Here is a 57671-nt window from a genome sequence, read left to right on the forward strand (position 1 = left end):
GAGCGCCTCTTTAACGATATCCAAGTTCTTGGATTTTTCACGTAAGCCAATAACTTGGCCGGGTTTTACCAAGTAAGATGGAATATCAACACGAGCACCATCAACAGTGATGTGACCATGGTTAACTAGCTGACGAGCTTGTCTACGTGTACGAGCAAAGCCAAGGCGGTAAACAAGGTTATCAAGACGGGATTCAAGCAATAGCATGAAGTTTTCACCGTGAACACCTTTCATTTTACCTGCTCTGTTAAACAGCGTACGGAATTGACGCTCATTTAAACCATACATGAAACGTAATTTTTGCTTTTCTTGTTGTTGTAAACCATATTCAGATATTTTCTTACGTTGATTTGGTCCATGTTGACCTGGTGCATAAGGTCGTTTATCTAATTCTTTACCAGTTCCGGTTAATGAAATGCCAAGACGACGTGACTTTTTCCATATTGGTCCAGTATAACGAGCCATAAGACATTTCCTCCTTTTTCTTTTATTTGTATAAAATAAAAGAGCGTGTTCTATACACTTGCTCATATTGTTTTCATGTACCATCGCTCCAGCAGCTAAGAGTTACACGATACACCTCTATTAAGTAGAGGAACAACATGATTACAAGCGTCAGATCACTAAGGCTACTTTATTATTTTACACAACGAATAGTATATAATTTTTGCAAGGAGAAGTCAACTACTTATTAAAAATAGATTCCGACAAATTAAAACATAGGAAAAAAGGCCTACATAAGTTATAATAAGTTTAATAAGCTATTTATTCCATATTAATAGCTAATATATATATAAAATTCAAGCCACAAGAGGTATTAAAAACAACGTGGTTTAGGTTCCGGAGGAAAGTAAAACTTGGACAGCAACAACACCGCATGAAGAAAAAGTTAAGGACAAGCAACTTCCCAGCGACTTATCAGGATCTTACAAAGAAAAATGTCTACAGTAATACATTGTGGTAGAGTTTTTTTTCAAGGTGGTAGCCTTTTGGTCCACTGCTTCCATGGTGAAAAGCCTTATGAATGAAGTTTCACTTTTTATTATAAAAATAGTATTTTATGCATGATCTCCTATAATGGAACTTGGTTGTACGGACGGATGCATAGCATTTAAAAACTAAATGATAGCTGGTGAAAATGATGAATTTAAAACATGTGAAGCAACAATTACATAAGATTTATTTTGAATTACTAACGATTGCCTCGAGTCAATGTTTAGAAAAAAGCTTATCATTAATGAGCGAACGGATAGCTCAGCTAGAAGGGATTCGAACTACAGGGATATATTGCTATTGTGAGGATGGTTATCACTTGCTTTATGGAGTAGAAATGAACAATTCCGAACCATCCCTTCAGAATAGAGTTGTACCAGAACATATGGGAATTCATCAGTGGATCGAGGTAGAAAACGTCAATGGCTATTTTATGAAATTAAATGCAGAATACGTTCTATATATTGAAAGTAAAAAACAAATGGATCATTTGCTATTAAATATGTTGCAATCCGAAGTGGTACGGATGCTTCGGGCTGTAACATGGAGAATGAATCAACAAGGTCAATTCAAATTTCTTTATCACTTATCTGTACGATTATTTACAATGGAAAATAAAGCGGAGATTGTTCAAGAAGTTATTACCGCCATTACGCAATTTTATCCAAGCTACACTACTCAATTACTATTATCTCAGGATACAGATATTGAAATTGACTGTCCGATTCAACCAATTATGTATAATGACGAAGAGCCTATGAGCTACAGTTCCATGGCGTTTATTTCCGGAGAGATGCAAATGGAGAAACATTCAGACCAAATTTATAAATTGTTTGCGCCTCTAACAGGAAATCAAGGAGTATATGGGGTTATTCAGCTTGTAAAAGAAGAAGGAGTATATTTACAGGAAAATGATGTTCAGTTTATTATGGAAATTGCTCAAACTGCTGGAAAATCGATAGAGAATGCAAGTCTTATGGAAAATAGCAGTCATCAAATTTCGGATTTAAAGTTAATTAATGATGTGACTCATAAACTAAATTCTAATTTAAATTTAAAAGGAATTATGGAATACGTACGTGATAAAATCATTGATATTTGTCAGGCGATGGAAGTTGGATTTATTTTCAAACGTGACCATGAATATACGACTATTGAAGCCGCGAGTACAAGTTATTTTAAGACACAAGGAGATGCATTTGCATCATACTTATTAGAGAACATTGACGGTCCAAAATTTTACGGAAATTACAAAGAATATCCCGGGCTACCATATCGGTCACTGTTAGTTATTCCAATGCAACAAGAATTCGAAGTTTACGGATTAGTTGTTATTATGCATCCATTATCTTATTTCTTTTCCTTTGAACGGTTTAAATTATTACAATCATTAATTCAACATTGCTCGTTAGCTCTTCTTAATGCAATTTTAAAAGAAGAACTGCAAAAGGCAGTAATTACCGATTATTTAACAAAGCTTTATTCAAGAAGCTATTTAGAAGAGATGATCATTAAACTAAGAAAATCAACTGCTAAGGGAGCACTAATATTGTTTGATATTGATGATTTTAAACGAGTAAATGATACGTATGGACACCATGTTGGTGATAAAGTATTAAAGCAAGTTGCCAATGTAATTCATGAATACACGGCAGAAGAGGCGATCCCTTCCAGGTGGGGTGGGGAGGAGCTGGCAATTTATACGCCAAATCAAGAAATAGATGATGCAGTAGCTTTAGCAAAAAAGATTTGCCAATACGTAGAGCGTTCGACTGATCCATCGGTTACAGTTTCCTGTGGGGTTTCCTCTTGGGACGATGTCGGTAAAGATACAGTAAGTGAATTATTTATTCGCGCCGACAGTGCTCTTTACAAAGCAAAAAGCAAGGGGAAAAATAGTGTTGTTAAATCGTAGGGGTTTATAACTAAAATTATGCTAGCGGTTGAACCTGTTGGTGGTTACCGCTAGCTAAAAAGTAAAATATATGTTTTAATGACTGGATAAATGCGTTTGTAATGCATCAACGAATTTTTCTAAGTAGATTTGGTCGTCATGGTCGAATCGATTTTTAATCGGACTATCAATATCGAGCACTCCATAAATATTACCATCTTTCATTATCGGTATGACAATTTCAGACTTACTAGCACTGTCACAGGCGATATGACCTGGAAAATCATGGACATTTGCTACACATTGGGTTGCTCTTTCTTTTACAGCTGTACCGCAAACTCCTTTTCCGTATCCAATCCTGATGCATGCAGGTAAACCTTGAAAGGGCCCAAGTACTAGTTCATTGTCTTGTTCTTTCCAAAGGTAGAATCCCACCCAATTGATTTGATCAAGAAATTGATTTAATAATGCAGACGCATTTGCTAAAATGGCAATATGCTCATGTTCATCCTCACTTAGGGCATGCAATTGACGAATTAATAGATGATAATCTTTTTCTTTATTACCGGAGTACGTACTTGTTTGAAACATGAAACATTTCCTTTCTGATTAGTTATTTCGACAAAGGATATTTTTTTGTCGAGCGAAAAATGCAGGATATATCATCTCTTTTGTCGTAAAAGAGATGTAAGGAGTTGAGTTATATGAAAATCAATCCCTCAAAACGAAAGGTGCTGGAAGCTGCTTCTAGTTTATTTTTTCAAAAAGGATTTCATGGTACGTCCGTTCGTGATATAGCCGATAAAGCAAATGTGAATGTATCGCTAATTAGCTACTATTTTAATGGAAAGCAAGGGTTGTTAGAATTTGCAGTAACGGAATATTATGAAAAATACTTAGAGACAATCGAAGCAGCGCTGGAAGCGAATCATAATTTAAATCCATTAAATAAGCTTAAGGAATTAATTTTTATTATTATACAGTATAAACAGAGCAAACATCAATTCTCCTGTTTTATACATCGAGAACTGTCCTTGGACTCTATCTTTGTAAGGGAGATGACTGTCACTTATCTGGCGAAGGAGAACCACTTTATTAGCAATGCTTTTTATGCTGTGTTGAATGAGCAAATAACTTCTATTAATGACCGTACTTATTTATACATGCAACTAAAAGGTATGTTGGTTACCCCATATATGATGCCAAATGAATGGAAAAACCAAATCGTAGGACAATATTCCCATGAATTATTTGTCCAAAATTATGTAAAAACGATCCATCAATGGTTGGATTTTGTCGTCGCACAAGAGATAAATCTGGTAAATTAAGATTTTTACCCGTAATTCGCTAATTTATTTGTATTTTTTTAGCAAAACAAGCAATGAACATGGTATTATTATATGTAGATTTATTTGTGATAAGAAATTATCCTAGGAACGTTATCCTATTTATAGTGCGTGTTCAAAAAGGGGATAAAAAAAGGTTGAGGTTGGCTAAGGTCATGAACGCTCTTTTTGCAAGGGATGTCACTAGCACGTCCTGTCCAGTCGAAATTCGAGGCGGTGCAGTTTCGAGTAGCAAGTGTAGGCATCTGTATACATGAGCAAAGAAGAAACAACCAATAATGGAAACTTATTCGTATCAAGTAAAGTGCGCAGACGATGCCTGGTTGAAATTTATACGTAGAACTTAAAAATTTAAACTGCCTTGACCTAAACGTAACGTGAAAATTTTATTCGTTCTAACGTGTGAAGAAATTGGATGCGTCATTTTTACCGAACTTTTGAACATCCTCTTATAGGAATTTAGTTGGGAGGCATTTTATGGCATACATCATTGGCAGTATACTTGTAGTTATTGCACTTATTATTACAGGACTTATTTTAAGAAAAAGAATATATGATGTTGTCGATCGATATGAAGCATGGAAAATGGATATTATCGGTCGAAACATTAATGCTGAGCTCTCCCGCATTAAAATACTTAACTTATCAGGGGAAACACAGGATAAGTTTGAAGCCTGGAAAGAACGTTGGGAACATATTGTAACGAAAGAATTGACGGATATAGAAGAATATTTATTCGATGCAGAAGAGATGGCGGATCGCTATCGTTTTTCCAAGGCTAAAAAGACTTTAGCGGAAGTAGAGAAAATACTACAGTCGGTAGAAGTAGCAATTGAAGAGATTTTAAAAGAAGTGGATGAGCTGCTTGAATCCGAAGAAAAGAGCAGAAAAGAGATTGAGCATGTAGAGCCTACTGTAAAAGAATTGCGAAAAAAATTATCGCAAACTCGCTATCAGTATGGAAAAGCGGAGAGCTACTTTGAAAAGAAACTTGACGAGCTTACGAAGCAGATAGCTTCTTACTATGAGTTAGTAGATGATGGTAATTATTTAGCAGCGAGAGAGCTTGTTGAGCAAATTCGTGTATCTTTGGATACAGTGGAAGTAAGGCTGAATGAATTTCCACATTTATTTCGGATGTGTAAGCAGGAGTTACCTTCACAATTAGACGATCTTCTTACAGGCGTCAAAGAAATGAAAAATGAAGGTTATCGAGTAGAGCATCTTGCTTTTGAAAAAGAAATTCGCAATTATCAACAAAAACTTTTACATATGGTTGAAAAAATGGAAAATGGCGATATGACAAATGCAGAAGTGATAATTGAAGAGATAGAAGGGCGCATGAAAGAAATGTATCAGCTCTTAGAAAAAGAAGCAATTGCTAAAAATTATGTAGATACAAAGATGCCTACATATCAACAAACACTGGAAGAAATGACAGCTAGTTTCAGTAATACGAAAGAGGAAGTAGAGCAACTGCAAAAATCGTATTACTTTGAAGATAGTGACATGGAGAAGTATTTAACACTAGAGAAATCAATAGCAAAATTAAACTCACAAATGGAAGCTTTTGTATCAGAGGTGGAGCAGAAAAAAGTACCACATACCAAATTGCGCCTTGAAATTGAAGAGGGTTTTGTTGAAATTGAAAAACTTAAGGAAAAGCATGAAGAGTTTAAAAAACGCATTCATAATCTTCGTAAAGATGAATTAGAAGCAAAAGAAAAGTTAACGGAAATGCGCAATCAATTATATTATATCCAACGGAAGCTGAAAAAAAGCAATGTACCAGGAGTACCAACATTTATTTGGAATTTGCTTGAAACGGCGAGTGAAAAAAATCATCGTGTAGTAAAAGCGTTAGAAAATCAACCGTTAGAGATGGCTGAAGTTCAGCAAGCATTAAATGATGCAAAGAATGCAGTTTCGTATTGTATGGAGCAGACAGATCTTATGCTTGAGCAAGCTTATTTAACCGAACAAGTCATTCAATATGCTAATCGGTATCGCAGTCAATATCCCCTTTTAGCTGAAAAACTGACCGAAGCTGAGCGGCTGTTTCGAAATTATGAATATGAGTTAGCCTTGGAGACAGCGGCTAAAGCGGTTGAAGAAGTAGAGCCTGGTGCATTAAAGCGGATTGAGGCGTATCAAGAGCCGATTGATAATTAAATACCGAGAGAGGAAAAAGGATATTCATTCGCTAATATCCTTTTTTCAACGTTATGAACGTAAAAATGTAATGTAGAAGTCGAGGAGTAACATCCTGAAAATTTATAGGTTCTAATGTTAAGGACAATCAAGGCCTCTTGCCTTAGGTTATTTTAATACTATAGGGAAGTATAAAACTTTAAGGTTTATAGTATAAGAAAAACTATAGCTTTCGCCATAAAGACTTGGCGACAAGCCAAGTTTTTCTAATAAATAAAATTAGTGAGCTAAAGCTAAAGTTAATCCAGTATCTGAAAATATAATCGTTTTAAGATCGCACCTGAGAGAAACACCAATTCCGGATGCGATGCTGTACAGCGTGTAAGATATTATAAATAAGGAGTAAAATGATGATTTATTTAGATAATAGTGCAACAACAAAACCGGATCCAGAAGTATTAAAGAGTTTTGAACAAGTTTCAACAGCGTATTTTGCAAATCCTTCCTCGATTCATTCCTTAGGGGGAGAATCAGAGAAATTATTGCATCAAGCGAAGAAACAGGCTGCGGAACTTTTACATGTAGACGCAAGTGAAATTGTATTTACTTCTGGAGGAACCGAAGGAAATAATTTAGCAATTAAAGGAATTGCGCTAGAACACCAAACCCGAGGAAAGCATATTATTACAACAATGGTTGAACATCCATCTGTATATGAAGCTTGCCAAAGCCTTGAAAAATTAGGGTTTGAAATTACGTATTTACCAGTCAATCAGGATGGTATTATAGCACTTGAAGATTTAAAAGCGGTGATTAGAGAAGATACTATTTTGATTACGCTTATGCATGTAAATAATGAGCTAGGTTCTATTCAGCCAATTGGTGAAATTGGAGAAATTGCCAAGAACTATCCGAAGCTATTCTTACACGTGGATAATGTGCAAGGATTAGGTAAAGTTTCATTACCATTAGCTGATAGTGGCATTGATCTCTGTACGATGTCTGGTCATAAGATTCATGGGCTAAAAGGAACAGGTATATTATACGTCAAAAACCGGACTACGTTATTTCCGCTTTTTCACGGTGGAATGCAAGAGCAAATGATCCGGTCCGGTACCGAAAACTTGGCTGGTGCTGTATCAATGGTAAAAGCATTACGACTAATACAAGAAAAGAAACAACGAAGTGGAGATCATTTAAATCAATTGCAGCAATATCTTCGTAGAGAGTTAGGAAAAATTACAGATGTTACAATTAATACACCTTTAGATGCTGCTCCACATATTATTAATTTTTCAGTTCCTGGGATCAAACCGGAAGTATTGATCCATATGCTTGGTGAAGCTGGAATATACATTTCTACAAAGTCAGCTTGCTCGTCCAAACGTACGGATGAAAGTAAGGTCCTTGCAGCCTGCGGTTTTCCGAAAACTAGAACTACTTCGGCATTACGAGTAAGTATGACATACACGAATACAATGCAAGAATTAGAGCAATTTATAAAGACGTTGAAAAAAAGCATTTGTCAATTAAAAGAAGTAATGGGGTAGATGTACATGCAATATGATCATATATTAATACGTTATGGTGAGATGGCTTTAAAAGGAAAAAATATTAAATCGTTTATCATTCGTTTACAGGAAAATCTACAGAGTAAGCTTCATGATTTTCCAAATGTAAAAGTAAAGCGTACACAAGGAAGAATGTTCATTCTATTGAATGGTCATGATCCGGAACCAATTATTGAGAAATGTAAGCATGTTTTCGGTATCCAAAGTTTAAGTTTAGCGATAAAAGAGAAAAATGATGTCGAGAAGATTAAGCAAGCAGCACTTTATGCGTTACAGCAAAATACGCAAGCAAAAACGTTTAAAGTTACCGTGAAACGAATTAATAAAGAATTTCCCATCCGTTCACAGCAATTTAATCATGTAGTAGGCAGCCATTTATTAACAAATACGACCGGCATTACTGTGGATGTGCATCAGCCTGATGTTGAAATTAGGATTGAAATACGGCAGGAAGCGACGTATATAACTTCTAGTGTGATTCAGGGACTTGGAGGATTACCAGTTGGTACGTCCGGAAAAACATTATTATTGTTATCTGGAGGAATTGATAGTCCGGTAGCAGGATATCTTGCAATGAAGCGTGGAGTTCAATTAGAGGCAATTCATTTTCATTCTCCGCCATTTACCAGTGAGCGTGCCAAGCAAAAGGTTCTTGATTTAGCAAAGCAATTAACAAGGTATGGAAAATCTATTTATGTGCATATCGTTCCATTTACGAAGCTGCAACAAGAAATATTTCGAACAATTCCAGATGGATATGCGATGACAATCATGCGCCGTATGATGATGCGAATAAGCGAAAAAGTATGTGAACAGCAATCGATTTTATCATTAACAACTGGAGAAAACCTTGGGCAAGTTGCGAGTCAAACGATGGAAAGCATGAATACCATTAACGAGGTAACGAATTATCCAATTATTCGTCCATTAATTACGATGGATAAGACAGAAATTATCGATTTGGCACAGGAGATTGGTACATATGAAACTTCTATTCTTCCTTATGAAGATTGTTGCACTATATTTGTACCAAAATCTCCAAAAACCAAACCCAAAAGAGAAAAAGCCAATTTTTATGAAGCAAAAAATAATTTTTCGAAGCTGATGGAAGAAGCACTTTCCGGTATTGAAACGATCAAGGTGACAGCAAAAGAAAAGCAAACGCCATACGACGGCCTTTTCTAATTGACAATTAACGCATTTAAAAGGTTTAATGATTGTAATTGTAATATGGTAATCTCAATTTATATATATAATAGTTATATTTTTAGTGGTTGAAGCAATGGTTGTGTTTTGACCTTCTTCCTATTTTTTTAACCTGCTTTTTTGATTAGAATTTAAGGAGGAGAGAAGCCAGATTTAACAGTAACTACCAATAGAAAACATGAATGGATTGCTTCCTTCGTACACAATCTATAAGTACCAAGGAGGTGATTTATTATGGCAAATAACAATTCAAATCAATTATTAGTTCCTGGTGTTCAACAAGCTTTAGATCAAATGAAATATGAAATCGCACAAGAATTCGGGGTTCAATTAGGTGCAGAGACAACTTCTCGTGCTAACGGTTCTGTTGGTGGTGAAATTACAAAGCGTCTTGTGCAAATGGCTGAGCAACAATTTGGCGGTCAAAGTTTTCAATAATAAAATAAGAAGATGGTATGAAGGACTATCCAGCCGGGTAGTCCTTTTCGTATAATTTTACATGCGTTTATTTTTTCCGGATCTAAGCTGGCATAAGACTGCAATTTTAAGAGTTATAAAAGTAAGAAGAGGTAGGAAATAACGCCACTTAAATGTCCGAATTGTACAGATCAACAGGAGAAGTAAGCCTTCTTGAATAAGCTTCGCACGCAGAAAAAGTGTACTTCTTTTTCAAGGACAAGGAAAGCTTCGTAAGCGGTACACCGCACGCAGAAAAAGCGCTTTTCTTTTTCAAGGACAAGAAAAAGCTTTAGACATTGCTCGCATTTTCAAGGATTGCGACCGTAAGTCTTGTTCTATCCTTTCGTGGAGAAACTTAGAATAAAGTTTACTTTATAAAAAGGTGCGCTTTACTCGATCCCAAAATGAATTATTTTTTAATTTTACGGTTTTAATCACTTTATCACTCAATGTAACCGTAACGTCTTGAATGTTTCGGATAGAGTATGCTTCATTATCTAGACCAATAATTGGGTAATCGTTTCCATCCTGTCTGACAGATAAGCGCAAATTGCGGTCCTTATGAAGAATAAAGGAGGATCCCAATGTACGATACCTGTTATTATTAATAGAAGCTAATTCTGATACTTGAAAACAAGGGATGAGCGGATCAACGACAGCGCCATTCGTTGATTTATTATAACCCGTACTTCCAGTAGGTGTCGCAACAATTAACCCATCACCACGAAATGTTTCAAAATGGTTATCGTCAATAAATACGTCTATAACGATAGATTTAATAATTGCTGAACGAAGGCTAATTTCATTAAGACAGTAAAAATCTGTTCCTCCATCAAGATTTGTATGAATAACAGGAAAACGCCGAACTTCTAACTTCTCATGTTGCATCGTATGAAGCATTTCCCCAAAGTTATCCATGTTAAAATCACAATATAAACCAGCTTCTCCAAAGCGATTAATTCCCATATAGAGACAATCTTGACGAAAGTCTGTTTTTCTTACCGCTTGCAGAAATGCACCATCTCCACCAATACTAACAATAATATTGGCTGATTTACTATCTTCTACAACATTAAAACCATTAGAAATGGCTAAATCTTCAAGTGCGGCTAATTTGTCTTCAATTCCTTGATTATTTAAGTAATAAAAGTAAATATTGTTTCGTGCTGTCATCGTTTTCATTCCTCCTATGAGTTTTTTCTATGTTAAGATGCATATCAAAAAAGTAGAAAACAGAGTTTCACCTTATTCTACCATGTTTCCGTGATTTGTTAAAAAAATGAACCAAACTTAAAAATGTGGTGCAACTGGTTAAGTTGGCAACGTCCTTTGTTGCAATGAAGACTCTGGTACGTCCTGAATACATAAGGGCTGACACCGTTTAGCTAATTAAAATTTTAAACGATGGATTAGAATAGGATATTTGTGGAAAAATAACGTAAAGTTGAGGTGATCATCATATGTTGCTACTTTTAATTTTAATTGGGTTGATATGTGTTTTATTTATTCTTCTAATAAGTAAATTAACTATTTGTATTCATATAAATCATCAAATGCATGATACTGAACTATCTATTCAAATCTATTGGTTTGGCTTACAAATTGTTAAACGTATTTACAGATTAAATGATGCTTCTTTAACTGCTGACTACAACTATTTTCAAAATATTTCCGAACAGCTTAAACAAGTTTTCAAAATGATGAAACAAGGAGAACAGTTATTATCCATTGTCCTTCGCCAATTTGTAATTCGCCGCTTGGATTGGCATACAAAAGGCGGAACAGGTGATGCAGCTTTAACAGGTATGATTGCTGGGGGAGTTTGGAGTTTAAAGGGAATGATTACTGGTTGGATGATACAAAAAAGTAAACGAAGCTGTTTGCCAGATTTACAAGTAATTCCGTTATTTCAACACAAGGGTGTGGAAATGTTTTTTTCTTGCATGGTTTCCACACGATTTGCACAAGCTATACATATCATTTTGCAACTAACAAAGAGAGTTGGAAAAAACAAACCATAATATGAGGAGTGAACACTCGTGGAAGAGCATCCAATTCAAGGATTAATGACAACAGCAATGGAAAATTTAAAAGAAATGGTGGAAGTAAATACAATTATTGGTGATCCTGTACAGTCTCCTGAAGGAAGTATCATTATTCCGGTATCCAAAGTTGGGTTTGGATTTGCTGCAGGTGGAAGTGAATTTAATGCAACGAATGACTCTTCCTCATCCGATAATGAGGCAACTTTACCTTTTGGTGGGGGTAGTGGGGGAGGGGTGTCTATTACGCCAGTAGCATTTTTAATTGTCAGTGATCAAGGAATAAAAATGGTGCACCTCGACCAACAAACCCATATTTATGAAAAAATGCTTGATTTTGCGCCACAAGTTGTAGAAAAGGTACAGGAAATAATGAAAGACGGCGAAAAGGTTCACTCAAGCAAACAAGAAGCAAAACAAAAGCAAGCTCCAACTCAATATGATGTTTAAATACTTTATAGCAAAATTGTTTGAAAATGAAAACGTTTGTAATTTTGTTCACAAATTATTGCGCGTAAAATAGTGGACATGTATCCATATTCAATTCATAATAATAGGGGAATACAATTATTTAGGAAGGAATGATCTATATGGTAAATGTAACATTCCAACAAGAACCTGTCACCCTAGTAGGTAATGAAGTAAAAGTAGGTGATAAAGCACCTGAGTTTCGAGTGTTATCAAACGATCTACAAGAAGTGTCACTGGATGATTATAAGGGGAAGGTTAAGTTGATGAGTGTTGTTCCTTCCATTGATACAGGAGTATGTGCTGACCAGACAAAACGCTTTAATGAAGCGGCAGAGGCAATTGGTAATGTACAAGTTTTAACAATAAGCATGGATTTACCATTTGCACAAAAGCGTTGGGTAACACAGCATCATATTAATAAACTGGAAATATTATCGGATCACCGAGATGCGCAGTTCGGACAAAATTATGGAGTGCTCATTCAAGAATTGCGATTATTGGCGAGAGCAATTTTTGTTGTGGATAGTAATGACAAGGTCACATATGTAGAATATGTAAGTGAAGTTAGTAACCATCCGGATTACGATGCTGCTCTGGAAGCTGCCAGACAAGCAAATTAACGAGAATGAAATCTCTCTCATTCGGTGAGGGGGATTTTTGCTGTCCAGTCGGAATACAGCAATCCGTTGTATAAACTGCACGCTTTTGGTACAATAGATTGCGCTTTGAATCGACCGAATGGAGGGTTCACTAGATGGAAAAATCGAATATAGAAGAACTATATGAATGGATGGACCATATAACACATCTTATTCAGCAATATGTGAATGAAACTTACTTAGATAGCTTAGCATATACGATGGAAATCTTGTTTCATCAAAAGGTTCCTGACGGTTTTGATAAACAATTAACTCATAAATTACAGCAGATATTAGATAAATTGAATATGGATACCTATACAACCGTTGAAATAAGAAAAGCTAATCAATTAGTTATATTAAAAGGTATGAAGGGTTCTACGCAACAGCAGCATATGATGACTCCTGAAACAGTGGCTTTAATTGTCGCTTATCTTAGTTCAAAATTATTTACGGATAAAAAGAAGCTGCGCATATTCGACCCTGCAGGAGGGACAGGAAATTTGCTTACAACAGTGCTTCATCAATTACCGCAAGCAAAGGAAGCATATGCAAGTGAAGTAGACCCGACATTAATACAGCTTGCTGCTTGGAATGCTAACTTACAAAAAATGCAAATTGAATTTTTCCATCAAGATAGCTTACAACCATTCTTGCTCGATCCTGTTGATTTAATTGTGTCAGATTTACCGGTTGGTTATTATCCAGATGATGTACATGCGAGGATCTTTGAATTAAAGGCAGAGGAAGGTCTTTCCTATGCTCACCATTTATTTTTAGAGCAAAGTCTCAATTATACAAAACCTGGTGGTTATCTTATTTTCATTATTCCAGAATTTTTATTTACGAGTGATCAGGCAGAGCAGTTGAGGCAATTTATTCATAAATATGCACATATTGTCGGTGTATTAAGCTTATCAGATACCGTTTTTCAATCAGAAAAGCATAGACGAAGTATTTTAATCTTACAGAAAAAAGGTCAGCATACGACTGCTCCAAATCAACCATTATTAGTAAAGATGCCATCTTTTTCGAATTCCAGTGCTATGGAAAATATTCTAGGTCAGATAAATAATTGGTTCCAGATGTATAATAAGAGGAGTTGAACAGCAATGAGTAATGTATTGGCAATTAATGCCGGTAGTTCATCTTTGAAATTCCAATTAATACAAATGCCAGAGGAACAAGTTCTTGCAAAAGGGATAGTAGAGAGAATAGGTCTTAATGAAGCTATCTTTGAAATGGAAGCTCAAGGTGAAAAGGATAAATTTGTAGGGGATATTCCAAATCATGAAGAAGCTGTTAAAAAGCTGTTAAATGGTTTAAAACAATCTGGTGTTATTGCTTCCCTCGAAGAGATTAATGCAGTTGGGCACCGGATTGTTCATGGTGGGGAAAAATTCACTGATTCTGTGTTAATCAATGAGCAAGTAACTAAAGAAATAGAAGAAATTTCTGAATTAGCACCTTTACACAACCCTGCACATTTAACAGGTATCTATGCATTTCAGGAGATTTTACCTAATGTACCGATGGTTGCAGTGTTTGATACAGCCTTCCATCAAACAATGCCTCCATCATCGTATTTATATAGCTTACCTTATAATTATTATAAAGATTATGGCATTCGTAAATATGGATTTCATGGCACATCCCATAAATATGTTTCGCAACGAGCTGCTGAAATGTTAGGTATACCAATTGAAAACTTGCGACTTATTTCCTGTCATTTAGGAAACGGATCAAGTATCGCAGCTATTCAAGGCGGAAAGTCGATTGATACATCGATGGGCTTTACACCTCTAGCTGGTCTAACAATGGGTACTCGTTCCGGAGATATTGATCCAGCACTTATCCCGTATATTATGGAAAAAACCGGTAAGTCGGCTGCTGAAGTGGTTCATGTATTAAATAAAGAAAGTGGAATGTTAGCTTTATCTGGTTTTTCTAGTGATCTTAGAGACATTGAAGAACAAGCTGATGAGAATTCACGTGCTAAATTAGCATTAGATGTATTTGCTGAAAGAATCCATAAATACATTGGGTCTTATGCAGCGAAAATGTCTGGTGTGGATGCGATAATCTTTACGGCTGGTGTCGGGGAAAATAGTATTCTGATTCGTGAAAAAGTATTACGTGGATTAGAATTTATGGGTGTTTACTGGGATCCTGCGTTAAACAAATCACGAGGAAAAGAGAAGTTTATTAACTATCCACACTCTCCGGTTAAAGTAATAATTATTCCGACAAATGAAGAAGTTATGATTGCGAGGGATACTATCCGTCTTACGGAAGGCAATTAAGTTTAAAGGTTTTGTATGGTATTATCCATCACAAAACCTTTATTAAATAACTCTATTCATACCCGTACTGCTATTTTTGTTATGATGGACAATGCGTTATAAGTCTAGCGATCGAGATCAAAGAGCAAGCAGCGCTTCCACATAGAAAACGCTGCCAGCTTTCTCTTAGCGTACAACAAGTACATCACAAGAAGCGTGGCGTGTAATGTTTTCAGAAACACTCCCAATTAAAAATCGCTCAACAGCATTCAAACCAGTGGCACCACAAACAATTAAATCTGCTTTAAACTCTTTTGCAATATCCTTAGGGATTTTTATTTTTGGTGAACCATATTCCACACAACGAACTAAATCTTCTAATCCGGCAGCTTTTGCTTTATCTACATAACTGTCTAATAATTCTTTAGCATATTCATCTGCCCGCTCTGCTAAAGTTCTGTCATAGGCCTCTGCAGTAGCAAAAGTTCGTGAATCAACCACATGTGCAAGAATTAGCCTTGCACTGTTTTGCTTGGCGAAATCCAGCGACTTCAAAAAAGCTTTTTCTGATGCTTCGGACCCATCAACTGCTACAAGAATATTTTTATACTTCACTTTAATCACCCCTTTCTTTAACTATATACCCTATTTGCTAAAGCAACAATCAAAAAATGTCAATTTTACTAAAATAATTACAGCAAATAAATGAATGATATGGACAAACTATAAACAAGGGGTGAAAATATGACGAAAAACAAGCGAGATATTCAACCACAGGAAATTTTAGAGAATGAAAAGGGAATAGAGGCTGTCCAAAATCAGTTAAATGAAAGCTATCAGGCTGGAGTAATAGAACAACGTCACAACAATAAGGGGATCCATACCTTTAATAATCAAAAGAAATAGAGAAAAAGTAGCCCACATGACAAGGTGGGTTACTTTCCCCTTTCCATTTTTTTAAATATTTGATACTGTTAGATTATATACATCTAATTAATAAGGTAGAAGGGGAGGTCATAAAATGAAAATAGGTGTGCCTAAGGAAATAAAGAATCATGAAAATAGAGTAGCAATGGCTCCGTCTGGAGTGCTTTCTTTAAGAAAAGCGGGTCATGAAGTTTATATTGAAACAGGTGCAGGTCTGGGATCAGGTTTTACAGACGAACAATATAAAGATGCAGGAGCTGCAATTGTTGGGACAGCAAAAGAAGCTTGGGCGCAGGAAATGGTTATGAAGGTAAAGGAGCCTTTACCGGAGGAATACATTTATTTTTATGATGGGCTGATTCTGTTTACATACTTGCACTTAGCTGCAGAACCAGACTTAACGAAAGTGTTAATGGATCATAAAGTAACAAGTATAGCTTACGAAACAGTACAATTACCAAATAATACGTTACCATTACTAACACCAATGAGTGAGGTTGCCGGTAAAATGGCATCGCAAATTGGGGCGCAATTTCTTGAGAAAACAAAGGGCGGAAAGGGGATTCTTTTAAGTGGAATACCTGGAGTTAGAAGAGCTAAAATAACCATCATTGGTGGCGGAGTGGTAGGAACAAATGCCGCTAAAATTGCTGTAGGATTAGGTGCTGATGTGACTGTGATTGATTTGAATCCAGAGCGTCTTCGTCAATTGGATGATATTTTTGGCTTTTCGATTAATACAATGATGTCCAATCCAATGAACATCGGCTTAGCATTAGAAGAATCGGACTTGGTCATTGGTGCTGTTTTAATACCGGGAGCAAAAGCTCCTAAATTAGTGACGGAAGATATGGTTAAGGCGATGTCTGACGGTTCTGTAATTGTAGATGTCGCGATTGACCAAGGAGGGATTTTTGAAACAAGTGATCATGTAACAACCCATGATAATCCAACATATACAAGGCATGGAGTTTTACATTATTCTGTTGCTAATATGCCCGGAGCCGTACCCAGAACCTCTACGATTGGATTAACCAATGTTACCGTTCCATATGCCTTACAGCTAGCAAATAAAGGGCTTGTTGAAGCAATTAAAAACAATGTATCCTTGCTAAAAGGGGTTAATACATGGAAGGGTCATGTTACTCATGAAGCTGTAGCAGCTGCGCATGGTTTCAAGTACGTTGACCCACATGCATTGCTTTTATAATATAAGTAATAAGCAGTAAAGAGCGATCTTTACTGCTTGTTTTAAATAAATTATACGAAGGTAATTTCTTAATCTACAATAATTAACTCTTTTGTGGCGGCAGTTAATACTTCGGGTCCTTTCGCCGTCATATAAATCATATCCTCAATACGTACACCTGCAACATTTGGAACATAAATACCCGGCTCAATAGTAAAACACATATTTTCTGCTAAAGGCAGTTTATTATCCTGATGCATCGACGGATATTCATGTGTCTCAATTCCTAAACCATGTCCAATCCGATGTGTAAAATATTCACCATATCCGCTCGCTGTAATATGATCACGAGCTATTTGATCCAATTTTCCAACTGGAACACCTAATTGTGCAGCTTTAATTGCTTTTTCCTCGGCAGCTAATACTGTATGATAAATTGTTTCTTGTTCTTTTGCAATTGATTTAAATGCGACTGTTCGCGTAATGTCAGAACAATATCCTTCATAGATCACTCCAAGATCAAAAAGTACTAAATCGCCTTTTTCCACTTTTTTCATGGAAGGTGTACCATGAGGAGAAGCAGTTTTTGCGCCCGTTAAAGCCATGGTTGAAAAGGACATTGCTTGGACACCTTGCTTTTTAAGCTCAAATTCAATAGTTGCGATGATTTCTAATTCGCTAATCCCTTCTTTAATAGCTGCAATTCCAGCTTTCACCCCGAAGTCAGCAAGCTCAGCAGCAGTTTTCAATTGCTCGTATTCATGTTTACTTTTAATTACTCGTAAATTAGCCAACAGCTCTTCTGCATTTATAACTTCTGTTTTGGGAAAATAATGCTGTAGCATATAATAACGATCTAAAGTAAAATGATTATGTTCAACACCCATAGTTTTGGGAAGTTTTTCCGCAGCTTTTAACTTTTCACAAAACATTTTCCATGGTTGTTCATGATCTTGATAAGCAATGATGTCGTATTTCCATCCTGCAGCTTTTGCATCTTCTTTTTCCATTTCCGGAAGAATGAGTAAGGGATCCATATTGTTGCTAAGATAAACACCTACCAATCGTTCATGTGGATCCGTATAGTAATTGCTTATGTAGTAAACATTAGCTGTTGAAGTGATGAACATACTGTCTAAATTCATTTCCTTCATTTTAGCTAGCAGCTTTTCAATTCTTTCCTTCATCCTTTACACCTTCTTTAAACAATATTAGGTTTATTATAGCAAATAAAGAGTTAATAAAAAAAGCACTTGAAATATTTATCCCGTATCGGAGGTACCCCTTAGACTCCCACGTCAATATTCGAGAATACGAAGAAGTCTAAAGGGAGATGGCTGTATTTAAATCCCCTATTGTTCGGGTCGGACAGGAAGAAAAAACCTCGACAGCGATACTTCGCACACAGAAAAAGTGTTTTGGAAAGGCTGGGAAGTGGTACATCACGGTTTTTTCAAGAATTTGGATCACAAGGTTTGTAACAGGACAAGGAAAGCTTCTTGAATAAGCATCGCACGCAGAAAAAGCGCTTTTCTTTTTCAAGGACAGAGCATGCTACGATAGCATTACATTGCATGCAGAAAAAGTGTACTTCTTTTTCAAGACGCCTGAGATTTTAATATTTGTTTTAATTCTTACCAATAGTGGAAAACAACGCTAAATGAAGTTTCACTTTATGATGATGTGTAAAAAAGAATGAAATCGGGTACAACCGTAATAGTTATCTTGGTATAATTAAATGCATAGTGAATGAAAGGGGAAGATGATTATGAAAGTATCCTATCATGGACATTCCGTTGTACAGGTGCAAACAGATACACATCAAATTCTAATTGATCCATTTATTTCAGGGAATGAAGCTTGTGACTTAGACACGGATAAAGTTCAACCAGATTATATTTTACTAACGCACGGACACAATGATCATGTAGGTGATACCATTACCATTGCTGAACGAACAAAAGCAACAATTGTAGCACCGAATGAATTAGCAGTATACTTAGGTACAAAAGGCTTACAAATACATCCAATGCATATTGGCGGGAAGCATACTTTTGACTTTGGAACGGTGAAATTTACTCAAGCATTTCACGGTTCAGCATTTACTGAAGAAGATGGTTCAACGGTTTATACAGGGATGCCCGCAGGGATTTTATTAACTATTGAAGGCAAAACTATTTACCATGCCGGTGATACAGGATTATTTTCAGATTTGAAGTTGATTGGAGAAATGAATGAGATTGATTTGGCTTTTCTCCCAATTGGTGATAACTTCACAATGGGGCCAGAAGATGCTTTGATTGCTGCCAAATGGGTGAAAGCAAAAACAGTAGTGCCAATCCATTACAATACCTTTCCAGTGATTGAACAGGATGCAGAGGCGTTTGCTAAGCAGGTGAGTCCAGGAATGGGGCAAGTTATGGAAATAGGTGAAACGATAACGATTTAGTTAAAAGCGGATAATTTAGGTCAGATCATCTGAAGAGTTGCTAGAAGGATGTTTTGAGTTGTGTTTTATTTTGGTGAGCTTGAACTGTTTACAACAAAAACAAGCTCACCTTTTTAATAAAGGGCATCTCTAAGCCCCCAAATTTAATGTCTTTGCATAGCTTCCTTTATACATTCCTCCGTTTATCCCGCATGTAAGGTGCCGTAAGCCTCCCACATCAAGAGCCTCAAGTTGATACACCAGGGTCTAAGTAGGAGAAAACGGCACCTAAAAGCCCGATTGGTTCAACTAAACATTCCGTGTTCCACGGAATGAAGTTTCACTTTATCCCGCATGTAAGGTGCCGTAAGCCTCCCACATCAAGAGCCTCGAGTTGATACACCAGGGTCTAAGTAGGAGAAAACGGCACCTAAAAGCCCGATTGGTTCAACTAAACATTCCGTGTTCCACGGAATGAAGTTTCACTTTATCCCGCATGTAAGGTGCCGTAAGCCTCCCACATCAAGACCGGAGTTGATACAAAAGGGTCTAAGTGGGAGAAAACGGCATCTAAATGCCCGATTTGTTCAAGGGCCTTTAGATCATACCCTTGCGGTACTAACATTCAGTAGGAGATGGAAGAAAACTCCTACTGATGAAGTTTCACTTTATCCCCTATGTACTGGCAGTAAGACCTGCTCTTTTAAGGTGAAACCTGGGAGAATAAGTCGAGAATCCAACTGCAAGTCAAATTTTCGATTCTGTTCATTCTAACAATTAGAAAACCCCGCTTATTTGAAGATTCACTTATTTTTTCAAAGTTCATACTATTTGCTTTATATATTTAAATTCAAAAAATCAGCTGGGTTAAGATGGCACGGTAAGATTTTAATATTCTAAGTATAAGTGCAACTAAGCGGTCGCCTGCGCTATGCTTGACACTTGCTAAGTTTTCTTTAAATATGCAAGATGATAAGGAGTAATTAGATTGGAAAATCATATATTCATACTTTTCTTTATTATAGGGTTGATCTTCGGTTCATTTTTTGTTGTAGTTGGTTTGCGATTACCAAAGCAGGAGTCTTTTGGAATGGACCGTTCTTATTGCTTATGCTGTAACAAACATTTACAATGGTACGAGTTAATTCCGGTACTTTCGTTTATTTTTTTAAAAGGAAAATGCAATAATTGCAATGCTTCTATTTCATGTCAGTATCCTTTGGTAGAAATAATAACAGGGTTACTCTTTGCCATTAGTTATTGGTTCATTGGGTTTAATTTAGAATTAATGATTGTTCTTCTGCTTCATTCAATGCTTGTTATTGCTTTAGTATCAGACCTCACCTATATGATTATCCCTAATACGTTGTTGTTATTCTTTCTTCCTTTATTCATCATTCTACGTAGTGTAGAACCACTCACACCGTGGTGGAGTCCTCTTATCGGTGGACTAGCTGGTTTAGTCATCCCATTAGTTATCATTATTATAAGTCGAGGTGGGATGGGAGTTGGCGATGCGAAACTGTTTGCCTTGATTGGATTTGTAATCGGTATAAAAAAACTATTGTTATGTTTTTTTCTAGCGTGTATCCTAGGTGCTTTCCTCGGTTTAATACTGATAATGTTGAAACAAATTAAACGCAAGCAGCCGGTACCATTTGTTCCAGCCATTTTGTTAGCCACATGGATTACCTATTATTTTGGCGATTACATGCTAGATTGGTATTTATCAAGCTTTATGTTTATTTAAGAAACTCCATCTATTTTTATATGATGGATATCTTTTCTAAAAAAGTAGCAGTTGTCTGGCTTATGCACTTAAACTGTAGCAAACTTCAAATTCTTCCCACGATAAGTTCAACAGGATCCTCACATCACCATGTCTTTTTCCCGTATCTGAGGTACCCTAAGACTCCTACTTTAAGAATGACAGAGAATAAGATTACGATAACGGAGGGCAGTAGTTCTGTATTTTTATTTTCCTTCATAGGTTAGAGTAAAGGGAGGGATATGGATGCGAGGACAATATGCTTTACTGCGGCTTTTATTAGCAGGATTTTTCTTATACTTAGCTTGGCCAAGAATACCACAAGCAGTAAAACCATTAGAATTGGTATTTTGGGGAGCATGGTTAGGATTTTTTCTCTTAGTTGTAGGTGCTAATATAGCATCGTTATTGCAATTGATTCAACCACCAATTATGGAACAGGAATATACAAAGCAACGAAGAACCTATAATCATTGAGTTTATTCCTGTTCAACTGTATAATAAATGATAAATAATTCATTAGTACAGTTGAAAGATGGTGTACGAGTCGATGAAAAGTAAGCATGAACAAATCATTGAGCATATTAGCTCATTAGAAATTGGCCATAAAATCTCCGTACGACAAATAGCAAAAAAGTTACATGTTAGTGACGGGACGGCTTATCGTGCAATAAAAGATGCAGAAAATAAAGGGCTCGTCAGTACTATCGAACGTGTAGGTACGATTCGGATTGAACAAAAGAAAAAAGATAATTTTGAGCGATTAACGTTTGCAGAGCTTATTAATATTGTAGAGGGGCAAGTCTTAGGCGGAAGAGAAGGATTGCATAAAACGCTAAACAAGTTTGTTATTGGTGCGATGCAATTAGATGCCATGATGCGTTATACAGAGGCAGGGTCACTCTTAATCGTAGGGAATCGATTCAAAGCTCATGAATTAGCTATTAAAGAAGGAGCGGCTGTATTAATTACAGGGGGCTTTGATACAGAAGATTATATCAAACGGCTTGCAGATGAACGGCAGCTGCCGATTATATCAACTAGCTATGATACATTTACAGTTGCTGCAATGATAAATCGAGCAATTTACGATCAACTCATTAAAAAAGAAATTATTCTCGTAGAAGATATTTATACACCTTATGAAAAGTCCTATTATTTACATGAAAAGGAAAAGATTGCGGATTGGTATTTACTCAATAAAAAATCGAAGCATACTCGCTTTCCAGTAGTGGACAATCGTAAACGAGTTGTTGGAATAGTAACTTCTAAAGATGTGGTTGGGAAATCATCCGAGACAGCGATTGAGAAAGTGATGAGCAAGCAGCCAAAAACTGTTCAAACAAACGTATCCTTAGCTTCAGTAGCACATATGATGGTGTGGGAGGGAATTGAAGTTATTCCAGTTACTGATGAACATAATCGTTTAGAGGGGATTATATCTAGACAAGATGTATTAAAAGCGTTACAACAAAATCAACGTCAACCGCAAATTGGGGAGACAATTGATGATATTGTATCTCGTAATTTGATGGAATTAGATGCTGAACAATATGTTTACGAAACAAAGGTTTCCCCACAAATGACTAACCAATTAGGTACACTTTCAAGTAGTGTTTTTACTGCTTTAATTACCGAAGCCAGCAGAAGAATGCTGTTACAATATAAAAAAGGGGATCTCGTTGCAGAAAATCTTACCCTCTATTTCATTCAACCAGTACAAATAGAAAGCACATTACAAATTAAGCCAAAGCTACTCGAAGTCGGTAGATTGTATGCGAAAATTGATATTGAAGTGTATGATGAGCAAAGGCTTGCTGGTAAAGGATTATTAATGGCACAATTAATCAATCGCTAACCTAATTGAAGCATATGAGCAGCAAAAAACTGTTTTAATAAAGAGAAAAGAGCTGACTACCACTTATGGGATAGTCAGCCAACTTATATATTAAAACGAAAAAGGTATTTAGGTTTTTACGAATACGTGCAATTAGCGATCTGCTGATGTTGGCTTGGCATTGCCTGTCTACTTATGAAAGATTTAATCGTTTCCATTCATTGCGATAATGTTTAACCTCTTTAATGCCTCGAAGAACGAGTGGGAGCCCAAATATTAGGAAGACAATACCAATAAACAAAGAAATTTGTGTCTGATAAAAAATATATTGATTAATAGTAAAGGCGGTTAGGAAGCTGCCTAAGCAGATTCGTGATTTTGCATGAAAGTAGGCCTGTTTTAGCCCATCGTTCGTTTTAACAATCGCCACTTTATAATATACATAAAGTACCAGAGATAAAAGAATAATGACAGCAAAAATAAACATGATATCTCTCCTAATTTAAAAAATATATTTTTTATTCCATATTAAGAACTTCTGTATGGAAGCAGTCAAAGCAAACAGAAGTAAAACGGTACCTTCGCTTCGGGTCGACAGGAAGAAAAACTTCGCACGCTTTTCTTTTTCAAGGGCTCGAAACCTTTGACAGCGACAAATCGTGATTATTTTCAGGACGCCCGTTGTTCCACTATAGGAAAGTATAAAACTTTATGTTTTATAATATAAGAAAAACTATAGCTTTTGCCATAAAGACTTGGCGACAAGCAAAGTTTTTCTAATATTTTTTAACAGTAGGGGGAGGAAAAGCCTTACAGAAGGAAGGTTACTTTATCTATTTTACCTTTTTTTGTACGATATAGCTATAGATTGAATTTGAAAAAGAAATAGGTGATAAGATGAAAAAAATATTAGAATCCATAAAAAGCTACGATACGATTATTATTCATCGCCATGTACGACCTGATCCAGATGCCATCGGCTCTCAAGTAGGATTAAAGGAAATAATTCAGCAATCGTTTCCCGAAAAAAAAGTTTTTGCTGTAGGAGCTGACGAACCATCTTTAACTTTTTTAGCACAAATGGATCATATTAGTGATGAACAGTATCAAAATGCACTTGTAATCATCTGCGATACAGCAAACACAAGTCGTATTTGTGATCAGCGATATAATTTAGGCAAGCAATTAATTAAAATTGACCACCATCCAAATGTAGATGCCTATGGCGATATCCAATGGGTGGATACAAGTGCCAGCTCGACAAGCGAAATGATTTATGATTTTTATTTACAAACAAAAGAATATGGATTAATTTGTAGCGATGCTGCTGCACGTTTATTGTATGCTGGAATTGTTGGAGATACAGGAAGATTTTTATATCCTAGTACAACGAAAAAAACCTTTTTACTCGCAGCAGAGCTTGTTACATATCGCTTTGATCGCTCTAAATTATATGATGGCATGTATAATATTTCCGACAAGTTAGCAAAGTTAAAAGGTTATATCTACCAAAATTTTAATCTATGGGACGGTGGTTTGGCATTTGTCAAGCTTACTAAAAGTGTTTTGGAAGAATTTAGAATCAAGCCAACAGAAATTGGACAACTAGTTAGTATTTTAGGAGACATAGAAGGAATTGTTGCTTGGGTTGTTTTCATTGAAGAGGAAGAACAAATTCGTGTCCGTTTACGTTCAAAAGGCCCAACTATTAATGAACTAGCTGCAAAATATAATGGTGGGGGACATCCATTAGCTTCCGGAGCAACAGTTACAACGTGGGAAGAAGCGGATGAAGTTATTAACGACTTACAAGATATATGTCAAGCCTTTAAAAAATAATTTCCTCGGATCTAAGGTGCTGTAAAATTCCGTTTCAAGAGTTATAGAGAATACGAAAACTTTAAGCGGTAAATCCGCTAAATGCCTAATTTGTTGGAGCGAAGGAACAAGAAAAGCTTCGCCAGCGATACTTTATAATTTGTTCAACGCCCTAGATTTTAGCCTTAGTCCCACCTCAAGGAGAAAAGCTCTACTAAATGAAATATGACTTTATAACTTTATTTTAAGTGTGTGTGTTCAAAAAAGAGTGCAGAAGAGTTAAGAAGCCTATTTTATATATTGAAAAATGTTGTCAACTACTCCATAATTAGAGTAACTACATATATGGGGGCTAAAGATATGAAGAAATACCTATTTGTTTTATTTACTGTAATGTTATTAGTTTTATCTGCATGCGGTGGATCAACCGAAAGTAACGATGCAGCAAACGAAGAAAGCAATGAAAGCAACGAAAGCACGGAATCAAACAGTAACAAAGATATATATTTCAAAGATAACGAAGCTAAGATTGAAGATTTAAAAATCAAAATAACAGAGACTAAAGTTATACCTGTCGGAGAACCGGGAAACGAACATGGAGAAAAGCCGGTATTCGCCATTTGGTATGAAGCGACGAACTTTACTGACAAAGACATAGATCCATCAACAGCTTGGATGGCGGTATTTACAGCGATACAAGACAATGATCCGAATGCAGTAAATGAGTTGGATATGGGTGGATTACCAGACGAAAATCATCTAGATACACAAACGGAAACTATAAAAAAAGATGGTACAGTAGAAAACTCCGTCGCTTATGAATTAGATGATTTAGAAACACCTGTAACCTTAGTAGCTAATCAAGGGGTTGCGGGCGACGAGATCGGTAGACAAGATTATGAAATAAAATAAAATACAATACAAGCAAAGGCACTCAATTAATGGGTGTCTTTTTCTTTTGTCCTAATAGCATGACTAGGACACTATGGATTAAGAGAAAAGATCGTGTGAGTATGAATATGGACCATCCTTACCCAGGTTTTGGAGGATGAGATAGAGAAACTTATACTTATGGTCTAAAGGTAATAAATTAAATGAATGTTTAAATTTAAGTTATCGGAATGCACTTGCGCATGATATATTTGATGCTAGGAGGATAATATGAAAGATGGATTATATACACCTGAAATTCGGAAAGGGCTTAGAAGTGTAATTAGAAAAAATAAAAACTATACTTATATTTATTTAAAAAATAGTTATGGAAAGGATGACTTCCTATGGATATTAAAACATATTTAAAGAAATTATACGATAACCGTTTGTTTAGAAAGCTAAAATTTTATACACAATAAAAAAGAACAATGTGTCATTTTTAATGGATGCTTCGAACATTTCTTTAATGAGAAAAGGGTCTTTAACCGATCAATGCAATAACAATTGCCAGGCTAAGGACCCTTTCAGGTATTGGAAAGTGGTATGCTGTATGTCTTTGTTTGTGAGAATGCTTTTTAAAATTAGCTGCTTTTATCTTTAGGTATGAACCAGCATCCAGAAGCGGTCTCTTCAGAAATTACATCTAAATGCTCTTTTTCTATATCACGTTTAATTAAGCGAATCAGTTCCTTGGATTCAGCATAGGCAGATGTGCCCTGTTTTAATCGAGCAATTTTTTCATCTCTTTGTTGTCTGTGGTTTATTACCCACATCGTTACCCACTCCTTTCATTTGCCTTAGTATATGAAAGTGTTTATCATGATGCTTTTTTAATTAATCTTAGTATAAGGTAAAAATAGATAGATTACGATAAATATTCCGATATTTCACAAAATGTTCACTTTTTCGGTGAAGTTTTAGTAAGGATAGAATAACAGTGATAATGGTAAAATGCTGATTACGTTGTATTTAGATACAATGGAAGTGGACTTTGTTTTTCAAACAAAACAGACGTTTAGGTAGATTTCTTTTTTCGGCAGCCTTTATTTTCATACTTTGTTTGACATCAGCTTTATCCCGCATGTAAGGTGCCGTAAGCCACCCACTTCAAGGCCTGAGTTGCTACAAAAGGGTCAAAGTGAGAGAAAACGGCACCTAAATGCCCGATTGGTTCAACTAAACATTCCGTGTTCCACGGAATGAAGTTTCACTTTATACGCTAATTTAATAAATTGGAAAATAATAATTCTGTTCGGTGTTGTTGCTTACGTCTTATTTACGGCTAGTTTGTTAACAGATTTGAACAAGTAATATGATCAATGCCTCCTGTTTTCTTTAAGGTGATACAATCATGACAGTTGTCTAAGCTAATGTCAATTGAAATGCTACTATTTTAATGAATATTTTAAAAACAAGCTAAATCTTTTTCAATGCATAGCTGTGGAAAATGCTACCCACGTCTTTCATCTTGTGTATTTTTAGCGTTTCATATATTAATTACAATTCCTGTTTTTACGAAGACCTCTGCGCTTTTGCAGTGATTTTAATATTATTCGAGATAATAAGCTTGCGAATGGAAAGTGTATAAGAAAAATCTTCGACTGTAAACGTCTTATTTTCAACCGTGGATATAAGCAATCTGTCGCTTTCTGCAATGATGGTAAGGTCCTTACCAATGACATGTTTTAATTCCTCTTGTACAAGCTCCTCTAATTTACCAGCAATTAATCGATCCATTCGCAATGTTTCTGCATTTTCAATCGATAGTGAAATAGACTCAATACTAACCTGTTTTGCCGATCTTTCATTTAATTCATCATTGTCCTCAAGTAAAGACTCATTTTGACTTCGTAATTGACTGACCTTATTATTTAGTTCATGATTTTCGATGAGTAAAGCTTCATACATCGTTCCATACATATAAATAAGTATGCAATATGCCATGACTGCCCCCGCCATTGCTCCAACAAAAAAACGCTGCCACGTAACTTTTTTGTGATATGGAGGGATATGCATTAGGATATTTCCTCCTGTGTCAGCCAACTTAATAATAAAATAGCCGTTTTCACCCCGCCCATTGCGGATAAAATGAATAACGCCTGTTTAAATAAATCCAGCGTTGATCCATCATAAATTCCCCTTTCAAAATTTGCAATTGCATCAAATGTACCGCCAATTGCTGCGACAATGGCCCAAATTCGCAGTTGAATTGCAATTCGTCCAATCTCTGTTAATGGCGGATTCCCAGTAATAAAAGCACCAATACTGCCGATGATGGAACCGCCAATAACTACACCAAAAGCAATAAAGTAACAATGAATAAATGTTTCAAAAAAACGTTCTTCCATTGAAGCACTCCTCTTTCAAACCCATGATATGTGGTTAAAAGTCTATAATTGAAAAAAAGATGCAAAAAAGTTAACTTATTAGATATTATTCATGATAAGAAGGCCAAAAATTCTTAATCATGTAAGTTCACTTTTATTTAAACTTATGAATGAAAAGGACAGGTTATGCTAACTCCATGGCATTTCCGTATGCATGTTCTCGTTAGATTGGTATAATAATGGATAGAGTATGTAAAGGCGGGGTACGATGGCGTATACACATTTACAAGTAAGAAGTAGCTATAGTCTGCTAAATAGTACTATTACAATAGAAAAGTTAGTAAAGCAGGCAATGGAGCTTGAATATAGAGCGTTAGCCCTTACTGACGAGCAAGTATTACATGGAGCTATTTCGTTTTATCGAGAGTGTCTTAAGTATGGTATCAAGCCAATTATTGGGATGACCGTATTAGTAAAGCGAAATCAGACAGAGATTGAGGAACTAACAATATTAGCTAAAACAAATGAGGGTTATCATAATCTTATTAAATTAAGTACATGGATACAGAAGCAAGACGAGCAATTTATACCACTAGCTAACTTAAAAAACTACACAGCGCATTGTATAGGTATTCTTTCTGTTCATCAGTCACCAATAGCTGATTGGTTTATGACAGAAGCATTTACTCGCTTAACGGAATACTTTTTGCCATATCAGGAAGCTTTTGCTGAAGCTGATTTTTATTTAGGTGTGGAAGCTTATGGAATGAGAACTGAACTGCCTTTACATGAAGCTGTAAAGCTATTTCAAAAAAAATTCCTTATTTCAGTTGTAGCGATTCATGATGTCCGCTATATACAAGAAAATGACGTAATTGCTTATGATTGTTTACAAGCAATGAAACATAATCAACAATGGGATGGTGATGAAATCTCTCCGTTGTTAAAAAACCACCATTTACGATCGGAAGTAGAGATGAAGTTATCTTTTTCCGCATGGTCAGAGCCATTACAGACCACCGAAGAAATCGTACAGAAATGTGAAGTGAAGTTTGACTTTCAACAGCAATTTCTTCCTTCTTTCCCACTAACAGGGGGGAAGGATAGCCATGATTACCTTGTGCATAAATGTCATGATTTGTTGTCAAATAAATACGCTAAAGTTACTAATGAAATACAGGAACGATTGAACTATGAGCTTGAAGTAATTAAAACGATGCAGTTTAGTGACTACTTTTTAATAGTGGCTGATTTTATCGCTTATGCGAAGAATAATGGGATTGTGGTAGGACCTGGAAGGGGGTCAGCTGCTGGTTCTCTTGTAGCTTATGTTTTAGGCATTACAGATGTTGATCCAATTAGGTATGAATTGCTATTTGAAAGATTTCTTAATCCGGAACGAATGACAATGCCAGATATTGACATTGATTTTTCTGATATTCGTCGGGAAGAGATCATTGAATATGTGCAAAAAACCTATGGAGAGGAACATGTAGCGCAAATTATTACATTTGGCACATTTGCGGCTCGCTCATTAATGAGAGAACTGATTAAAACGATGGATATAAATCAACAAGATGCGTCGTTTATTCTACGTCATATTCCATTGCAAACGAAGAAAAGTCTTGTTCAGATTATTAGTGAGTCTGAGGAATTGAAAAGCTATATTAAAGACTCAAAAACATTACGACGACTATTTACAGTTGCTACTAAATTAGAAGGAATTCCTAAGCATCTATCGACTCATGCTGCTGGTATTGTTATTACGGAGAAACCTTTAGAAGAACATGTCCCATTGATCCCTGGCAGTTCTTCTGCACAATTAACTCAGTATGCAATGAATGATATAGAAGCTATCGGGCTGTTGAAAATTGATTTGTTGGGTCTACGAAACTTAACTTTACTGGAAAGAGTTTTACAAAGAATCCGATACACAACTGGTAAGGATTTATCTTTAGAACAGATCCCTGATGACGACACTTTAACCTTTTCCTTATTGCAGAAGGGAAAAACGAATGGTGTATTTCAATTAGAGTCGCAAGGGATGAGGCAAGTGTTACAAGAACTTAAGCCAAGTCATTTTGAAGACATCGTAGCTGTTAATGCACTATATCGTCCGGGGCCAATGGACTTCATTTCAACATATATTCGTCGTAAACATGGGCTTGAAACGGTGACTTATCCACATTTGGATCTTGCTCCTATTTTATCCAAAACATATGGAGTACTAGTTTATCAAGAACAAATTATGCAAATAGCCCATCAGATTGCTGGCTTTACACTGGGACAAGCAGATATTCTTCGAAGAGCGGTCAGTAAAAAACAGGAAAATATGATGGAACAGCAAAAGGCCGCTTTTATATCAGGTTGTATAAACAATGGCTATAGTGAATCTGTGGCAATGCAGTTATTTACATGGATTGTACGCTTTTCTAATTACGGGTTTAACCGTAGCCATGCTGTAGCATATAGTTGTATTTCATATCAGCTTGCATATTTAAAAGCGCATTTTCCAGCCGCTTTTTTCGCTGAATTATTAAGCACATCTGTCCATCAGCATCATAAATTACAGATGTATTTAAGAGAAATGAAGGAATTACAACTTAAACTATTGCCACCTTCTATTAATCATAGCTTTGGAAAGTATGCTGTGGAAGGAAACGATATACGAATGGGACTATTGCAAATTAAAGGGATTGGTAATCAGGCAGTTAGTGAAATTATTCGTGTGCGTAAAGAAGGTCCATTCAAAAGTTTGTTTGATTTTTGTTTACGTGTTTCTTTAAAAGCTGTAAATCGACAAACAATTGAATTATTAATTATGGCAGGGGCTTTTGATGAACTCTATCATAATCGAGCTAGTTTATTAGCAACAATTGATCAGGCAATTGAACAGGGTGAATTATTTAAAGAATTTCAAGAGCAGCCTAGCTTGTTTCAAGATCAAATTGAATTAGAAGGAGAGTATGTTTCAATAGATGATTTTACTCAAGTGAAGAAGTTAGCTCAGGAAAAAGAGCTAATCGGGATATATATTTCCAGTCATCCGATGCATGAATACCGAAAAATTTTACAACGATCTGGTTATCTGTCTTTACGAAATATGAAACAGAGGGGAGAGGGCTATAGGTTAAAAAGTGCCGGAATCATCCAAACGATAAAGACGATTCGTACGAAGCGTGGAGATTCAATGGCATTTCTCTCACTAGGAGATGAAACAGATGATTTGGAAGCAGTTGTTTTTCCACAGCTTTATCGTGAAGTTCTCCGTTGGCTAAAAGAGGAAATGATGGTCTTAGTGGAAGGAAAACTTGAATGGAGGAAACAGCAGGTTCAAATGCTGCTTTCAGCTATTCAACCTTTAGATATGACTGCTTTAAAAGAAATGCAAACGACACGATTATTTATTAAACTTACAGGCGAAGATAATACAAAGGATTTAATCAAATTAAAACAGATTTCCTCCCATTTCCCGGGCAATACTCCGGTTATTATTTTTCAAGAACAGCTGCGAAAAACGTACCAATTAACGGAAGATTATAACTTAAAACCAACAACTGCTTGTATACAGGAACTAAAAGATTATTTTGGAACAAACGAAGTGGTACTTGATTTAGTATAGAAGCACACAGAATGAAAAGATTCCTGGCTAGTTAACTTTTTTACAGTGAAATATTTCTTTTTGATAAAGCTGGCTAAATTTAATATAACGTAATATCAATAAGGTGGTTATCCGATATTATTTTAGTTTCGTCTAGAAAATTTATCCCGCATGTAAGGTGCCGTAAGACTCCCACTTTGAGAGCCTCGAGTTGATACAACTAAAACGGCACCTAAATGCCCGATTCGTTCAAGTGCCTTGAGGTCATACCCTTGTGGTACTAACGTTTAGTAGGAGATGGAGGAAAATTCCTACTGAATGAAGTTTCACTTTATAAGTTTTGTTCATGTGGATAATTTTTTTATGACATTTACCCACAGAGAACACACCAGTGCTCAGCACCTTGAGGTCACTTTACTCCTCCTGTAGTTTAGGTAGCCTCCTCGGCGGAGTCTGGTTCCTGTTTTCCCAAAGGCGCTTTTTGTTCTACTATAGGAAAGTATAAAATTTTGGTTTTTTAGTATAAGAAAAACTACAGCTTTCGCTAAAGACTTGGCGACAAGCCAAGTTTTTCTAATGTAATGTCCAATAGAATGATGATCATTACTTTACAGACAAGCCTCATCTGTTATAATAAAGGAGTTAATGGTGGTCAGACCACCTTTGGATGGAGAAAGTTTATTTTTTCTACGAAAGGGAGCGATTAGTAAAGATGGCAAGCTTAAGAGATAAAGCATTACACTTGCATAAAGTGAATAAGGGTAAATTAACAACGCAATCAAAAATACCTGTTACCAATGCAGAGGAGTTAAGTTTGGCTTATTCTCCTGGAGTAGCAGAACCATGTAAGGAGATTCATGACCGGGTAGATATGGTATATGATTATACAATGAAAGGAAATATGGTTGCTGTCATTAGTGATGGATCGGCGGTTTTAGGTCTAGGAAATATAGGGGCAGAAGCTTCGCTCCCGGTAATGGAAGGGAAATCTGTTTTATTTAAAAGCTTTGCAGGTGTGGACTCCTTTCCTATTTGTTTAGCCACCCAAGATGTAGAAGAAATTGTCCAAACCGTTAAATTGATGGAGCCAACGTTTGGTGGAGTGAACTTGGAAGATATTGCAGCACCAAAATGCTTTGTAATTGAAGAAAGGCTGAAAAAAGAGACGAATATTCCAATTTTCCATGATGATCAGCACGGAACAGCTATTGTTACGGTTGCAGGTTTAATTAATGCTCTAAAATTAGTAGGAAAATCATTTTCTGATATCAAAGTAGTTGCAAACGGAGCCGGAGCAGCAGGAATTGCAATTATAAAATTATTATATCATTTTGGTGTTCGTGATTTGATTATGTGTGATTCTCGTGGAGCTATTTATGCAGATCGTCCTTATGGAATGAATGATGTAAAGGAACGAGTAGCCAACTTTACGAATCAAGCAAAACAGGAAGGTAATCTGGAAGAAATGCTGGAAGGTGCAGATGTATTTATTGGGGTTTCAGTCGGTGGAGCGTTGACGAAGGAAATGGTACAAAAAATGAATGAAAATCCGATTATTTTTGCTATGGCTAATCCTGAACCGGAAATCATGCCTGATATTGCTAAAGAAGCCGGTGCAAGAGTTATTGGAACGGGGCGCTCAGATTTTCCTAACCAAGTAAATAATGTGCTTGCTTTTCCGGGGATTTTCCGTGGAGCACTTGATGTACGTGCAACAAGAATCAATGAAAAGATGAAAGTTGCTGCTGCACATGCAATAGCTTCCCTTATAACCGATAGTGAATTACATGAAGACTATGTAATCCCAGCTCCATTTGATGCTAGGGTAGCGCCAATTGTAGCTAAGAGTGTAGCTCAAGCTGCTATGGAATCCGGAGTAGCAAGAATAGAAGTAAATCCAGAAGAAGTAGCCGAGAATACGAGAAGATTAACACAAATAGATAGTAATTAATGTGTTAAAGGAGTGAGTCATGGCTGTGTCCATGTCACAAAAACAAAAGGTTTATCAGGGCGTCTTAAAAGAGATTCGCCAATATATTGTTACACATCATTTACAGCCGGGAGACAAGCTCCCTTCTGAGAGGGAGCTTGCTGAAACCTTACATGCTGGCAGATCGTCTATACGTGAAGCGTTACGTGCAATGGAATTGTTAGGATTAATTGAAACCAAACGTGGTGAAGGTACTTTTTTAAGCAAATATCGTCCGTTTCAAATGGTAGAGCTGCTTGCTTCTTTTGTTTTACAGGAAGAACAGATAAAAAGGGATTTAGTAAAAACCATCCGATTGCTAGAGAAGGAAGCAGCTAAACTCGCATTTTGTCACATGAGTAAGCAAGATGTAGATGAACTATCTGCTATCTTAGAAAAGGATGAGATGGAATTTGTACATGCTAAGTTTTTTCAATTAATTTTTAATATGTCCCATAATTTGCTGCTTGGTAAGGTTTGGCAGTTAATGTATGAATTTGCTATTACCATTAAGAGCATTAGCTTAGACAAGGAATTTTATGAGCAATTAGTGCAGTTATATTATAATAAACAGTATGCAGCTATTGAAACATTATTCGACAAGATGTTGGAGAAGTAATCTTAAATTGCCGACTGTTTTTGACATTTTTTTTCGTACAACTTATGTATAATAGATAAAAAACCATTAAGCTCTTTCGGTAAAATAGAGAAATAGCTTTTACGCACGTGTTAGGGGTTGTTGAAAAAAGGAGGAATTGTCTTGCTTAAGGATTTTTTTGGCAAGCGAAAAAAATATGCATCCATCCCGAGTGAACAGGCAAAAGCTGATGTTCCTGAGGGCTTAATGCAGAAATGTAGTGGGTGCCATAAAATATACTATCGTAAAGAAATGAATAAAAATTTACAAGTGTGTCCGAACTGTGACTATCATCATCCATTACAAGCATGGCAGCGAATTAATACATTATTTGACGAAGGAAGCTTCAACGAATGGGACAAGCAGTTGACAACTGGAAATCCGCTTCATTTTCCTGGCTACCAAGAAAAGATTGAAAAAGATATGCAGAAAACAGGTCTTAGAGAAGGTGTAGTCACCGGAAAGGGAAAGATAAATGGTAATGTTACGGCATTTGCGGTTATGGATTCTACCTTTCGGATGGGGAGTATGGGATCGGTAATCGGTGAAAAAATTGCGCGCGCAGTTGAAAATGCAAAAGATGAAGGCATTCCGTTTATTATTTTTACAGCATCCGGTGGAGCAAGAATGCAAGAGGGTGTTCTTAGCTTGATGCAAATGGCAAAGACAGCAGCAGCTATTAAACGTTTTAGCGATACGGGAGGGTTAATGATTTCCGTCATGACACACCCGACCACAGGGGGAGTATCGGCAAGCTTTGCTTCGATTGGTGATTATAATCTTGCTGAGCCGGGAGCTTTAATTGGTTTTGCAGGTCGTCGTATTATTGAGCAAACAATTCGTGAAAAACTGCCTAATGATTTTCAAACAGCTGAATTTCAATTGGAGCACGGGCAATTGGATAAAGTTGTACACCGCTCAGAAATGAAAGATTTATTAGCATTATTGCTAACGTTTCATCAGAAAGGTGGAAAGAAATCATGAAGCAGATTTTGGAATTTGAAAAACCAATTGTAAATTTGAAGGAAAAAATTGCAGAACTGAAACGTTTCACTGCAGATAGTGATATCGATTTAACAGAAGAAATCAACACATTAGAAAAGCGTCTGGCGATATTAGAAAATGATATTTATAGTAATTTAAAACCATGGGATCGTGTTCAACTTGCCAGACATCCGGAAAGACCAACAACGTTAGATTATATTGAAGAACTATTTACCGATTTTATTGAATTTCATGGGGATCGTTTATTCGCAGATGATGCAGCAATTGTGACAGGTATTGCCTTTTATAAAGAAAAGCCAGTTACAGTTATTGGACATCAACGTGGAAAGGATACAAAAGAAAATATCCGGCGTAATTTTGGAATGCCCCACCCAGAAGGATATCGAAAGGCTTTGCGGCATATGAAACAGGCTGAAAAATTCTCCCGACCAATCATTTGTTTTATTGACACTAAAGGAGCGTATCCGGGTAAGGCAGCTGAAGAAAGAGGCCAAAGTGAAGCGATAGCTAGGAATCTAATGGAAATGGCTGGACTGGCTGTGCCGATAATTTGTGTTGTTATTGGTGAAGGTGGAAGTGGCGGTGCTTTGGCATTAGGAGTAGGAGATGAAATACATATGCTGGAAAATAGCACCTATTCTGTAATTTCACCGGAAGGGGCAGCTTCTATTTTATGGAAGGATGCCAGTTATGCACAGACGGCGGCAGAGTCTATGAAAATAACTGCATATGATTTGAAAAAGTTAGGTATCATCGATCATATTATTCCAGAGCCCAGAGGTGGTGCCCACCGCAATGTGAAAAAACAAGCGGCATATTTAGACGAGGTGATAGCACAATCTTTACAAATGTTAGAGAAATATTCAGTTGATGAATTACTTGAAAAAAGATGGGAAAAATATAAGAAAATTGGGCAATACCAGACAATTTGATTAAATGAAGGGCAAATTTATATCATGAATGGTTAGCAACAAATTTTAAGTGTATACTAAGATGAGGAGATGAGATTTTCATGATAAAGGGGGTTGGCAGTTGTATGTCAACCCTAGTTCGTGTTCTTCCATAATATGTTAATCGAGCTGGAATTCACATACATAAAGGGCTTTCATGAGAAAATGTGCAATATTTTACATGATTTTAATTGCTATTTTACTTATTACCAATTATCTTTTAAGAGAGGACATTTTTTGAACAGAAAATTGTAAGACCAGAGGTGGAATGAAAACTATGAAAAAAATTGGCGTTTTAACTAGCGGTGGCGATGCACCAGGAATGAATGCTGCAATTCGTGCAGTAGTAAGGAAAGCCATTTGTCATAATATAGAAGTATATGGAATTAAATATGGCTTTCAAGGATTAATGGAAGGTACTATTGAAAAGATGGAAATTGGTTCTGTAGGTGATATTATCCATCGTGGTGGAACAATGCTTTACTCTGCAAGAAGTGAAGCATTTAAAACAGAAGAAGGACAGCAAAAAGCAATCGAACAATTAAATAAATTTGGTATTGAAGGTTTAATCGTTATTGGTGGTGACGGTAGCTTTCGTGGAGCACAAAAATTAACGGAAAAAGGTTATCCATGTATTGGTGTGCCTGGAACGATTGATAACGATATTGCGGGAACCGATTTTACAATTGGCTTTGACACAGCATTAAATACCGTGATTGAAGCAATTGATAAAGTTCGTGATACAGCAACTTCCCATAAACGCACATATATTATTGAAGTGATGGGAAGAAATGCAGGAGATATCGCACTTTGGGCGGGCTTGGCTGATGGTGCAGAGAGTATTTTAATCCCTGAAAAGAAGGAAAAATTTGAAACAGTTGTTCAAAAGTTGAAACGAGGACACAAGCGTGGAAAGAAACATAGTATTATTATACTTGCAGAAGGTGTAGGTAGCGGGATTGAATATGGAAAAAGAATTGAAGAAGCGACGGATTTAGAAACACGTGTTACGGTGTTAGGACATATTCAACGCGGTGGATCACCGTCAGCAGCAGATCGTGTACTGGCAAGCAGACTCGCTGCTAAAGCAGTCGATTTGTTAATGGCTGGTAAAGCAGGAAGAATGGTAGGAATTCAACAGAACGAAATAGTTGATCATGAAATTAATAAAATTCTGCACGAGCAGCATACCATTAACGATGACATGTATACATTATCTCAAGAACTATCTATTTAACGTTGGAACGGTAACTTAAGGAGGAAACAATAATGAGAAACACAAAAATTGTATGTACAATCGGACCTGCATCAGAATCTATTGAAACCTTGGAGAAGTTAATGGAATGTGGGATGAACGTTGCTCGCCTCAATTTTTCACATGGTAATTATGAAGAACATGCAGCACGAATTGAAAATATACGTAAAGCTGCAGAAAAAACAGGGAAAACTATTGCGATTATTTTAGATACGAAAGGTCCAGAAATTCGCACACACAACTTTGTCAATGGACAAGCTGAACTAGTACAAGGAAATACAGTTTATGTATCGATGAAAGAAGTTGAAGGAACAGCTGAACGTTTTTCGGTTACGTATCCTGGCTTAATTAATGATGTCCATGTCGGCTCTAAAATTCTTTTAGATGATGGATTAATCGAATTAAAGGTTGTTGAAATTGATCAAGTAAAACAGGAAGTAAAAACAATTGCGCTTAATACAGGTATGATCAAGAATAAAAAAGGCGTTAACATCCCAAATGTTGCGGTAAACCTGCCTGGAATTACGGAGAAAGACGCTAAAGATATTATTTTTGGTATCGAGCAAGATGTAGATTTCATCGCAGCTTCTTTTGTCAGACGTGCATCGGATGTGTTAGAAATAAAAGAACTCCTGGAAAAACATAATGCAACGCATATTCAAATTATCCCTAAGATTGAAAATCAAGAGGGTGTCGACAATATTGACAGCATTTTAGAAGTAAGTGATGGATTAATGGTTGCTCGTGGCGATCTTGGTGTGGAAACTCCTGCTGAAGATGTGCCGCTTGTGCAAAAAAAATTGATTAAAAAATGCAATTTAGCAGGTAAACCTGTTATTACAGCTACACAAATGCTTGATTCAATGCAACGTAATCCACGACCAACAAGAGCAGAAGCATCAGATGTAGCAAATGCCATTTTTGACGGAACCGATGCGGTTATGCTATCTGGTGAAACGGCTGCAGGAGATTACCCGGTCGAATCTGTGCAAACGATGAGCAATATCGCATTGAAGGCAGAAACAGCTTTAGATCATCAATCCATTTTACGGGATCGTTCGCGCAATGTAGATATGACGATTACAGATGCAATCAGTCAATCTGTTACACATACAGCAATGAATTTATCGGTAAGTGCAATTATTACTCCAACAGAAAGTGGCCATACGGCAAGAATGATTTCCAAATATCGTCCGCATGCTTCAATTCTTGCAGTTACATTTTCTGAGAGAGTAAATCGCCGTCTTTCCCTAATCTGGGGCGTACATGCAGTTACATGTAAACGTGCGAGCTCTACTGACGAAATGTTGGATATCGCGGTAGAAAGAGGCTTACAATCCGGTATGGTTGAGCATGGAAACCGTGTTATTATTACCGCCGGTGTACCGGTTGGAGAGAGTGGTACAACGAATTTAATGAAGGTTCATGTCATTGGTGATATCATCGCAAAAGGTCAAGGAATTGGTAGAAAAAGCGCTTTTGGCAGAGCAGCTGTTGTAAAATCAGCGAATGAAGCAATAGAAAAAGTACAAGAAGGCGATATATTAGTTACTTACGGTACGGAAAAAGAAATGATGCCGGCAATTGAAAAGGCTGCTGGTATTATTACAGAAGAAGCTGGGCTTACTTCTCATGCCGCGGTTGTAGGATTAAGTTTAGGAATTCCTGTAATTGTTGGTGTTGAGGATGTCTTTGATGTGATTAAAGATGATGAAATTATCACTGTTGATGGTGCGACAGGCGACATCTATCAAGGGCATACAAGAGTACTTTAATGTTCATATAGAAAAAGAGGGTGTTCTCTCCCCTCTTTTTCTATATCTTCTTTTAAAGCAGAGTAGTACAGTATTTGGGAGAGAAGACAGATTTAAACTACTCACGACTGAATCATATGGAGGTGAAAAAATTCAATGAAATGGTTCTTACTTACTGCATTTATTCTTTCTGCACTCGAAATCGGTCTTTTTATTTGGATTGGTGGAATAATCGGAACTTGGTGGGTTGTGTTATTGATTATATTGACTGGTGCAATTGGCTTTTATTTAGCAAAACAACAGGGAATTGAGATATGGAATCAGGCACAGCTTTCCATTCAGCGTGGAGAAGCACCTACAAGGTATATTATTAATGGGATATGTGTATTAATTGGAGCTGTTTTGTTAATCACTCCGGGTTTTATTACCGATGCGGTTGGTTTTCTATTAGTCATACCTCTAACTCGGAGAATTTTTAGTAAAAAAATAGAGGCTATAATAAAGCACTTTATAAAAAAACGTACCATCATATATCGAAGGTGGTGAGTTTTATCCTTTAATAAATTTCCAAATCTCGTTAAATGTGCCTGCTCGATATAGCGTATTTATGAAGATAAGCATGATAGGTGCGATTAGAAATCCAATTACTCCCCAAATTTGAATGCCAATAAATAATGTTATTAATGCCACAAGGGGATGGATACCGATGCTAGAAGATAATACTTTTGGTTCAATTAATTGCCTAATAATTATAACAATCCCGTACAAAATCGATAAATTAATCGACATGGAGTAATTTCCAACTATAAAAAGATAAATGATCCATGGCATAAAAATGATACCCGAACCAATATAAGGAAATAAGTCGACAAGAGCAATGTATAATGTAATCGTAAAAGAATGCTTTACCTGTAAAATAACTAATCCGATGTATACAAGAATAGCCGAAATCAGCACAAGGATGATTTGGGCTTTTGCATATCCGATAATTGTTTTTTTTAGCTGAACGATCACTTTTTGGACTGGTGTTTTAAACGTATTCGGAATATGCCTGTGAAAAAATAGTACGATTTTTTTATAGTCAACCGTGATCATAAATGCTGCCAAAAGAATAAAGATAACGATTGTAATAGAGCTGGGTAAAGATACAATAATCGTTGGTAACTTAAGAAGTGTCCCTTGTAAAAATGTTGTTGCAGAAGCAGTAAGATTGTTAATAAAGTGCTTTAAGTTTTCGCTAATGGCTGCTTGTTGACTAGCATTTAATGTTTGAAAATAGGCAGTTAACTTTTGATATATGGGAATGATGTTTTGCTCAATGAAATTTGTCAAATAAAGACTGAATGTTTGGAAATACGTAGGTAATTGTTCTGCTAAAAATAAGGTTCCTTGGATAAACTCAGAAACAAGAATAAATAAAAGGCCGCTTAGAAGAAAAAAAAGTACCAGCATGGTTCCTGTTGTTGCTAATAATCTTGATAATTTTAACCTTTCTTCTAAAAATGTAACAACTGGATGAAGAATAATCGCAATTAAACTGGCAATTGCCAGTGGATATAAATAGCTAAAGCTTATTGTCATGAAGTAACATGACAATATGATGCTAATAATGATAAGTGCCAATCGGACACATTGAAATAGAAGTGGCTTGTACATAGTTGGACCCCATTTTATTTAAAATCAAAAACCATTCTCTAATTACATATGCAACTTATAAATAAAATAGTCTTAGAAACTATTGTTTTTAATAAAGATATTCTAGTAATGAATGTCGAAATGTGCTGTATCTGTCTTAAACTTTCCCCATTTCTATACTTGAGAATGATTCACCGAAGTTGAAGCTAAAGAAACTCTTTTTTGCAAAATATTTGTGTATCTAGTAAAATCTAAATAGTGAATTGAATCGGTTTCAATTCACATTAGATTCGTAATACTTTATAATTATCATAGGGGGATAAATTTTTATAAGTTTTAAAACATTGTCGAAAGATAGTGTGCTAAATAATTTATAAAGGAGAGGGTTTGTTATGACAGCAACAACGAAAGGGCTTGAAGGAGTTGTAGCAACTCAATCGTCAATTAGTTCCATAATAGATGATCAACTTACGTATGTTGGTTACAAGATTGATGATTTGGCGGAATATTCCAGTTTTGAAGAAGTTATCTATTTACTTTGGAATCAAAAGCTTCCTAACCAAGCTGAATTAGATGCTTTAAAGCAAGAACTTGCTGCAAATATGGAACTTCCAGACGGAATTGTGAAACATTTGCATTCCTACGATCTTTCAACAGTTCACCCAATGGCAGCATTACGGACAGCTGTATCATTATTAGGCTTGTATGATGATGAAGCAGAAGTAATGAGTCCAGAAGCAAATCAGCGGAAAGCAATCCGTATACAAGCAAAAATAGCATCAATTGTAACGGCTTTCGCGCGCATTCGGAAGGGAAAAGATCCGGTTAAGCCAAAGCAAGATTATAGTTATGCAGAAAATTTTCTTTACATGTTAAATGGAAAAGACCCAAAGGATATTGAAGTTGAAGCCATCAATAAGGCGCTTGTACTTCACGCTGATCATGAACTAAATGCTTCTACTTTTACTGCCAGAGTCTGTGTAGCTACTCTTTCGGATATTTATTCTGGAATTACTGCTGCAATTGGAGCATTAAAAGGGCCGCTACATGGTGGTGCAAATGAACGTGTTATGCAAATGTTGATGGAAATTGGAGAAGAAGAAAATGCAATCCCTTATATTAGAGAAAAATTAGATAATAAAGAAAAGATTATGGGGATGGGGCACCGTGTGTACCGTAACGGAGATCCGCGGGCAAAGTTTTTAAAAGAAATGTCAAAGCAATTGACAGAATTAACTGGACAGCCGAAATGGTATAATATGTCTGTAAAAATTGAAGATTACATTAAAGAACATAAAGGTTTACCAGCAAATGTTGATTTTTATTCTGCATCGGTTTATCATAGCTTGGGCATTGATCATGACTTATTTACACCGATTTTTGCAGTTAGTCGTACATCAGGCTGGCTCGCTCATATTTTGGAGCAATATACTGATAACAGATTAATTCGTCCAAGAGCAGAATATACTGGACCAAAATCACCAAAATACATTATTATTGATCAACGATAAAGGATTATTATTTACTACCTCAACATCAATAGATGGAATCTTGCCAACAATCAGGCAATAAGCAAAGATGTTCAGCAGGACTTATTTTTGCTAAACTATATACAGAAATGACATTAGGAGGTAATGATTGTTATGACAAAGGGAGAAAAAATTATCGTAGAGAATGGACAGTTGAAAGTTCCAAACAAACCAATTATACCTTTTATTGAAGGTGATGGAACTGGACCGGATATTTGGTCAGCTGCAAAAAAAGTTATTGAAGCTGCAGTGGAGAAAGCGTATAACGGTACCAAGGAAATTGATTGGCTAGAGGTTTATGCAGGGCAAAAAGCGTATGACAAGACTGGAGAATGGTTACCACAAGATACGTTGGACAAAATAGATGAGTATAAAATCGCTATTAAAGGACCGCTTACAACACCAATTGGTGGTGGATTTCGTTCCTTAAACGTTGCACTACGCCAAGAATTGGATCTCTTTACATGTCTTCGCCCAGTTCGCTATTTTGACGGAGTACCATCTCCGGTTAAACGACCTGAAGATGTTGACATGGTTATCTTCCGTGAAAACACAGAAGATATTTATGCCGGAATTGAGTGGCAAAAAGGAACAGATGAAGTGAAAAAAGTGATCAAGTTCTTAAAAGAGGAAATGAATGTAACGAACATTCGCTTTCCAGAATCTTCTGGAATTGGGGTAAAGCCGGTTTCTGAAGAAGGAACGAAACGCCTTGTCCGTGCAAGTATTCAATATGCGATTAATGAAGGGCGCAAGAGTGTTACTTTAGTACATAAAGGTAACATCATGAAATTTACAGAAGGCGCATTTAAAATTTGGGGCTATGAGGTTGCCGAGGAAGAATTTGGTGACAAAGTCTTTACTTGGGCGGAGTATGACCGCATTGTTGAAAAAGAAGGAAAGGATGCGGCAAATAAAGCACAAGATGAGGCACTTGCAGCTGGAAAAATTTTGATAAAGGATGCTATCGCTGATATTTTCTTACAACAGATTTTAACACGACCGAAAGAGTTTGATGTTGTTGCTACTATGAATTTAAATGGGGATTATATTTCTGATGCACTTGCTGCTCAAGTAGGCGGAATTGGAATTGCTCCTGGAGCAAACATTAATTATGATACTGGTCATGCCATTTTTGAAGCTACCCACGGAACTGCTCCTAAGTATGCAGGATTAGACAAAGTAAATCCATCCTCAGTGATTCTGTCGGCCGTTTTAATGCTTGAGCATATAGATTGGAGAGAAGCAGCTGATTTGATAACAACAGCTATGGATAAGACCATTGCTTCCAAAGTGGTTACCTATGACTTCGCGCGGTTAATGGAAGGTGCAACGGAAGTGAAGTGCTCTGAATTTGGTAATGAACTAATTAAAAATATGAGCTAATATATAGTAGTTTATAAACAGTATAGGTACTTTATGTTACCTATACTGTGCTTGTGTTGCTTTGTGCGAAAATGTTTATTATTGCGACGCCTGTACTAGCTGATTCCGTACGACGTAGCGTAATCTTTATAGAAGGAATTATACTTACTAGTTTAAAAGAACAAAGGGGATTTTAAAGATGGGGATAAAAAGAAGAAAAATATCAGTAATCGGTTCAGGCTTTACTGGAGCTACAACGGCCTTAATGGTAGCGCAAAAGGAATTAGGTGATGTCGTACTTGTCGATATCCCTGATATGGAGGATCCGACGAAAGGAAAGGCATTAGATATGCTTGAAGCTAGTCCTGTACAAGGATTTGACGCTTCTATTATTGGAACGTCCAACTATGAACATACGAAAGGTTCTGATCTGGTGATTATTACTGCAGGTATTGCACGAAAGCCCGGAATGAGCCGAGATGACCTAGTTAATACCAATGCTAAAATTATGAAAACTGTAGCTACAGAAGTTGTTAAATATTCACCTGACACATATATTGTTGTACTAACCAATCCAGTTGATGCTATGACTTATACTGTTTTTAAAGAAACAGGCCTCCCAAAACAACGTGTCATTGGTCAATCTGGTGTATTAGATACAGCAAGATTTCGTGCCTTCGTTGCACAGGAATTAAATGTATCAGTTAAAGATGTAACTGGTTTCGTATTAGGGGGCCATGGAGATGATATGGTTCCTCTCATTCGTTATTCGTATGCTGGAGGCGTTCCACTAGAAAAATTGATTTCAAAAGAACGTTTAGATGCAATTGTTGAACGTACGAGAAAAGGTGGCGGAGAAATTGTTGGCTTATTAGGAAATGGTAGTGCATACTATGCTCCGGCTGCATCACTTACAGTAATGGCAGAGGCGATTTTAAAAGATCAGCGCCGCATACTTCCAGCAATTGCGTACTTAGAAGGTGAATATGGTTATTGGGACATTTATCTTGGTGTACCGACGATTTTAGGTGGTAACGGTATAGAAAAAGTTATCGAATTAGATCTAACGGAGGAAGAAAAGGCTGCTTTGAATAAATCTGTTGATTCTGTAAAAAAAGTATCAGAGGTGCTAAAATAACTAATTAACAAAAGGCTTTTATCTACTTTTTGTAGGTAAAGGCTTTTTATTTTGGAAAAAGACTAACTCGTCGAAGTACTTCATCAAAAGATTGAATTAGTATGATTAGGGCTCAACTATTTATCCGGCATGTAAGGTGCCGTAAGACTCCCAATACAAGAGCCTTTAGTTGATACAAAAGGGTCTAAGTAGGAGAAAACGGCACCTAAATGCCCGATTCGTTCAACTAACATTCCGTGTAAAAAGCATTCCACGGAATGAATTTTCACTTTATTTGCTATGGATGGAAATTCAATTGTTAATGGAAATTTTGTGTAAAATATATACGGGGATATTGTTATAATATTCACATAAAATATGAGTGCATAAGAAGAGGACTCTCACCTTTGATATAATAGTTTTGAATCAGAAAACTAACAAGGAGGAGTCCTCATGTAAAATGATATCAATTATCTACCAACATAAAAAAAATGGAAGAAAAATTATTTCATGAATTACAGATGGTGTATCCAACTATGCTTTCCTCTTTGTTGGCGGAGATCGATTTGTACTTGAGAGATATCGAGATTTTGAACGCTTTGAAAACCGAGAAATGCAGGAATGTACCATTGCCACTATGTTTGACTCGCTGAAGGTGAAAAGACGAATTTACCTTGATCGTAAAACGAAGAAGTGTGTTGCTTTCCTAGATTGTTATTTGCAGTTTCGTGGAGGAGATACGCTTAGCCTTTTTTTTAAGGGAATGCTATTACATGGGCGGTGAAAGGGCCTTCCTATCGTGATGGGAGGGATCGATTTTGTGATTTACTAGGATATCAGGTGATGAGCCATGAAAAGACAAGGCAATCAATTGGTGATGAAGGGGCATATACCAGCATTAGCAGGCGATGATCAAGGTAAGCCATATGTAAGAGCTTTACGAGGTTTTGCAGGGTTTTAAGCATTTGCTATCATACTACGTAAAATCTAATAGGATTTTGGGTAAGGATTAGAATCGCTAAAAAGCAGTGGATATACACGAAGACTCCTCGAAAATGAAATACTCATTTTCTTCGTGCGATGTTTCTCTGACGTAGCCTTCCTTGTCCTGCAGGAAAAGCAACTTCTGAGGATTGAAGTGTTGCCTGCGGAAAGCGAAGTGTATATCCACTGCGGGTTCAGAAGCGATGTTTTTTAAAAAGCTTTTTTCAAATTAGGCGCTGTATAAAAGAAAATTTAAAAGGTGAGAGTTGCTCTCGTAAATACTTGACAGACTCAGTTTTGTTTTATTATTGGCAATAAAGTGAATTTTTGATATAATGGAAAGCGCTTACATTAATAGGGAGGGGTTAAAATGATAGGAAAGAGAAGACCTTTAGGTAAAGAATTAAAAGATATTCAGATTGGTGATAACTATAGTGGGGCGAAAAAAATGATGGATCGAGATCTATTATTATATTTAGGTTTAACTAATGATGCTAATCCTTTATACCTTCAGCATGATTATGCTTCATTAACCCCATATAAAAAGCCAATCGTACCAGCTGTTATGCTGTTTGGAATGGTTTCCTCCCTCGTATCGATGCATTTGCCTGGTCCTGGCAGTCATATTACACACCATGAGATCATTTTCTTAAAATCAGTTTACCACAATACAGAAGTTTATTTTACATTAGAGGTCATTGCAAAGGATGAAGCCAATCAGCGTATTGCGATGAATGTTACCGGTACAGATGAAAAAGGAGATAAGGTGATTACTGGAAAGCTTTATGTTATCCCTGCGTATCGACCAAATACATTAACTGCACAATCTTTAGAAAATTTTTTTTAATACGTTTTACGTATGTGGTTGATTATTTGTTCATATATATGGAATATACTATAATCTACCATCCCAAAACATTGATCTTGTGTAAAAATAAATTTACAACCTCTTATCGTATTCACTTTCTATGTAATTCATTGTAAGATGGAGGTGGAACCTATTAACTACTAGTGATTAGAAACGGGGACTGGATATGAACGAGAAAATTTTAATTGTAGATGACGAGAAGTCAATTGTAACTTTATTGAAGTTCAATATTGAAAAGGCAGGCTTTGTTACCGATGTAGCTTATGATGGTTCTCAAGCTGTGCAAAAAGCGGAGAGCAACAGTTATGATTTGATTGTTTTAGATCTGATGCTCCCTGAGATGGACGGCATGGATGTTTGTAGGTATTTACGTAATAATCAAATAAATACACCGATTCTCATGCTTACAGCTAAGGATGAGGAATTTGATAAAGTGCTTGGGTTGGAACTTGGAGCAGATGATTACTTAACGAAGCCATTTAGTCCGAAAGAAGTTATTGCTAGAATAAAGGCTATTTTACGACGGTCCAAGCGAGTAGAAAAATCTAATTTTTCGTATATTCAGGTTGGCGACATAACCGTATTTCCTGAAAGATATGAAGCGGAAATGAAAGGAAAAGTGATTACATTTACAAGGAAAGAGTTTGAGCTACTTTATTATTTAGCAAAAAATAAAGGGAAGGTCATTTCTAGAGATCAACTGCTTAGTGGAGTTTGGGACTATGATTTTGTTGGGGATACACGTATTGTAGATGTTCACATTTCTCATTTACGCGATAAAATTGAACCAGATTCCAAAAAACCTGTTTATATTAAAACAGTTCGAGGTCTGGGGTATAAATTGGAGGACCCTAGTTAATGCGATTTTTGTTTGAAAAACCAATATTCGGTTACACTATAGGAATTTTACTTGTAGTGTCTTTAACCGGTATTTTATTAAGTATATTAGTAGGCGAATATTTAGCAATTGTTGCAGTATTAATTATTCAATTTATTATTTTAGTATTATTTTTGTTGCACTTATACGAAACACTCATTAAGCCGGTAAAAAAAGCAACAAAAACAATTGATGAAATCGTAAAAGGTAATTATCGTGCAAGATTTCATCATCCAGCAAACAATAGTATTGGACAATTAAGTACAAAAATTAATGCGCTTGCTCGTAATTTAAATAAACTGACCATGCAAGAACAAATGAAATCAGAGCAACTATCAACCATTGTTGAAAATACGGAAAGTGGCCTTGTTCTAATCGATGCTAAAGGATATATTCACTTTGCCAATCGCAAATTTTTAACTATGTTTGATCAAACACCGAATGAGGTTCAAGGACATCTTTATTATGATGTTCTCTATAATGAGGTCATTCATGAAACAGTACAGCTAACCTTCCTTTATGAACGTAATATAAAAGAAGAATTTACTCATTATAAGGGTCTCGATAAATATTATATTGAGATAGTGGGAGCGCCTATATTTGATGATCGAAACTTACTAAAAGGTGCGGTACTCGTACTTTATGATATTACAGAGTTGAAAAAACTGGAATTAATGCGGAAAGACTTTGTAGCTAATGTTTCCCATGAACTAAAAACCCCGATTACTTCGATTAAAGGATTTGCTGAGACGTTATTAGACGACCCAATGAAGGATCTGGAAAAAAATAAAGAGTTTTTGGAAATTATCTATAAGGAAAGTCATCGATTGCAACTATTAATTGAAGATTTATTGATTTTATCCCGGTTAGAAAAGGAAAACCTTCAGCTTGTTCTTACTACCTTTTCAGTAAATGAGATTGTTCAAGAAGTGATGCCGATTATAGAACAGAGGGTGCAGAATAAACAGCTAACATTTAATAAACAAATTGAAACTGATCTGCAATTAACAGCTGATAAGGAAAAAGTAAAACAAATTATTATTAATTTAATTGATAATGCTGTAAATTACACTCCAGAAAATGGAAGAATTTATTTAAAAATTAATGAAGTTAATGATTATGTATATATAAAAGTAGAGGATACTGGAATAGGAATTGAAAAGGATGCTATCCCACGAATATTTGAACGGTTTTATCGAGTAGATAAAGCAAGAAGCCGGAATACAGGAGGAACGGGGCTGGGTTTGGCTATCGTTAAACATATTGTTGAAGTTCATGATGGTGAGATTAATATTGAAAGTGAAGTAAATAAGGGAACTGCAATAACGGTATATTTACCGATAAATAAAAAAAATAAAAAACATTCCTGATCAGGAATGTTTTTTATTTTTTTTGAACGATACGTTTTTACATGATGGATATCTTTTTGAAAGTGGTTTCGCCAAGTTTATCTAGTCAGCGATTAGCAAATTTCGATCATCTTTCTACGCACACAGAAAAGTGTTTTCCCTTTCAAGGACAAGAAAAACTGCGTCAGCGATACCTCGCACGCAGAAAAAGTGCTTTTCTTTTTCAAGGACAAGGAAAACTACGTCAGCGATACACCGCGATTACTCAAGGGCAGAGAAGCTTTTTGAATAAGCATCGTATGTTCAAGGACCTTTAGGTTATCCCCTTGCGGTACTAACATTCCTGGGTAAAAGCGTTCCACGAAATGAAGTTTTCCTTTATCTCGCCAGAAGTTCTCCAGTTTACGTCGCTAAACAAGAAGCTTATGAGAATCAGATGAACGAAGTGCTACTAACAGGTACTATGCTATTTTTTATTTACACAACTTTCTAATAATTACTCGCTATGAAGAAGTTGTATGTGGTTACAGCAATATTCGAATGGATTTTCAGCTTTCTTAACAACACTGTTGTTTCACTTTATGTAGCTAGAATGATAAAATATGCTTAATGATGAAATTATCGGAGGCGAAATCATGGGCAATAAACTGGTTTTAATTGATGGAAATAGTATTATTTATCGGGCATTTTTTGCACTGCCGCTTTTAAATAACGATAAAGGCATTTATACAAATGCTGTATATGGATTTACGACGATGTTATTAAGAATGATTGAAGAAGAAAAACCAACACATATGCTTGTTGCTTTTGATGCTGGTAAAACAACATTCAGGCATGAAACGTATAAAGAATATAAAGGTGGAAGGCAAAAAACGCCACCTGAACTATCAGAACAGTTTCCATTGCTAAAAGAAGTATTAGATGCATTTCAGATTGCCCACTATGAACTGGATAACTATGAAGCGGATGATATTATTGGAACATTATCCAAACAAGTAGAAGAAGATGGCTGGAATGTGACGGTTATTTCTGGAGATAAAGATTTGCTCCAATTAGTATCAGATAAAGTAACTGTAACCTTAACGAAAAAAGGTATAAGTGAGGTGGAACGATATACTCCAGATTATTTAAAAGGGAAAATGGAAATTAGTCAAAAACAAATCATTGATTTAAAGGCATTGATGGGTGATAATTCGGATAATATTCCTGGCGTACCTGGGGTTGGTGAAAAAACAGCTATCAAGCTCTTAAAGCAATTTCACTCATTAGAAAATGTCTATGAAAATCTGGATCAAATTAGTGGAAAAAAATTAAAAGAAAAGTTAGCAAACCACAAAGATGAGGCGTTTATGAGTAAACAGCTTGTAACGATTAAGCGTGATACTCCTATTATGATTCAACCTGATGATGTTAAATATGATGGTTATCAGCAAAGTGAGGTAAGTTCGATTTTTAGAGAGCTTGGCTTTAAGTCTTTGTTACATCGAATCGAAGGGAAAGAAGATGAGGATACTACTACAGTTAATGAGCAATCTGCAATTGATTTTACGGTACTTAAAGAAGTAAACGATGATTTATTTACTGGTGAAGAAGCTTTAATTGTAGAAATGATAGAAGAAAATTATCACCAAGCATCGATTGAGGGCTTCTCCATTGTTAATTCTAATAATGCTTACTTTATACCAACAGAAGTAGCCATAGAATCAAATATATTTAAAAATTGGCTTGAGGATGAAGGTCAACAAAAAATCGTTTTTGATGCCAAGAAAACACTTGTTTCGCTATTACGAAATGATATTCATATTAAAGGCATTACCTTTGATATGTTGCTTGCTTCTTACTTATTGAATCCTTCTGAAAACAACCATGATATACCTGCAATAGGGCATCGGATGGGGCGTACAGACTGTCTATTTGATGAAGAAGTGTATGGAAAAGGGGCGAAGCAGCATGTCCCAGAACAGTCAGTTCTTGCTGATCATGTCGTTAGAAAAGCAATGACTTTATATAATTTAAAAGAGAAAATGGAAAATCAGTTGCAGGAAAATGAACAATATGAACTCTTTACGGAGCTGGAGATGCCGCTAGCTTTAATTCTTGGAGAAATGGAGCATATAGGTGTCCGTGTTGATAAAAATTGCTTAGAAGAAATGGGAATGGATTTAAAAGAACGGTTAGCTGAACTGGAACAGGAAGTACACGAATTAGCTGGTGAAGAATTTAACTTAAACTCACCTAAGCAATTAGGCACGATTCTCTTTGAAAAACTAGGTCTTCCTGTTATAAAGAAAACGAAAACAGGCTATTCAACGGCTGCGGATGTATTAGAGCAGTTACAGGATGAGCATAAAATTATTCCAAAGCTTTTGCTATATCGCCAGCTAGGAAAATTGCAATCGACATATATTGAAGGGTTATTAAAGGTTGTCAATAGGGGCACTGGCAAAATCCATACCCGCTTTAATCAAGCTTTAACACAAACCGGCCGTTTAAGCTCGATTGATCCTAATTTGCAAAATATTCCTATTCGCTTAGAAGAAGGCAGGAAAATCCGTCAAGCTTTTATCCCTGAACAAGAGGGTTGGCTCATGTTTGCTGCTGATTATTCGCAAATTGAGCTTCGGGTGTTAGCACATATTGCCAATGATGAAAAATTAATCAGCGCATTTCAACATGATTTGGATATTCATACCCAGACAGCGATGGATGTTTTTCATGTCGATAAAGAAGCAGTTACTTCAAATATGCGAAGACAAGCCAAAGCAGTAAACTTTGGGATTGTATACGGGATTAGCGATTACGGCTTATCACAAAATTTAGGAATTACTAGAAAAGAAGCGAAGCAGTTTATTGATCGCTATTTTGTAAGTTATCCAGGTGTAAAAGCATACATGGAAGAGATTGTTCAAGAAGCAAAACATAAAGGATATGTCAGCACGTTGATGAAGCGAAGAAGATATTTACCAGACATTACAAGCAGGAATTTTAATAAAAGAAGTTTTGCAGAGCGGACTGCAATGAATACGCCAATACAGGGAAGTGCTGCAGACATTATTAAAAAAGCGATGATTGATTTAGATCATAAGTTAAAAGAAGCAAAGCTAAAAGCTAGAATGCTTTTGCAAGTACATGATGAATTAATCATGGAAGCACCGAAGTCAGAAATCGACAAATTAATTGAAATAGTACCAGCTGTTATGGAGAATGCGGTGAATCTCAATGTACCTTTAAAGGTAGATTATGCCTATGGCGACAGCTGGTTTCATGCAAAGTAAGGAGCTAGGGAGATGCCGGAATTACCAGAAGTAGAAACAATTCGAAATACGTTAAAGCAGTTTGTAATGAATAAGACGATTGAGCAAGTAGAGGTTTACTGGCCAAAAATTATTAAAAGACCAGATGACGTGGAGCAATTTAAATCAGAAATAAGTGGTCAAACCATTTTAGATATTGAACGTAAAGGTAAATTTTTATTATTTCAGCTAAATGACTATGTACTTGTATCGCATTTACGTATGGAAGGAAAATACAGTGTAACTCCAAAAGAAGAACCGGTTAAAAAGCATACACATGTTATATTTAGGCTAACCAATGGTGAAGAATTACGCTATAATGATGTGCGAAAATTTGGTACGATGCATTTGTTTTATAAAGGAGAGGAAATGGAGCATAATCCATTATGCTTATTAGGCCCTGACCCATTCGATTCGGAGTTTACAGACGATTATTTTATAAAAAAATTAAAAAAGACACAGCGTGTTATTAAATCGGCTTTGTTAGATCAAACAGTTGTTGCTGGTTTAGGTAATATTTATGTAGATGAAACACTATTTCGATCAGGGATTCATCCGTTAAGACAAGCAAATAAATTAACGCATAAGGAAATAAAAGGAATTCGTAAACAAGCCATTGCAACAATGGAACAAGCTGTATTACAAGGAGGAACAACCATTCGCTCTTATGTGAACGGTCAAGGCGAGATGGGAATGTTTCAACAGGAATTGTATGTATACGGTCAAGAAGGGAAAAACTGTAAGACGTGTGGAAGTCCAATCGCTAAAATGAAAGTCGGAGGGCGCGGTACACATGTTTGTACCAATTGCCAACCGCTAAAGAGGTGAGATGATGTCAATTATTATCGGTTTAACTGGAAGTATCGCAACGGGAAAAAGTACCGTCTCACTTATGTTTGACGATTTTAATATTCCTGTAATTGATGCCGATAAGGTCGCAAGGGAAGTAGTTAAACCAGGGGAGTTAGCTTACAAACAAATCGTTAACCAATTCGGCCACCAAATTTTGCGGGCGGATAAAACATTAAATCGAGAAATGCTTGGTCAAATAGTATTCGCGGATGAAGCGAAACGAGATCAATTAAATAAAATTATTCATCCTGCAGTGAGAGAAAAAATCATCGAAAAAAGAGATGCATATCTCCAGGCTAAAGCACCATGCGTTGTTTTAGATATTCCGCTTTTGTATGAAAATAATCTAACATATCTCGTCGATAAGACGATTGTAGTTTATGCAGATGAGGATGTGCAGCTTAGAAGATTAATGGAGCGAAATGGGTATACCGAGCAAGAAGCCAATCAACGTATGCAAGCACAAATGCCGGTAAAAGAAAAAGCGAAAAAGGCAGATGCTGTGATCGATAATAATGGCTCTAAATATAAAACCTATAAGCAATTGGAAAAAATATTAATGGCTTGGGGTGTTATTACGTAGTTCCATATTAAAAAAAAGTTCTATGAACCTAATGAGATTAATCACTTAGGAAAGTTTTGTATAACCAATGTCTTAACTTCTGTGGATAGATAAGAAATATAGCATAATTTAACAAGCGTAGCGGTCCTTAAATAAGTGGGACCGCTGTTTTATTGCCTCAGATAACTTTTTGAAAAGTAGCATCGTCTTGCTCAAGTACACAAGTTGTAGCAAACTTTGTTCTTCTTCCTATGATAAGTCAACATTGGTTTTAAGTCTTACCAGTTTTCTTGCTGGAATTTAGTAGTCTAAAAAGGAACGGGATAGAGAGAAGAGGAAACCCAAGACCTATTGTCATTTACAAATAACAATAGGAAAGTTTTAATAGTTAGAAAACTGAAACATAAAGTAAAACGTAAAATAAGCGTCACACACAATCGTTAATATGTTATACTAATTAGTAAATAAGCAGAAAAAGTATAACTCATAGTGGGAGGAAGACAAATGAGAAAAACTCGGGTTGCAATAAATGGTTTTGGGCGAATTGGCCGAATGGTGTTTCGGCAGGCAATTGGCGATGAGCAATTGGATATAGTAGCTATTAATGCTAGTTATCCTGCTGAAACATTAGCCCACTTAATTAAATATGATAGTGTACATGGTATTTTTAATAAAGAAGTGAAACCGCTTCATAATGAAATTATGGTTGATAATAAAAAAATAAAGCTCGTTAATTCTCGAGTTCCGGACCAGTTACCTTGGGAAGAACTAGAAATTGATGTTGTTATTGAAGCAACTGGCAAGTTCAAAACAAAGGAGAGTGCAGGAGCACATATTCGTGCTGGAGCAAAAAAGGTAATTATTACAGCACCAGGTAAAGAAGTAGACTGTACCATTGTGATGGGGGTCAATGAACAATCTTATGATCCTGATAAGCACCAAGTTATTTCTAACGCTTCGTGCACAACCAATTGCCTTGCTCCAGTAGTAAAAATTATTGATGAACATTTTACGGTTAAAAATGGTCTTATGACGACCGTGCATGCTTTTACAAACGATCAAAAAAATATCGATAATCCACATAAAGATCTAAGACGAGCTAGAAGCTGTACTCAATCTATTATTCCTACTTCAACAGGAGCAGCAAAGGCGTTAGGTGAAGTGTTACCACACCTAAATGGAAAGCTCCATGGTATGGCTTTACGGGTTCCAACACCCAATGTCTCCCTTGTTGATCTTGTAGTAGATGTGGAAGAAATAGTTACTGCAAAACAAGTAAATGACATCTTTATGAAGGCTGCTGAAGCTGAATACAAGGGAATTGTTGATTATACCGAGGCGCCTTTAGTATCCATCGATTACACAACGACAGATTATTCAGCAATTATTGACGGATTGTCAACGATCGTCATGGAAGATCATAAATTGAAAGTGCTCGCCTGGTATGATAATGAATGGGGCTATTCCGCACGAGTTATGGATCTAGCAAAATATGTCGGACATTATATGCACCAAAAGCATGTACAAATTAGCTAGAATGAAAAGAGAATATTTTAGAACATTGCCAGACGAAATGAATTGCAAATGACCGTCAGACAGTTTATACTTTTCGTTGTATCATTGTTTAAATTATTTTTCTGTTTTAAGAGGTAAGCTGATTAATTAACTTCCCTCCATTAACAGGATAAAGGCAGTAATTACTATGCCATAAGGGTGAAAAAAATGGATACAATGGGAAGACATGTCATTGCTGAACTTTGGCAATGTAATGTAAATAAATTAAATAATATCGATATACTAGAGCAGGTTTTTGTAGAAGCTGCCCTAAAATCAGGTGCAGAAATTCGTGAAGTTACCTTTCATAAATTCGCGCCTATTGGTATAAGTGGTGTTGTGATTATTTCTGAATCTCATCTAACTGTGCATAGTTTTCCTGAGCATGGTTATGCCAGCATAGATGTTTATACATGCGGAAGTATGATCGATCCCCACATAGCTGTACAATATATTATCACCGCGCTGGAGGCGAACCATGTTGAAAAGCTTGAAATACCGCGGGGAGTAGGAGTTCTTAGGGTGAAAAAATTTCAAAAGCTATAATTATTAGCACATAAAATAAACATGGGTTGGTAGGCGAATATGTCTGTCAGCCCATGTTGTCTTTTTATCCCGCATGTAAGGTGCCGTAAGCCTCCCCCTTTAAGAGCCTGAGTTGGTACAAAAGGGTCAAGTGGAAGCAAACGGCACCTAAATGCCCGATTGGTTCATCTAACATTTCTTGGGAAAAGCATTCCAAGAAATGAAGTTTCACTTTATTGTCTAGTATATCTATTTTTGGTTTGTCCTTATTTGATTTAAACCTTGTACTAATTTGTTAGGTATTATCATATAAACCATAACTAGGTTACTGTCCTTTTGGCTGGTGCTATTTATTCGGATGTTTAATAAGCTTAAGCAAATATAAATTTTTTTCGGACGGAGGTTGCTAAATGCCAGCGAATTTTTAAAGCATTAAAAACAAGCACAACTAATAAGCCGTATGTATCAAAGTCTTGTTGTCAGCTATGATTTCAATAAAGGTAGAATCATAGAGGTTTTCTATAAAACATGTTAAAATAGGAATACTATACATAGGAATAAACTTGCACCGGGGTGGCAAAAAATGGCATTTCGCAATATGATTTCTAAATATCTTAATAATCATGCAGAAACTCAGGATAATCATTGGGATCCAACGTTACGAACCCATTATTATAAAACAACAAAAGAAAAAGCAATGCGTGCAATTGAGGAGATTCTTGGTCAATCAGAAACATACGAATTACATTCCATTTCAGAAGAGCATGGAGAAATAAGTGCAAAAGTTAAAAAAAGAAGACAAGCGTTTATCATAGTAACGATCATTATGGTGAGACCTTTTCAAACTGCAGTGGACTTTTCAGTTACAACAGAGACTGCACTTCCGTTTGATTTTGGTTATAGCACAAAAATTATTCAACGGCTTTACAAAGAAATTAATCATGTATTACCATTAATTACGAAACAAGCTAGGTAACGGTAAAAATGAGGAGTGGGCAGAACGATGAGATGTTCAAATTGCCATAACAAAAGTACAAAAGTATTGGATTCGAGACCAATTGAAGAAGGACAAGCAATTCGCAGACGCAGAGAATGTGAGCATTGCGGCTTCCGATTTACGACCTTTGAACGAATTGAAGCTGTTCCTTTAATCGTTGTAAAAAAAGATGGGGTGAGACAGGAATTTAGTCGTGACAAGTTAGTACGCGGATTAATAAAGGCTTGTGAAAAGCGGCCGGTTCCATTAGAAACCATTGAAGAAATAGCTTTAAATGTTGAGAAGGATCTGCGAAATGAAGGAATTTCTGAAGTGAATAGTAAAGAGGTAGGCGAACGGGTGATGGATCGCCTGTCAGAAGTTGATGAAGTTGCCTATGTAAGGTTTGCTTCTGTTTATCGTCAATTTAAAGATATCAATGTTTTTCTCGATGAGTTAAAAGAAATCATTGATAGTGACAAAAAGAATGGCTCAGATGGAAAGGAATAGATTCAACATGAATAGGATCGGTAAGATATTACCTGTCGAAGGCTATTTTGTAGTAGTCCAGGAATCGTTACCAATAGATTATGCAAAGTCGCTAACGCATCTGTATCAACCATTAATTGGTTTAAATGCGACCATCCTATATCAAACATTATTGCATGAACGGGATATCCAGGGTGATAAACCAACTCCGCAAACTCATCATACGCTTATGAATTATTTGAATC

General features: G+C 36.2%; 53 protein-coding genes (2 of these 53 cut by a window edge). 43 read left to right on the forward strand and 10 right to left on the reverse strand.

Annotated elements, in window-relative coordinates:
* A protein-coding gene (rpsD, locus tag KQI21_RS01495) for a 30S ribosomal protein S4 (RefSeq protein ID WP_077321373.1) crosses the window boundary here: on the reverse strand, positions 1-465 show its 5' portion. 138 nt of this gene lie to the left of the window's left edge; only the first 465 of its 603 coding nucleotides appear in the window; its start codon is at positions 463-465; the stop codon falls past the left edge of the window.
* A 676-nt stretch (positions 466-1141) separates the two neighbouring features.
* On the opposite strand from rpsD, the gene KQI21_RS01500 reads away from it, so the two are divergent.
* On the forward strand, positions 1142-2908 hold the full coding sequence (locus KQI21_RS01500; protein WP_216482246.1) for a sensor domain-containing diguanylate cyclase: 1767 nt from the start codon (positions 1142-1144) through the stop codon (positions 2906-2908).
* Between the two features lie 75 nt (positions 2909-2983).
* On the opposite strand, the gene msrC is transcribed toward KQI21_RS01500, so the two are convergent.
* A complete protein-coding gene (gene msrC, locus KQI21_RS01505) occupies positions 2984-3478 on the reverse strand; it encodes a free L-methionine (R)-S-oxide reductase MsrC (protein WP_216482247.1) in 495 nt (164 codons plus the stop codon).
* 113 nt (positions 3479-3591) lie between these two features.
* Here msrC and refZ point away from each other — a divergent pair, with 113 nt between their 5' ends.
* From refZ to KQI21_RS01530, 5 genes are all read left to right on the forward strand, one after another.
* Positions 3592-4215, forward strand: a complete 624-nt coding sequence (refZ, locus tag KQI21_RS01510; RefSeq protein ID WP_216482248.1) for a forespore capture DNA-binding protein RefZ — start codon at positions 3592-3594, stop codon at positions 4213-4215.
* 495 nt (positions 4216-4710) lie between these two features.
* The gene (gene ezrA / locus KQI21_RS01515; protein WP_216482249.1) at positions 4711-6405 is read left to right on the forward strand and encodes a septation ring formation regulator EzrA; all 1695 of its coding nucleotides are present in this window, start codon (positions 4711-4713) and stop codon (positions 6403-6405) included.
* A gap of 389 nt (positions 6406-6794) precedes the next feature.
* On the forward strand, positions 6795-7934 hold the full coding sequence (locus tag KQI21_RS01520; RefSeq protein WP_216482250.1) for a cysteine desulfurase family protein: 1140 nt from the start codon (positions 6795-6797) through the stop codon (positions 7932-7934).
* A 6-nt stretch (positions 7935-7940) separates the two neighbouring features.
* Positions 7941-9140, forward strand: a complete 1200-nt coding sequence (gene thiI, locus KQI21_RS01525) for a tRNA uracil 4-sulfurtransferase ThiI (RefSeq protein ID WP_216482251.1) — start codon at positions 7941-7943, stop codon at positions 9138-9140.
* A 255-nt stretch (positions 9141-9395) separates the two neighbouring features.
* Positions 9396-9599 carry an alpha/beta-type small acid-soluble spore protein gene (locus KQI21_RS01530; RefSeq protein WP_216482252.1) on the forward strand — a complete coding sequence of 68 codons (204 nt, stop codon included), beginning with the start codon at positions 9396-9398 and terminating at the stop codon, positions 9597-9599.
* 393 nt (positions 9600-9992) lie between these two features.
* Here the strand turns inward: KQI21_RS01530 and KQI21_RS01535 are convergent, their stop codons facing one another.
* The gene (locus tag KQI21_RS01535; protein WP_216482253.1) at positions 9993-10793 is read right to left on the reverse strand and encodes an NAD kinase; all 801 of its coding nucleotides are present in this window, start codon (positions 10791-10793) and stop codon (positions 9993-9995) included.
* A 287-nt stretch (positions 10794-11080) separates the two neighbouring features.
* Between KQI21_RS01535 and KQI21_RS01540 the strand changes: the two genes are divergently transcribed.
* From KQI21_RS01540 to KQI21_RS01560, 5 genes are all read left to right on the forward strand, one after another.
* A complete protein-coding gene (locus KQI21_RS01540; RefSeq protein ID WP_216482254.1) occupies positions 11081-11641 on the forward strand; it encodes a DUF2953 domain-containing protein in 561 nt (186 codons plus the stop codon).
* A gap of 18 nt (positions 11642-11659) precedes the next feature.
* Entirely contained in the window at positions 11660-12112 is a 453-nt protein-coding gene (gene ytfJ, locus KQI21_RS01545) for a GerW family sporulation protein (RefSeq protein ID WP_216482255.1), read from the forward strand.
* Between the two features lie 140 nt (positions 12113-12252).
* The gene (gene tpx, locus KQI21_RS01550; RefSeq protein ID WP_216482256.1) at positions 12253-12753 is read left to right on the forward strand and encodes a thiol peroxidase; all 501 of its coding nucleotides are present in this window, start codon (positions 12253-12255) and stop codon (positions 12751-12753) included.
* A 134-nt stretch (positions 12754-12887) separates the two neighbouring features.
* Positions 12888-13877 carry a class I SAM-dependent methyltransferase gene (locus KQI21_RS01555; RefSeq protein ID WP_216482257.1) on the forward strand — a complete coding sequence of 330 codons (990 nt, stop codon included), beginning with the start codon at positions 12888-12890 and terminating at the stop codon, positions 13875-13877.
* 6 nt (positions 13878-13883) lie between these two features.
* Positions 13884-15074 carry an acetate kinase gene (locus KQI21_RS01560; protein WP_216482258.1) on the forward strand — a complete coding sequence of 397 codons (1191 nt, stop codon included), beginning with the start codon at positions 13884-13886 and terminating at the stop codon, positions 15072-15074.
* 165 nt (positions 15075-15239) lie between these two features.
* On the opposite strand, the gene KQI21_RS01565 is transcribed toward KQI21_RS01560, so the two are convergent.
* Positions 15240-15674 carry a universal stress protein gene (locus KQI21_RS01565; protein ID WP_077321359.1) on the reverse strand — a complete coding sequence of 145 codons (435 nt, stop codon included), beginning with the start codon at positions 15672-15674 and terminating at the stop codon, positions 15240-15242.
* Positions 15675-15797: 123 nt separating this feature from the next.
* On the opposite strand from KQI21_RS01565, the gene KQI21_RS01570 reads away from it, so the two are divergent.
* Entirely contained in the window at positions 15798-15959 is a 162-nt protein-coding gene (locus KQI21_RS01570; protein ID WP_216482259.1) for a hypothetical protein, read from the forward strand.
* A 115-nt stretch (positions 15960-16074) separates the two neighbouring features.
* Positions 16075-17190: an alanine dehydrogenase gene (gene ald / locus KQI21_RS01575; protein WP_216482260.1), complete on the forward strand. Its 1116-nt coding sequence runs from the start codon at positions 16075-16077 to the stop codon at positions 17188-17190.
* Positions 17191-17258: 68 nt separating this feature from the next.
* On the opposite strand, the gene KQI21_RS01580 is transcribed toward ald, so the two are convergent.
* On the reverse strand, positions 17259-18356 hold the full coding sequence (locus KQI21_RS01580) for a M24 family metallopeptidase (RefSeq protein ID WP_216482261.1): 1098 nt from the start codon (positions 18354-18356) through the stop codon (positions 17259-17261).
* Between the two features lie 581 nt (positions 18357-18937).
* Here KQI21_RS01580 and KQI21_RS01585 point away from each other — a divergent pair.
* The 4 genes from KQI21_RS01585 (at position 18938) to KQI21_RS01600 (ending at position 23223) form a co-directional block, all read left to right on the forward strand.
* Entirely contained in the window at positions 18938-19618 is a 681-nt protein-coding gene (locus KQI21_RS01585) for a metal-dependent hydrolase (RefSeq protein ID WP_216482262.1), read from the forward strand.
* Positions 19619-20585: 967 nt separating this feature from the next.
* Positions 20586-21347, forward strand: a complete 762-nt coding sequence (locus KQI21_RS01590) for a prepilin peptidase (protein ID WP_216482263.1) — start codon at positions 20586-20588, stop codon at positions 21345-21347.
* 264 nt (positions 21348-21611) lie between these two features.
* Positions 21612-21842, forward strand: coding sequence for a hypothetical protein (locus KQI21_RS01595; protein ID WP_216482264.1), 231 nt, complete (start codon positions 21612-21614; stop codon positions 21840-21842).
* Positions 21843-21915: 73 nt separating this feature from the next.
* Entirely contained in the window at positions 21916-23223 is a 1308-nt protein-coding gene (locus tag KQI21_RS01600; protein WP_216482265.1) for a DRTGG domain-containing protein, read from the forward strand.
* Between the two features lie 172 nt (positions 23224-23395).
* Here KQI21_RS01600 and KQI21_RS01605 read toward each other — a convergent pair whose 3' ends face one another.
* Positions 23396-23689, reverse strand: a complete 294-nt coding sequence (locus KQI21_RS01605; protein WP_216482266.1) for a YtpI family protein — start codon at positions 23687-23689, stop codon at positions 23396-23398.
* A gap of 410 nt (positions 23690-24099) precedes the next feature.
* On the opposite strand from KQI21_RS01605, the gene KQI21_RS01610 reads away from it, so the two are divergent.
* The 3 genes from KQI21_RS01610 to KQI21_RS01620 all read left to right on the forward strand — a co-directional run bounded on the left by KQI21_RS01610 (position 24100) and on the right by KQI21_RS01620 (position 26319).
* Positions 24100-25041 (forward strand): DHH family phosphoesterase, encoded by a 942-nt coding sequence (locus tag KQI21_RS01610; protein WP_216482267.1) that lies wholly within the window; start codon positions 24100-24102, stop codon positions 25039-25041.
* Positions 25042-25380: 339 nt separating this feature from the next.
* The gene (locus KQI21_RS01615; RefSeq protein WP_216482268.1) at positions 25381-25932 is read left to right on the forward strand and encodes a DUF5067 domain-containing protein; all 552 of its coding nucleotides are present in this window, start codon (positions 25381-25383) and stop codon (positions 25930-25932) included.
* 249 nt (positions 25933-26181) lie between these two features.
* Entirely contained in the window at positions 26182-26319 is a 138-nt protein-coding gene (locus KQI21_RS01620) for a hypothetical protein (RefSeq protein WP_216482269.1), read from the forward strand.
* 215 nt (positions 26320-26534) lie between these two features.
* Here the strand turns inward: KQI21_RS01620 and KQI21_RS01625 are convergent, their stop codons facing one another.
* The 3 genes from KQI21_RS01625 to ytrH all read right to left on the reverse strand — a co-directional run bounded on the left by KQI21_RS01625 (position 26535) and on the right by ytrH (position 28301).
* Positions 26535-26726: a YtzJ family protein gene (locus KQI21_RS01625; RefSeq protein ID WP_077321349.1), complete on the reverse strand. Its 192-nt coding sequence runs from the start codon at positions 26724-26726 to the stop codon at positions 26535-26537.
* 739 nt (positions 26727-27465) lie between these two features.
* Positions 27466-27969, reverse strand: coding sequence for a sporulation membrane protein YtrI (gene ytrI / locus KQI21_RS01630; protein ID WP_216482270.1), 504 nt, complete (start codon positions 27967-27969; stop codon positions 27466-27468).
* Positions 27969-28301, reverse strand: coding sequence for a sporulation membrane protein YtrH (gene ytrH, locus KQI21_RS01635; RefSeq protein ID WP_216482271.1), 333 nt, complete (start codon positions 28299-28301; stop codon positions 27969-27971). The genes ytrI and ytrH overlap by 1 nt, the downstream gene beginning before the upstream one ends.
* A 247-nt stretch (positions 28302-28548) precedes the next feature.
* Here ytrH and dnaE point away from each other — a divergent pair, with 247 nt between their 5' ends.
* The 8 genes from dnaE (at position 28549) to KQI21_RS01675 (ending at position 39997) form a co-directional block, all read left to right on the forward strand.
* Positions 28549-31902, forward strand: a complete 3354-nt coding sequence (gene dnaE / locus KQI21_RS01640) for a DNA polymerase III subunit alpha (RefSeq protein ID WP_216482272.1) — start codon at positions 28549-28551, stop codon at positions 31900-31902.
* Between the two features lie 691 nt (positions 31903-32593).
* Positions 32594-33832, forward strand: a complete 1239-nt coding sequence (gene ystJ / locus KQI21_RS01645) for an NADP-dependent malic enzyme (RefSeq protein WP_216482273.1) — start codon at positions 32594-32596, stop codon at positions 33830-33832.
* Between the two features lie 19 nt (positions 33833-33851).
* Positions 33852-34469 (forward strand): FadR/GntR family transcriptional regulator, encoded by a 618-nt coding sequence (locus KQI21_RS01650; protein WP_216482274.1) that lies wholly within the window; start codon positions 33852-33854, stop codon positions 34467-34469.
* A 141-nt stretch (positions 34470-34610) separates the two neighbouring features.
* Positions 34611-35471, forward strand: coding sequence for an acetyl-CoA carboxylase, carboxyltransferase subunit beta (accD, locus tag KQI21_RS01655; RefSeq protein WP_216482275.1), 861 nt, complete (start codon positions 34611-34613; stop codon positions 35469-35471).
* Complete coding sequence (gene accA, locus KQI21_RS01660; RefSeq protein ID WP_216482276.1) at positions 35468-36424, forward strand: acetyl-CoA carboxylase carboxyl transferase subunit alpha; 957 nt, start codon at positions 35468-35470, stop codon at positions 36422-36424. The genes accD and accA overlap by 4 nt, the downstream gene beginning before the upstream one ends.
* Positions 36425-36719: 295 nt before the next feature.
* The gene (gene pfkA / locus KQI21_RS01665; RefSeq protein ID WP_216482277.1) at positions 36720-37679 is read left to right on the forward strand and encodes a 6-phosphofructokinase; all 960 of its coding nucleotides are present in this window, start codon (positions 36720-36722) and stop codon (positions 37677-37679) included.
* 32 nt (positions 37680-37711) lie between these two features.
* Positions 37712-39472 carry a pyruvate kinase gene (gene pyk, locus KQI21_RS01670; protein WP_216482278.1) on the forward strand — a complete coding sequence of 587 codons (1761 nt, stop codon included), beginning with the start codon at positions 37712-37714 and terminating at the stop codon, positions 39470-39472.
* A 135-nt stretch (positions 39473-39607) separates the two neighbouring features.
* Positions 39608-39997, forward strand: a complete 390-nt coding sequence (locus KQI21_RS01675) for an FxsA family protein (RefSeq protein ID WP_216482279.1) — start codon at positions 39608-39610, stop codon at positions 39995-39997.
* A 3-nt stretch (positions 39998-40000) separates the two neighbouring features.
* On the opposite strand, the gene ytvI is transcribed toward KQI21_RS01675, so the two are convergent.
* Positions 40001-41107: a sporulation integral membrane protein YtvI gene (gene ytvI, locus KQI21_RS01680; RefSeq protein WP_216482280.1), complete on the reverse strand. Its 1107-nt coding sequence runs from the start codon at positions 41105-41107 to the stop codon at positions 40001-40003.
* Between the two features lie 371 nt (positions 41108-41478).
* Between ytvI and citZ the strand changes: the two genes are divergently transcribed.
* From citZ to KQI21_RS01755, 15 genes are all read left to right on the forward strand, one after another.
* Positions 41479-42597, forward strand: coding sequence for a citrate synthase (citZ, locus tag KQI21_RS01685; protein ID WP_216482281.1), 1119 nt, complete (start codon positions 41479-41481; stop codon positions 42595-42597).
* A 132-nt stretch (positions 42598-42729) separates the two neighbouring features.
* Positions 42730-44001, forward strand: coding sequence for an NADP-dependent isocitrate dehydrogenase (gene icd, locus KQI21_RS01690; RefSeq protein WP_216482282.1), 1272 nt, complete (start codon positions 42730-42732; stop codon positions 43999-44001).
* A 178-nt stretch (positions 44002-44179) separates the two neighbouring features.
* Complete coding sequence (gene mdh / locus KQI21_RS01695) at positions 44180-45118, forward strand: malate dehydrogenase (RefSeq protein ID WP_216482283.1); 939 nt, start codon at positions 44180-44182, stop codon at positions 45116-45118.
* Between the two features lie 493 nt (positions 45119-45611).
* Complete coding sequence (locus KQI21_RS16615; RefSeq protein ID WP_216482668.1) at positions 45612-45881, forward strand: UPF0236 family transposase-like protein; 270 nt, start codon at positions 45612-45614, stop codon at positions 45879-45881.
* Between the two features lie 570 nt (positions 45882-46451).
* On the forward strand, positions 46452-46928 hold the full coding sequence (locus KQI21_RS01705) for a MaoC/PaaZ C-terminal domain-containing protein (RefSeq protein ID WP_216482284.1): 477 nt from the start codon (positions 46452-46454) through the stop codon (positions 46926-46928).
* 187 nt (positions 46929-47115) lie between these two features.
* Positions 47116-47808 (forward strand): response regulator transcription factor, encoded by a 693-nt coding sequence (locus tag KQI21_RS01710; protein WP_216482285.1) that lies wholly within the window; start codon positions 47116-47118, stop codon positions 47806-47808.
* Positions 47808-49196 carry a two-component system histidine kinase PnpS gene (gene pnpS / locus KQI21_RS01715; protein WP_216482286.1) on the forward strand — a complete coding sequence of 463 codons (1389 nt, stop codon included), beginning with the start codon at positions 47808-47810 and terminating at the stop codon, positions 49194-49196. Before KQI21_RS01710 ends, pnpS begins: the two co-directional genes overlap by 1 nt.
* Positions 49197-49810: 614 nt before the next feature.
* Positions 49811-52450 (forward strand): DNA polymerase I, encoded by a 2640-nt coding sequence (gene polA, locus KQI21_RS01720; protein ID WP_216482287.1) that lies wholly within the window; start codon positions 49811-49813, stop codon positions 52448-52450.
* A 12-nt stretch (positions 52451-52462) separates the two neighbouring features.
* Positions 52463-53296, forward strand: coding sequence for a DNA-formamidopyrimidine glycosylase (gene mutM / locus KQI21_RS01725; protein ID WP_216482288.1), 834 nt, complete (start codon positions 52463-52465; stop codon positions 53294-53296).
* Between the two features lie 4 nt (positions 53297-53300).
* Positions 53301-53903 carry a dephospho-CoA kinase gene (gene coaE / locus KQI21_RS01730; protein WP_216482289.1) on the forward strand — a complete coding sequence of 201 codons (603 nt, stop codon included), beginning with the start codon at positions 53301-53303 and terminating at the stop codon, positions 53901-53903.
* A 483-nt stretch (positions 53904-54386) separates the two neighbouring features.
* Entirely contained in the window at positions 54387-55418 is a 1032-nt protein-coding gene (locus tag KQI21_RS01735) for a glyceraldehyde-3-phosphate dehydrogenase (protein ID WP_216482290.1), read from the forward strand.
* 186 nt (positions 55419-55604) lie between these two features.
* The gene (gene speD / locus KQI21_RS01740) at positions 55605-55982 is read left to right on the forward strand and encodes an adenosylmethionine decarboxylase (protein ID WP_253291238.1); all 378 of its coding nucleotides are present in this window, start codon (positions 55605-55607) and stop codon (positions 55980-55982) included.
* 562 nt (positions 55983-56544) lie between these two features.
* A complete protein-coding gene (locus KQI21_RS01745; protein ID WP_216482292.1) occupies positions 56545-56937 on the forward strand; it encodes a cytosolic protein in 393 nt (130 codons plus the stop codon).
* Between the two features lie 27 nt (positions 56938-56964).
* The gene (gene nrdR / locus KQI21_RS01750; RefSeq protein WP_216482293.1) at positions 56965-57447 is read left to right on the forward strand and encodes a transcriptional regulator NrdR; all 483 of its coding nucleotides are present in this window, start codon (positions 56965-56967) and stop codon (positions 57445-57447) included.
* 7 nt (positions 57448-57454) lie between these two features.
* Positions 57455-57671 carry the 5' portion of a replication initiation and membrane attachment family protein gene (locus KQI21_RS01755; protein WP_216482294.1) on the forward strand. The gene runs 1127 nt beyond the window's last position, so only the first 217 of its 1344 coding nucleotides appear in the window; its start codon is at positions 57455-57457; its stop codon lies beyond the right edge, outside the window.

This window comes from Virgibacillus proomii (genome assembly GCF_018916875.1).
GTDB classification, from domain to species: domain Bacteria; phylum Bacillota; class Bacilli; order Bacillales; family Amphibacillaceae; genus Virgibacillus; species Virgibacillus proomii_B.

Bases quoted from the DNA above. Each gene is read 5' to 3' on its own strand.
- KQI21_RS01595 (WP_216482264.1), top strand. From the start codon at position 21,612: ATGCGAGGACAATATGCTTTACTGCGGCTTTTATTAGCAGGATTTTTC.
- speD (WP_253291238.1), top strand. From the start codon at position 55,605: ATGGATACAATGGGAAGACATGTCATTGCTGAACTTTGGCAATGTAAT.
- KQI21_RS01710 (WP_216482285.1), top strand. From the start codon at position 47,116: ATGAACGAGAAAATTTTAATTGTAGATGACGAGAAGTCAATTGTAACT.
- KQI21_RS01520 (WP_216482250.1), top strand. From the start codon at position 6,795: ATGATTTATTTAGATAATAGTGCAACAACAAAACCGGATCCAGAAGTA.
- icd (WP_216482282.1), top strand. From the start codon at position 42,730: ATGACAAAGGGAGAAAAAATTATCGTAGAGAATGGACAGTTGAAAGTT.
- KQI21_RS01570 (WP_216482259.1), top strand. From the start codon at position 15,798: ATGACGAAAAACAAGCGAGATATTCAACCACAGGAAATTTTAGAGAAT.
- KQI21_RS01560 (WP_216482258.1), top strand. From the start codon at position 13,884: ATGAGTAATGTATTGGCAATTAATGCCGGTAGTTCATCTTTGAAATTC.
- KQI21_RS01705 (WP_216482284.1), top strand. From the start codon at position 46,452: ATGATAGGAAAGAGAAGACCTTTAGGTAAAGAATTAAAAGATATTCAG.
- KQI21_RS01745 (WP_216482292.1), top strand. From the start codon at position 56,545: ATGGCATTTCGCAATATGATTTCTAAATATCTTAATAATCATGCAGAA.
- msrC (WP_216482247.1), bottom strand. From the start codon at position 3,478: ATGTTTCAAACAAGTACGTACTCCGGTAATAAAGAAAAAGATTATCAT.
- mutM (WP_216482288.1), top strand. From the start codon at position 52,463: ATGCCGGAATTACCAGAAGTAGAAACAATTCGAAATACGTTAAAGCAG.
- refZ (WP_216482248.1), top strand. From the start codon at position 3,592: ATGAAAATCAATCCCTCAAAACGAAAGGTGCTGGAAGCTGCTTCTAGT.
- pnpS (WP_216482286.1), top strand. From the start codon at position 47,808: ATGCGATTTTTGTTTGAAAAACCAATATTCGGTTACACTATAGGAATT.
- KQI21_RS01535 (WP_216482253.1), bottom strand. From the start codon at position 10,793: ATGACAGCACGAAACAATATTTACTTTTATTACTTAAATAATCAAGGA.
- KQI21_RS01600 (WP_216482265.1), top strand. From the start codon at position 21,916: ATGAAAAGTAAGCATGAACAAATCATTGAGCATATTAGCTCATTAGAA.
- KQI21_RS01540 (WP_216482254.1), top strand. From the start codon at position 11,081: ATGTTGCTACTTTTAATTTTAATTGGGTTGATATGTGTTTTATTTATT.
- KQI21_RS01620 (WP_216482269.1), top strand. From the start codon at position 26,182: ATGAAAGATGGATTATATACACCTGAAATTCGGAAAGGGCTTAGAAGT.
- ytrI (WP_216482270.1), bottom strand. From the start codon at position 27,969: ATGCATATCCCTCCATATCACAAAAAAGTTACGTGGCAGCGTTTTTTT.
- KQI21_RS01555 (WP_216482257.1), top strand. From the start codon at position 12,888: ATGGAAAAATCGAATATAGAAGAACTATATGAATGGATGGACCATATA.
- KQI21_RS01735 (WP_216482290.1), top strand. From the start codon at position 54,387: ATGAGAAAAACTCGGGTTGCAATAAATGGTTTTGGGCGAATTGGCCGA.
- KQI21_RS01610 (WP_216482267.1), top strand. From the start codon at position 24,100: ATGAAAAAAATATTAGAATCCATAAAAAGCTACGATACGATTATTATT.
- coaE (WP_216482289.1), top strand. From the start codon at position 53,301: ATGTCAATTATTATCGGTTTAACTGGAAGTATCGCAACGGGAAAAAGT.
- tpx (WP_216482256.1), top strand. From the start codon at position 12,253: ATGGTAAATGTAACATTCCAACAAGAACCTGTCACCCTAGTAGGTAAT.
- nrdR (WP_216482293.1), top strand. From the start codon at position 56,965: ATGAGATGTTCAAATTGCCATAACAAAAGTACAAAAGTATTGGATTCG.
- KQI21_RS01675 (WP_216482279.1), top strand. From the start codon at position 39,608: ATGAAATGGTTCTTACTTACTGCATTTATTCTTTCTGCACTCGAAATC.
- mdh (WP_216482283.1), top strand. From the start codon at position 44,180: ATGGGGATAAAAAGAAGAAAAATATCAGTAATCGGTTCAGGCTTTACT.
- thiI (WP_216482251.1), top strand. From the start codon at position 7,941: ATGCAATATGATCATATATTAATACGTTATGGTGAGATGGCTTTAAAA.
- ald (WP_216482260.1), top strand. From the start codon at position 16,075: ATGAAAATAGGTGTGCCTAAGGAAATAAAGAATCATGAAAATAGAGTA.
- KQI21_RS01650 (WP_216482274.1), top strand. From the start codon at position 33,852: ATGGCTGTGTCCATGTCACAAAAACAAAAGGTTTATCAGGGCGTCTTA.
- citZ (WP_216482281.1), top strand. From the start codon at position 41,479: ATGACAGCAACAACGAAAGGGCTTGAAGGAGTTGTAGCAACTCAATCG.
- dnaE (WP_216482272.1), top strand. From the start codon at position 28,549: ATGGCGTATACACATTTACAAGTAAGAAGTAGCTATAGTCTGCTAAAT.
- KQI21_RS01615 (WP_216482268.1), top strand. From the start codon at position 25,381: ATGAAGAAATACCTATTTGTTTTATTTACTGTAATGTTATTAGTTTTA.
- KQI21_RS01580 (WP_216482261.1), bottom strand. From the start codon at position 18,356: ATGAAGGAAAGAATTGAAAAGCTGCTAGCTAAAATGAAGGAAATGAAT.
- KQI21_RS01500 (WP_216482246.1), top strand. From the start codon at position 1,142: ATGAATTTAAAACATGTGAAGCAACAATTACATAAGATTTATTTTGAA.
- ytvI (WP_216482280.1), bottom strand. From the start codon at position 41,107: ATGTACAAGCCACTTCTATTTCAATGTGTCCGATTGGCACTTATCATT.
- KQI21_RS01530 (WP_216482252.1), top strand. From the start codon at position 9,396: ATGGCAAATAACAATTCAAATCAATTATTAGTTCCTGGTGTTCAACAA.
- accA (WP_216482276.1), top strand. From the start codon at position 35,468: ATGAAGCAGATTTTGGAATTTGAAAAACCAATTGTAAATTTGAAGGAA.
- KQI21_RS01585 (WP_216482262.1), top strand. From the start codon at position 18,938: ATGAAAGTATCCTATCATGGACATTCCGTTGTACAGGTGCAAACAGAT.
- ytrH (WP_216482271.1), bottom strand. From the start codon at position 28,301: ATGGAAGAACGTTTTTTTGAAACATTTATTCATTGTTACTTTATTGCT.
- pfkA (WP_216482277.1), top strand. From the start codon at position 36,720: ATGAAAAAAATTGGCGTTTTAACTAGCGGTGGCGATGCACCAGGAATG.
- polA (WP_216482287.1), top strand. From the start codon at position 49,811: ATGGGCAATAAACTGGTTTTAATTGATGGAAATAGTATTATTTATCGG.
- pyk (WP_216482278.1), top strand. From the start codon at position 37,712: ATGAGAAACACAAAAATTGTATGTACAATCGGACCTGCATCAGAATCT.
- KQI21_RS01625 (WP_077321349.1), bottom strand. From the start codon at position 26,726: ATGTGGGTAATAAACCACAGACAACAAAGAGATGAAAAAATTGCTCGA.
- ezrA (WP_216482249.1), top strand. From the start codon at position 4,711: ATGGCATACATCATTGGCAGTATACTTGTAGTTATTGCACTTATTATT.
- ystJ (WP_216482273.1), top strand. From the start codon at position 32,594: ATGGCAAGCTTAAGAGATAAAGCATTACACTTGCATAAAGTGAATAAG.
- KQI21_RS01605 (WP_216482266.1), bottom strand. From the start codon at position 23,689: ATGTTTATTTTTGCTGTCATTATTCTTTTATCTCTGGTACTTTATGTA.